Annotated in this window: 49 protein-coding genes and 1 tRNA gene (2 of these 50 cut by a window edge); 13 read left to right on the top strand and 37 right to left on the bottom strand. The window is 70.6% G+C overall.

Annotated elements, in window-relative coordinates:
- The 17 genes from IOD14_RS15430 to IOD14_RS15345 all read right to left on the bottom strand — a co-directional run.
- Nucleotides 1–2553, bottom strand: the 5' portion of a protein-coding gene (locus IOD14_RS15430) for a putative baseplate assembly protein (RefSeq protein WP_212670521.1). Its footprint begins 33 nt before the window's first position; only the first 2553 of its 2586 coding nucleotides appear in the window; its start codon is at nt 2551–2553; its stop codon lies beyond the left edge, outside the window.
- Nucleotides 2553–2915: a GPW/gp25 family protein gene (locus IOD14_RS15425; RefSeq protein WP_212670520.1), complete on the bottom strand. Its 363-nt coding sequence runs from the start codon at nt 2913–2915 to the stop codon at nt 2553–2555. Before IOD14_RS15425 ends, IOD14_RS15430 begins: the two co-directional genes overlap by 1 nt.
- Complete coding sequence (locus IOD14_RS15420; protein ID WP_212670519.1) at nt 2915–3241, bottom strand: hypothetical protein; 327 nt, start codon at nt 3239–3241, stop codon at nt 2915–2917. The genes IOD14_RS15425 and IOD14_RS15420 overlap by 1 nt, the downstream gene beginning before the upstream one ends.
- Entirely contained in the window at nt 3241–3726 is a 486-nt protein-coding gene (locus IOD14_RS15415) for a phage baseplate assembly protein V (protein WP_212670518.1), read from the bottom strand. The genes IOD14_RS15420 and IOD14_RS15415 overlap by 1 nt, the downstream gene beginning before the upstream one ends.
- Nucleotides 3723–4832 carry a hypothetical protein gene (locus IOD14_RS15410; RefSeq protein WP_212670517.1) on the bottom strand — a complete coding sequence of 370 codons (1110 nt, stop codon included), beginning with the start codon at nt 4830–4832 and terminating at the stop codon, nt 3723–3725. Before IOD14_RS15410 ends, IOD14_RS15415 begins: the two co-directional genes overlap by 4 nt.
- Nucleotides 4832–5125, bottom strand: a complete 294-nt coding sequence (locus IOD14_RS15405) for a hypothetical protein (RefSeq protein WP_212670516.1) — start codon at nt 5123–5125, stop codon at nt 4832–4834. Before IOD14_RS15405 ends, IOD14_RS15410 begins: the two co-directional genes overlap by 1 nt.
- A gap of 9 nt (nt 5126–5134) precedes the next feature.
- Complete coding sequence (locus tag IOD14_RS15400; RefSeq protein WP_212670515.1) at nt 5135–5794, bottom strand: hypothetical protein; 660 nt, start codon at nt 5792–5794, stop codon at nt 5135–5137.
- Entirely contained in the window at nt 5791–6009 is a 219-nt protein-coding gene (locus IOD14_RS15395) for a hypothetical protein (protein ID WP_212670514.1), read from the bottom strand. The genes IOD14_RS15400 and IOD14_RS15395 overlap by 4 nt, the downstream gene beginning before the upstream one ends.
- Nucleotides 6010–7095: 1086 nt before the next feature.
- Nucleotides 7096–7824 carry a hypothetical protein gene (locus IOD14_RS15390; protein WP_212670513.1) on the bottom strand — a complete coding sequence of 243 codons (729 nt, stop codon included), beginning with the start codon at nt 7822–7824 and terminating at the stop codon, nt 7096–7098.
- Nucleotides 7824–8348 carry a phage tail protein gene (locus tag IOD14_RS15385; protein WP_212670512.1) on the bottom strand — a complete coding sequence of 175 codons (525 nt, stop codon included), beginning with the start codon at nt 8346–8348 and terminating at the stop codon, nt 7824–7826. Before IOD14_RS15385 ends, IOD14_RS15390 begins: the two co-directional genes overlap by 1 nt.
- Before the next feature lie 19 nt (nt 8349–8367).
- Entirely contained in the window at nt 8368–9939 is a 1572-nt protein-coding gene (locus tag IOD14_RS15380; protein ID WP_249125917.1) for a phage tail sheath subtilisin-like domain-containing protein, read from the bottom strand.
- A gap of 1240 nt (nt 9940–11179) precedes the next feature.
- Nucleotides 11180–12406, bottom strand: coding sequence for a DUF4157 domain-containing protein (locus IOD14_RS44265; protein ID WP_249125916.1), 1227 nt, complete (start codon nt 12404–12406; stop codon nt 11180–11182).
- A complete protein-coding gene (locus IOD14_RS15365; protein WP_212670509.1) occupies nt 12394–14322 on the bottom strand; it encodes an ATP-binding protein in 1929 nt (642 codons plus the stop codon). The genes IOD14_RS44265 and IOD14_RS15365 overlap by 13 nt, the downstream gene beginning before the upstream one ends.
- Nucleotides 14319–15551 (bottom strand): DUF4255 domain-containing protein, encoded by a 1233-nt coding sequence (locus IOD14_RS15360; protein WP_212670508.1) that lies wholly within the window; start codon nt 15549–15551, stop codon nt 14319–14321. Before IOD14_RS15360 ends, IOD14_RS15365 begins: the two co-directional genes overlap by 4 nt.
- 109 nt (nt 15552–15660) lie before the next feature.
- Nucleotides 15661–16368, bottom strand: a complete 708-nt coding sequence (locus tag IOD14_RS15355; RefSeq protein ID WP_212670507.1) for a BTAD domain-containing putative transcriptional regulator — start codon at nt 16366–16368, stop codon at nt 15661–15663.
- Between the two features lie 268 nt (nt 16369–16636).
- A complete protein-coding gene (locus IOD14_RS15350) occupies nt 16637–18559 on the bottom strand; it encodes a S41 family peptidase (protein ID WP_212670506.1) in 1923 nt (640 codons plus the stop codon).
- Between the two features lie 80 nt (nt 18560–18639).
- Complete coding sequence (locus tag IOD14_RS15345; RefSeq protein WP_212670505.1) at nt 18640–19407, bottom strand: hypothetical protein; 768 nt, start codon at nt 19405–19407, stop codon at nt 18640–18642.
- Nucleotides 19408–19616: 209 nt separating this feature from the next.
- Here IOD14_RS15345 and IOD14_RS15340 point away from each other — a divergent pair, with 209 nt between their 5' ends.
- From IOD14_RS15340 to IOD14_RS15330, 3 genes are all read left to right on the top strand, one after another.
- Complete coding sequence (locus IOD14_RS15340) at nt 19617–22394, top strand: LuxR family transcriptional regulator (protein ID WP_212670504.1); 2778 nt, start codon at nt 19617–19619, stop codon at nt 22392–22394.
- An 825-nt stretch (nt 22395–23219) separates the two neighbouring features.
- Nucleotides 23220–26648, top strand: a complete 3429-nt coding sequence (locus tag IOD14_RS15335; RefSeq protein WP_212670503.1) for a CHAT domain-containing protein — start codon at nt 23220–23222, stop codon at nt 26646–26648.
- 9 nt (nt 26649–26657) lie between these two features.
- On the top strand, nt 26658–27182 hold the full coding sequence (locus tag IOD14_RS15330; protein WP_212670502.1) for a hypothetical protein: 525 nt from the start codon (nt 26658–26660) through the stop codon (nt 27180–27182).
- Nucleotides 27183–27472: 290 nt separating this feature from the next.
- Here IOD14_RS15330 and IOD14_RS15325 read toward each other — a convergent pair.
- Nucleotides 27473–27546 (bottom strand) — tRNA-Pro (locus IOD14_RS15325).
- A gap of 81 nt (nt 27547–27627) precedes the next feature.
- Nucleotides 27628–29055, bottom strand: a complete 1428-nt coding sequence (locus IOD14_RS15320) for an MFS transporter (RefSeq protein WP_212670501.1) — start codon at nt 29053–29055, stop codon at nt 27628–27630.
- Between the two features lie 175 nt (nt 29056–29230).
- On the opposite strand from IOD14_RS15320, the gene IOD14_RS15315 reads away from it, so the two are divergent.
- Complete coding sequence (locus IOD14_RS15315) at nt 29231–29827, top strand: TetR/AcrR family transcriptional regulator (protein WP_212670500.1); 597 nt, start codon at nt 29231–29233, stop codon at nt 29825–29827.
- Nucleotides 29828–29847: 20 nt separating this feature from the next.
- On the opposite strand, the gene IOD14_RS15310 is transcribed toward IOD14_RS15315, so the two are convergent.
- The 8 genes from IOD14_RS15310 to IOD14_RS15275 form a co-directional block, all read right to left on the bottom strand.
- Nucleotides 29848–31170, bottom strand: a complete 1323-nt coding sequence (locus tag IOD14_RS15310) for an aromatic acid/H+ symport family MFS transporter (RefSeq protein ID WP_212670499.1) — start codon at nt 31168–31170, stop codon at nt 29848–29850.
- 114 nt (nt 31171–31284) lie between these two features.
- Complete coding sequence (locus IOD14_RS15305; protein WP_212670498.1) at nt 31285–32235, bottom strand: VOC family protein; 951 nt, start codon at nt 32233–32235, stop codon at nt 31285–31287.
- The gene (locus IOD14_RS15300; protein ID WP_249126270.1) at nt 32232–33290 is read right to left on the bottom strand and encodes a 4-oxalomesaconate tautomerase; all 1059 of its coding nucleotides are present in this window, start codon (nt 33288–33290) and stop codon (nt 32232–32234) included. The genes IOD14_RS15305 and IOD14_RS15300 overlap by 4 nt, the downstream gene beginning before the upstream one ends.
- 23 nt (nt 33291–33313) lie before the next feature.
- Nucleotides 33314–34018: a 4-carboxy-4-hydroxy-2-oxoadipate aldolase/oxaloacetate decarboxylase gene (locus tag IOD14_RS15295; protein WP_123993906.1), complete on the bottom strand. Its 705-nt coding sequence runs from the start codon at nt 34016–34018 to the stop codon at nt 33314–33316.
- Complete coding sequence (locus tag IOD14_RS15290) at nt 34015–34764, bottom strand: PIG-L deacetylase family protein (RefSeq protein WP_123993907.1); 750 nt, start codon at nt 34762–34764, stop codon at nt 34015–34017. Before IOD14_RS15290 ends, IOD14_RS15295 begins: the two co-directional genes overlap by 4 nt.
- A gap of 48 nt (nt 34765–34812) precedes the next feature.
- Nucleotides 34813–35463, bottom strand: a complete 651-nt coding sequence (locus IOD14_RS15285; protein WP_123993908.1) for a GntR family transcriptional regulator — start codon at nt 35461–35463, stop codon at nt 34813–34815.
- A gap of 153 nt (nt 35464–35616) precedes the next feature.
- On the bottom strand, nt 35617–36099 hold the full coding sequence (locus IOD14_RS15280) for a hypothetical protein (protein WP_212670497.1): 483 nt from the start codon (nt 36097–36099) through the stop codon (nt 35617–35619).
- Nucleotides 36100–36150: 51 nt separating this feature from the next.
- Nucleotides 36151–36672 (bottom strand): hypothetical protein, encoded by a 522-nt coding sequence (locus tag IOD14_RS15275; RefSeq protein ID WP_212670496.1) that lies wholly within the window; start codon nt 36670–36672, stop codon nt 36151–36153.
- A 123-nt stretch (nt 36673–36795) separates the two neighbouring features.
- Between IOD14_RS15275 and IOD14_RS15270 the strand changes: the two genes are divergently transcribed.
- Nucleotides 36796–37140, top strand: coding sequence for a cupin domain-containing protein (locus IOD14_RS15270; RefSeq protein WP_123993910.1), 345 nt, complete (start codon nt 36796–36798; stop codon nt 37138–37140).
- 18 nt (nt 37141–37158) lie between these two features.
- Here the strand turns inward: IOD14_RS15270 and IOD14_RS15265 are convergent, their stop codons facing one another.
- The gene (locus tag IOD14_RS15265; RefSeq protein WP_212670495.1) at nt 37159–38163 is read right to left on the bottom strand and encodes a LacI family DNA-binding transcriptional regulator; all 1005 of its coding nucleotides are present in this window, start codon (nt 38161–38163) and stop codon (nt 37159–37161) included.
- A gap of 112 nt (nt 38164–38275) precedes the next feature.
- Between IOD14_RS15265 and IOD14_RS15260 the strand changes: the two genes are divergently transcribed.
- Nucleotides 38276–39430: a Gfo/Idh/MocA family oxidoreductase gene (locus IOD14_RS15260; protein ID WP_212670494.1), complete on the top strand. Its 1155-nt coding sequence runs from the start codon at nt 38276–38278 to the stop codon at nt 39428–39430.
- Between the two features lie 49 nt (nt 39431–39479).
- Here the strand turns inward: IOD14_RS15260 and IOD14_RS15255 are convergent, their stop codons facing one another.
- Complete coding sequence (locus IOD14_RS15255; protein ID WP_123993913.1) at nt 39480–40499, bottom strand: LacI family DNA-binding transcriptional regulator; 1020 nt, start codon at nt 40497–40499, stop codon at nt 39480–39482.
- Nucleotides 40500–40606: 107 nt separating this feature from the next.
- On the opposite strand from IOD14_RS15255, the gene IOD14_RS15250 reads away from it, so the two are divergent.
- From IOD14_RS15250 to IOD14_RS15235, 4 genes are all read left to right on the top strand, one after another.
- Nucleotides 40607–41773, top strand: a complete 1167-nt coding sequence (locus tag IOD14_RS15250; RefSeq protein WP_212670493.1) for a phytanoyl-CoA dioxygenase family protein — start codon at nt 40607–40609, stop codon at nt 41771–41773.
- A gap of 17 nt (nt 41774–41790) precedes the next feature.
- A complete protein-coding gene (locus tag IOD14_RS15245) occupies nt 41791–42567 on the top strand; it encodes an SDR family oxidoreductase (protein ID WP_123993915.1) in 777 nt (258 codons plus the stop codon).
- A 56-nt stretch (nt 42568–42623) separates the two neighbouring features.
- The gene (locus tag IOD14_RS15240) at nt 42624–43628 is read left to right on the top strand and encodes a Gfo/Idh/MocA family oxidoreductase (RefSeq protein WP_123993916.1); all 1005 of its coding nucleotides are present in this window, start codon (nt 42624–42626) and stop codon (nt 43626–43628) included.
- A gap of 141 nt (nt 43629–43769) precedes the next feature.
- On the top strand, nt 43770–45059 hold the full coding sequence (locus tag IOD14_RS15235) for an FAD-dependent oxidoreductase (RefSeq protein WP_212670492.1): 1290 nt from the start codon (nt 43770–43772) through the stop codon (nt 45057–45059).
- A 204-nt stretch (nt 45060–45263) separates the two neighbouring features.
- Here the strand turns inward: IOD14_RS15235 and IOD14_RS15230 are convergent, their stop codons facing one another.
- The 6 genes from IOD14_RS15230 to IOD14_RS15205 form a co-directional block, all read right to left on the bottom strand.
- Entirely contained in the window at nt 45264–46220 is a 957-nt protein-coding gene (locus tag IOD14_RS15230; protein WP_212670491.1) for a hypothetical protein, read from the bottom strand.
- Nucleotides 46221–46352: 132 nt separating this feature from the next.
- Nucleotides 46353–47372, bottom strand: coding sequence for a Gfo/Idh/MocA family oxidoreductase (locus tag IOD14_RS15225; protein ID WP_123993919.1), 1020 nt, complete (start codon nt 47370–47372; stop codon nt 46353–46355).
- A 10-nt stretch (nt 47373–47382) separates the two neighbouring features.
- Nucleotides 47383–48285 (bottom strand): sugar phosphate isomerase/epimerase, encoded by a 903-nt coding sequence (locus IOD14_RS15220; RefSeq protein ID WP_123993920.1) that lies wholly within the window; start codon nt 48283–48285, stop codon nt 47383–47385.
- A 1-nt stretch (nt 48286) separates the two neighbouring features.
- Nucleotides 48287–49207 (bottom strand): ATP-binding cassette domain-containing protein, encoded by a 921-nt coding sequence (locus IOD14_RS15215; RefSeq protein ID WP_123993921.1) that lies wholly within the window; start codon nt 49205–49207, stop codon nt 48287–48289.
- An 8-nt stretch (nt 49208–49215) separates the two neighbouring features.
- Complete coding sequence (locus tag IOD14_RS15210) at nt 49216–50295, bottom strand: ABC transporter permease (protein ID WP_123993922.1); 1080 nt, start codon at nt 50293–50295, stop codon at nt 49216–49218.
- The gene (locus IOD14_RS15205; RefSeq protein WP_123993923.1) at nt 50295–51314 is read right to left on the bottom strand and encodes a sugar ABC transporter substrate-binding protein; all 1020 of its coding nucleotides are present in this window, start codon (nt 51312–51314) and stop codon (nt 50295–50297) included. Before IOD14_RS15205 ends, IOD14_RS15210 begins: the two co-directional genes overlap by 1 nt.
- A 257-nt stretch (nt 51315–51571) precedes the next feature.
- Between IOD14_RS15205 and iolC the strand changes: the two genes are divergently transcribed.
- The 3 genes from iolC (at nt 51572) to IOD14_RS15190 (ending at nt 55709) form a co-directional block, all read left to right on the top strand.
- Nucleotides 51572–52549: a 5-dehydro-2-deoxygluconokinase gene (gene iolC, locus IOD14_RS15200; RefSeq protein ID WP_212670490.1), complete on the top strand. Its 978-nt coding sequence runs from the start codon at nt 51572–51574 to the stop codon at nt 52547–52549.
- A 470-nt stretch (nt 52550–53019) separates the two neighbouring features.
- Nucleotides 53020–54894, top strand: a complete 1875-nt coding sequence (gene iolD / locus IOD14_RS15195) for a 3D-(3,5/4)-trihydroxycyclohexane-1,2-dione acylhydrolase (decyclizing) (RefSeq protein WP_212670489.1) — start codon at nt 53020–53022, stop codon at nt 54892–54894.
- Nucleotides 54895–54923: 29 nt separating this feature from the next.
- Nucleotides 54924–55709: a GntR family transcriptional regulator gene (locus IOD14_RS15190; protein WP_212670488.1), complete on the top strand. Its 786-nt coding sequence runs from the start codon at nt 54924–54926 to the stop codon at nt 55707–55709.
- On the opposite strand, the gene IOD14_RS15185 is transcribed toward IOD14_RS15190, so the two are convergent.
- Both IOD14_RS15185 and IOD14_RS15180 read right to left on the bottom strand, forming a co-directional pair.
- The gene (locus IOD14_RS15185; RefSeq protein ID WP_212670487.1) at nt 55658–57496 is read right to left on the bottom strand and encodes a glycoside hydrolase family 15 protein; all 1839 of its coding nucleotides are present in this window, start codon (nt 57494–57496) and stop codon (nt 55658–55660) included. The genes IOD14_RS15190 and IOD14_RS15185 overlap by 52 nt on opposite strands.
- Nucleotides 57493–57671: the 3' portion of a dTDP-glucose 4,6-dehydratase gene (locus tag IOD14_RS15180; RefSeq protein WP_212670486.1), read on the bottom strand. 847 nt of this gene lie beyond the right edge of the window; only the last 179 of its 1026 coding nucleotides appear in the window; the start codon falls outside the window, past its right edge — the gene reads right to left on this strand; the stop codon is at nt 57493–57495. Before IOD14_RS15180 ends, IOD14_RS15185 begins: the two co-directional genes overlap by 4 nt.

Genomic DNA, 57671 nt, shown 5'->3' with positions numbered 1-57671 from the left:
GCCCCGGTCCGGTGCGTCCGGGTCATTGTCGAGACAGGCGACCTCGCAGGGGCCGAGCCGCAGGACGCCGTCGGCCAGTTCCCCGTCGGGCCCGCAGAACAGCCGTTCCAGCTTGGTGACTTCGACGCTCGACACGCCGTGTACCTTTTGCGCCGCGGCAGTGAGGCGGCTCACCTTGATCCCCTGGCCGAAGGTCAGGTTGTCCGGGTGGAAGAACCCCCGGCTGCCGTCGGGGAGTTCCCGGGCGCCGAGTATGTCGAGGAGCGCCGCCTTGACGTGGCCGGAGACGAGCCCCGGCCGCACGCAGACGCTCAAGGCGACGTCGAGCGGCACGTACTCGGCCCGCGCGACCACCAGGTCGTGGCCGATCCTGCGGTAGCGGTGCAGGCGCCGGGCGACGGCAAGGAGCATCCGGTCGTCGGCCTCGGCCTTGCCCACCGGGTCGACGGTGGTGAGCACTTCGTACCAACTGCCGGTCCAGCGCAGCTCGGCCGCCGCCCGCTGAACCGTCGGTGGGGCACCGCCCTCGCCTGCGGCGGCAAGCATCGCGTAGTCGTCCGTGGTGATCGCCCGCTCCAGCCGTGTGCGGAACGCCGTGGGCGCCAGCGACTTCACGTCGTCCAGGGACTCGGGGAGGGTCCCGCCTCCCGCGGGGAGCGGATTGCGGGGTTTGACAGGCGGGCCGTCGCCGTGGCCGCCACGCAACAGCAGCCGGGTGACGGTGTCGGCACCCACATTGCCCGCGGGTCCGTTGCCGACCCGGTAGCCGGCGACAAAGCGCGTGCCCGGGTCCGGACGGTGCCCGTACCGGCCGTCGCCGAACCGCAGATGCGCGCGGCCCTCGTTGTCCATCTCGACGACGAAGTCCCGGTCCAGTGGCCCGCTGTCCATCAGATCGGGCCGGGGCGTCCACCGATGGCCGCCGGGCGGCGCGTCGCCCCCGCGCTGCGCGAGCCTGATCTGCGGCTCGGCTCGACGGGGGTTCTGCGCGGTCAGTCGGCAGGCGGGCCCGTGCGGCGTCCAGGGTTGCCGGAAGGTCAGCGGTCGCTGTTGCAGGGATGGCGTGAACGGCAGGGCCGTCACGGTCGTTTCAGCGATCCGGCCCTCGTCCTCGCAGCGCGGTGGCGTCTCGGGCGCCCGCACCGTGCCGAGTGACTCGCGGTGGACCGTTCGGCCGTGGTCGGCCTCGACGACGTTGCCCCGCGCCGCGCCGATGTCGTCGATGAGCGTGCACTCGGGCGGTCGTCCGATCGCCGAGAGGCACAGCGGGAAGGGCAGGGCGTCCTCGGCCGCCCACCGGACCTCGACGACGGGGCGGCCCGACGGCCGGTCGTACAACGGGTCCACGAGGGTCGCGTCGACGTGCGTGAGGCGTACGGCGTGCCGGTGCGAGCGGTCGGCGTCCTCCGGGTCTCCGGTGCGTACGCCCTTCACCTCCTCGAAGACCAGGACGTCGCCCGCGCGCAGGGCGAGCCGACGTCGGCGCGGTGGCCTTCCCTGGTCCGGCTCTGCCCCGTTCACCTGCTGCTCTCCCGGAGCGTCGTCGGCCCAGGCGTCCAGCAGGGTCGCGCCGGTGGCTCCGGCCGGAAGGCGGCAGTTCCGTTCTCCCCAGGTGTAGAAGGGGATGCGGTTGTGCGCGACACGGACCTCGATCGGCTCGCCGGTGAGCGGTTCGAAGGCCTCGTATCCCCCGAAGGGCACTGTGCGCAGGTCGTCCGGCGAGAGGATGTCGGGGATGCCCGGTGCGGGCCGGTGCAGGGCGAGGAACTGGAGATGCCGGGGGTTGAGGTGTCCGTCGGCCCCGGCCTCCAGGCAGACGAACACCCGGGCGTTGCAACCCTCGTGCATGCTGTAGTCGACCAGTCGCGCATGGCGGCGTACGGAGATCCGCTGTCTGGCGGTCGCGAGATACGCCTCGGTCGCGACGGCGTCCTGGTAGTAGCTGAGATGGTCCCCGACGTAGGCGAGGATCTCGGCCAGAGCGATCCCCACGTCCGGGGGGTGGCGCTCTCGCCAGTCGGGCATGACAAGAGACAGCCGGTCCAGGATCAGCTGCCGGAACCCGGCGTAGTCCTTGGCCAGGTAGTCGATCTCCGGCTCGGGGAGCAGCGGGGAGGGACAGGAGGATGTCACCGCGCAGTCGAGATCGCTCGGGCAGTTGACCTTGAAGCCGAACGACAGCCGGTCGTAGCGGGGGTCGAAGCCGGGCAGGGTCCGGTCGGTGGGCCTGCCCCGCTCGTCGGCCTCGACCAGGTGCAGCTCGTACGGCGAACGGTCGCCGGGTGCGTCGAGATGAACCTCCATGCAGTCGTCGGCACGCGGGTCGTCCTGCCGATGGACGAGGACCTCGGTGACCTCGACGGGCGTGGCTGCCGCGCCGCCCTCGACACGGACGTTGGCCTCCGTGATCGCTTCGGGGGCCTTGCCGAGGAAGAAGACGGTCAGGGTCCGCTGGTCCTCGCTGACCTCCAGGTAGTCGAGCCCGTTGACACCGGCCTCGCGCACCTCCGCGCGGCGCCGCTCGTCCGCGCAGGCGAACCGCGTCCCGGCCATTACGCGCCGCCCCGGGCGAGGGTCCGCCGCTGGACGTCGCCGGTGGCCCGCACCATGTACTCGATGACGACGCGCAACGTGGCGTCCTCGCCGGTCACTTCGAGTGAGCGGACCTCGATCAGGTCGCCGAGCCACCGCTGCAGATCGGCCTGGACGGTGAACTGCAGCGCGGTGGCCAGCTCGGGGCTGTTCGGATCGAAGACCTTGCGCAGCAGACCACTGCCGAAGTCGGGCCGGTTGACCCGCTCGCCCGGGCTGGTGAACAGCAACTGCTCGATCATGTCGCGGATGTGGTCGTCCGCTCCGGCGTCCGCGGTGCGTCCGCACCCGTCGACGTGGAAGGGATGGTCGATCTGCCGCATCACACCCCCCTGACCCGCTCCTGCGTGGCGATGACGGTCAGCCCGGTGCCGGTCGGAACGCAGGTCGCCGCGCCGCTGTCGAGCAGCACCGGCCGGCCGTCCACCTTCACCCGGGTCGCAGCCGAAGTCCAACTCGCCGTGACACAAGGCCCGTTGCCCGCTGTCGGGCGCGGTGCCTTGCAGTCGGGCGACACGGTGTACGTGGTCGGCTGGGTGACGACAGCCTGGTTGCCGATCTTGACTCGCGCGCTGGACGCGGTCGGCTGCGCCGCTCCGGTGTGCGCACACCGCACGGTCGCGTCGGTGTGCAACAGAAACCCGGCCATCACGTCACCTCCAGGGCGTTGCCGTTGACGGCCACCTTGTTCTGGGTCAGCTTGATCACGCCCTTTTTGCCGGCGTTGATCTCGATGCCGTTCTTGTCGATCGTGATCTTCAGCCCTCTCGCCGTCTCGATGGTGACGGCCTCCTTGTTCGAGGTCTCGTCCAGCGTCACCGTGCCCGCAGCGGTCTTGAGCACCTTCTTCTCCGGCGTGGTGGCCGGAGCCTGGTTCTCCGCCCAGAAGCAACCGCTCCAGACGGGGTGGTCCGGATCCCCGTGCTCGAACTCGATCCACACCAACGCGCCCACGGGCGGAATCAAATACAGCCCCACCCCGTTGCCCGCGTACGGCACGGCCGGGAGCGCCCAAGGGCTCTTCTCACTGCCGTACACGTCCGCGACGGTGGCGCGGATGCGTCCGCGGTCGTCGGTGTTGTCGGTGACGACGCCCCGGAACTTGCCGTAGAACGCCGGCCCGCCGCCGTTCATGACACCGCCAGCCGGGTGGAAACCGCCCCCAGGCCCTCCCGGGCGAGGACGAAGTTCTGCCGGTACGCGCCCCGGCGGAGGTGGTGCATGACCTCGCGGACGTAGTAGTCGCCGTCGTAGCCCTGGCCCGCGCCACGCAGGCCCACCAGTCGGCGCGGGTGCAGCACGCTCCCGTACCGTACGGCGTCGAGTTCACCCCGACCGGACACGGCGTCGGACGACTTGCCGGCGGTCACCCGGGCACGCAACGCGGCCTGCAGCGCGTCGAGTTGGGCGACGTCCCTGGCGATCACGGTGCGCAGCGCCGCAGCCGGCCTTCCGCTCAGGGCGGCGAGCAGATCCGTGGGCACCGGGATGTCGACGGTCAGTCCGGTGCGCGGATCGAGGATGGTCACCTGCGGGGTGGCCGGACCGGCCGCGTTGAAGTCGAAGCTGACCGCGCCGTCGACGTTCGCGTCCGGGCCCAGGCCCACGGACAGCGCCGGTTGCCGTCGCCCGCCGCGTGGCTGCGGTCCCCAGTAGGCGGTGCTCCGGCCCGGCACGGCGGTCGGTTCCAGGAAGAAGACGAACCCGTTGCGTTCGGCGAGCCTGCGCACGCAGTCGAGGTCGGTACCCTGCCGCGTCGGGATCCGTTGCTTGTCGGTGGGCTTGTCGTCGGTGGCGGTGATGTCGGGCTGCAGCCCGTGGTCCTGCACGATCTTCCTGACGATCTCGGAGTCGCTCCGTCCCGGAAAGGTGGTGCTGTGTTCCTTGAGGGTCATGGCGAAGCTCAGGTCGTCACCGCTCACGATCAGCGTGGACGCTCCCGGCCGGTCGCTGGGTACCACCTGGTGGTCGGTGACGATGCCGTTGATCAGCACGTCGAACGAACCCGCCATGATGACGGCGATACTCACGCGCGCAGGCGGATCGAGGTAGCCCTGGCGCAGCAGTCCGTAGTCGGCGCTCCCGTCCTTGCCCAGCGCGAACGTCATCCGGAACGCGTCCGACTGCTGGTCGGAGGTCCAGATCTGCACGTCGATCAGCGCGTCCATGACGTCGTAGGGCGCCGGGCGGACGACCGTCGGACCGAGCAGAAGCTGTAACCGCACCCCCAGATCGGCCATCACCGCCCTCCCTGCGGAACGGGAATCACCAGAAGACGGCCGATCTCGGCTGTCAACTCGTCCGAGCGCATGGCGCCGTTGGCGTCACAGAGCTGCCAGAACCGCTCCGGGTCACCAAGATGGCGGGCCGTGATGTTGTCGAGCCGTTCACCCTGACCGACCGTGTGCAAGGCGACGACGTCCGGGGCGCCGGACGGCAGAAAGCGCCGGCGTACGTACCTGACTTCCCGCCCTCCCGGCAGGGACAGGGCGGCGGTCTCGATCCCGTGGTAGCGGCTGGTCACCGCGAACATGACGACCCCCTAGACGATCTTCAGTGCGGTGCCGAGGTTCTGGACGCTCCGGGCCGCCCCCGCCGTGGCGTTGAGTTCCTTGGCGATCTGGTGGGCGAGGAACAGCGAGTAGCCGGGGTCGGAGCGCTTGAGGTCGGAGTAGCTGAGGACATCGAGCGTGAGGTCGACCTTGGCCTGGATCGGGTTGAGGGCCGTGTCGTACGCCTCCTCGGTGATGGTGAACCCGGTCAGGCGTACCGGCAGGACGCGCTGGGGCCCCCACACGAACACGGTCAGCGGCGCCCGCGGCGGAATGATCTCGATGTTGCCCAGTTCGGCCAGGACCGTGTTGGCGATCACGGTGGAGCTCTTCGGATAGAGCAGCATCTCGAGCGCCGACAGGGCCGGCGAGACGCCGGACACGACCGTCAGCGGATCGGCGATCTCCAATTGGTCGGCCGCGTCGAGTTCCACATTGACGGTGATGGCTTCCTTCGGAGGGCCGGTCAGCCGGAACGGTTCCGACCGGCCGCCCTCGTCCTCGTGGCCACGGACCGACCGTGCGGTGAGCCGGCGGGTCATCCGCTCCGGGTTGTACTGGAACACGATCACGCTCGCGAAGGGGTTCGCCGGATCGGTGCCGACGAGGGCGCCTTTGAGGAGCCTGGGCGAGCCGGGGAAGGCACTCATCGCTCGGCGCTCCCGTGCTCGATGCTTGCGCGAACGGCGCGGGCTGTGCGGCGGGCGACGGCCGACGGATCGACGCCGGGCGGCAATGCCTCAGCGAGCCGGCCGGTCAGTTCGGACTCGAGGGCCGCTGTCGAGCTCGCCCGGTCGTGTGCGCCGGATGGCAGTCCGTCCAGAATGATGCGTCCGATACGCAGGTCTGTTCTCAGCACGGTCACTTCACTGTCCTCCGCGTCCGCGACGGCGGTTGAGGTAGTCGTCCATCGTCATCACCGGTGGTCCCGGCCGATGGGCTGCGGGCGGTGGGGCGGGAGCCGGCGGAGCGGGTGTCCGGACCTCGACGTGGTCGATGGTCACGTTGATCACGGGCTCCTGCGGCTCGGGGGCGGGAGACTCCGGCCGAGGACCGGGGGCTGGGGCGGCGGTGGCAGGCACGAGAGTGACGGTGGGATGTACCGCGCGGGCCACTGCCTGTGCGGCTTCGGTCGGCGGTGCGGGAGCCGCGGGCCGGGTGTCCCCGTCGGACGCGAGGCGCCTGAGATCCGCAGCGACGGCCGGGCTCGGAGCGGCCGTCCGGCCCACGTCGCGCGCCGGGCTGGGTGCAGATGTCCGGACGGCAGGGGGCGCCACAGGTGGCGTCGGGCCGTTCGGCTGAGGCCCGGTGGCCGGCGATCCGGCCGCTCGGTCGTCGGGGAACTGCTGGTCACGCCCGGTCGGCAGCTGATCGGTACGCCGCTTGACTGCCGTCTGCGCAACGTTTGCACCGCCGTCCGCGCGTACGGGCAGGACGGCGGCCGGAGTGGGAGCCGTACCGGCCGCTGCGGCGGTCCGCGCCTCGCGCGGCGCCGTCTCCTCGGCGGCGGCCGAGCCCGGTCGCCGAGCCCTGGCCCGCCCCACCGGCGCCGACGCAGGTGCCACGGCTCGGCTGTCGCTGCGTGGAGCGATCAGCCGGGAGACGGGGGTCGCCCCACGATCCTCGGCAGGCGGTTCACCCAACGCAGCTGAAGAGGCCGCGGGCGTCGATGCCCGTAGCGGGACACGTCGTTGTGTACTCGGGGGCGGTGCCTGCGGACCGTGCGCAGGCACCGCCTCGGGCCCCTGTACCGCCGTGCCGACCGGGACCGGCAATGCCGCCGCCTGGTCCCCGGGCGGCTCCGTATCTTGAGGAGCCGACTCCCCCATGCCCCCGCTCAATCCCAGGCCGTCGTCCGTCGGCGCGATCGGCTCGTAGAGGGATGTCAGGCGCGGGCGGATCGCCCCGGCCGGATCGATGATCCGCGCAGCCTGCCTGCCGGCGAGGCCGTTCATGTTCCCACCAGGTCGAGATACGCCTGGCGGCGCGGCGCGCTCATCGCCAGGATGTCGCCCTCGCGCCAGCCGTACGCAGTGGCGAGGCGGTGCACGTCGTACAGGGTCCGGCGCGCCCACGCGTCGATCTCCGCCCAGAGGAAGGAGACGATGTCGAACCCCTGCCGCCAGGTGGCCGCACACCCCGGGCAGTGCAACGCCATCTCGATGTCCGCCTGGGGATCGGCCGCGGCGAGCCACTCCTCGATCAGGTCGAGGACGAGGGCGGGCAGTTGGTCGGCCGGAACCTCCGTACCGTCGCGCGAAGCGCCGAGCACGCAGGAGCGCAGGAGCGTGTCCCGGCCGGCCGCGACGTCAGGGAGCTGGGCGATGCCGTCGAGGTCACGACTGTTGAGGAGGCGGACCCGCAGCTCGTACCCGCTCGTCCGCAGGATGGCGGGTTCGTCCGGGGCGGAGGCGGGATCGAGCATGAGGTCCGACGCCGAGAACTCCAGTTCCAGGAGCTCGCCGCAAGCGGCGCAGGTGGCGAGCCCCACGAGGATGTCGCCGAAGAGCCTGGTGCGCAGTTCCAGCAGTCGGGCGTCCCGGCGGCCGATGCTCAACGCCGCGATCCCGTCGATGCCCGACTCCGGTTCCGCGGCGGCCAGAAGGGACAGGGCACGGCCTGTGGCAGCCTGGGGCGCCCCGCGTTCCCACGCGTCCAGCAGTCGCTTCGCGGTCTCCATCAGGCCGGCTCGGTGAAGGTGGGCTCGCTGGGCTCCGGCACGTCGTAGTCGCGTTCCCAGCCCTCGTTCTCCAGCTTGAGCGTCTGGATGGCTACGGCGTTGGCGTTCGCGTCGAGATCCGGCACCGCCTGGAACTCCGACACCCAGCAGCGGTACACCTTGTAGGCGATGGCGACCTGGCCAGCCTCGTTGTACACCTCGATGATGACGTCCTTGCGGAAGTCCCGCAGCGACACCTCTGCGCCGAGGCCCGACCCGAAGTTCCAGACCTTGTTGGCCCACCGCTCGAAGGCCGGGTCATGGCTGATCCCGCGCTCCAGCGTGATCGGTTCGTATTCCGTCCGCCCGGGCGACTTCCGGGTGCTGCTCGGATCCCCGCCGCTGCGGTGCTTCACCACCTCCGTGGTGCGCTTCAGCGGACTGACCTTGCTGACGCCGGCGACGTACTGACCGTCCCACTTGACCCGGAACTTGAAGTTCTTGTACGGGTCGAATCGCCGCTCGTTGACGGTGAACTGGGCCATTATTCTTCCCTCGCGTCCCTCACGTCTGGATCTGGCCGGCGATCTGCTGAAGCTTGACGACCACGAACTCGGCGGGTTTCAGCGGCGCGAATCCCACGAGGATGTTCACGATTCCCCGATCGATGTCGTTCTGGGTCGTGGTCTGGCTGTCGCACCTGACGAAGTACGCCTTGGCCGGGGTGTTCCCCTGGAACGCGCCCTGCACGAAGAGGTCGTGCATGAACGCGCCCACGTTCAGGCGGATCTGCGACCACAGGGGCTCGTCGTTCGGTTCGAACACCACCCACTTGGTGTTCCGGAACAACGTCTCCTCCATGAACAGGGCCAGCCGCCGCACGGGCACATACTTGTACTCGTCCGCCGCCTGATCGGCCCCGCGCAGCGTCCGCGCACCCCAGACCACTCGCCCGAACAGGGGGAAGGTCCGGAGGCAGTTGACGCCCAGCGGATTGAGCCGGCCGTTCTCGTCGTCGCTCATCTCGACGGTCAGACCGCGAACCCCACCGACGGCCGCGTCCAGCCCGGCCGGCGCCTTCCACACCCCGCGCTCGGTGTCGGTCCGGGCCATCACACCAGCGACCGCCCCGCAGGGCACGACGGAGATCGTCTGGTTGTCCCGCAGTGGATCGGCGACCAAGAGCCGGGGAAAGTAGAGAGCGGCGTTGCGCGCGGACTTGCCGGTCAGGCCGAGGGCAGCCAGCTTGGCCCTTGCCACGGCGTCGGTCGCCGACGTCCAGGCCGCGTCCGGGTCCACCAGCAGCACGGCCCGGCGCGCGACGCAGTAAGTCAGTGCTTCCGTATACACACTTTCACCGGTGCTGCCGTCTCGCACCGGTGGCGGGATGCAGAGAAGGTTGAACAGATCAGCCTTGTCCAGCGCGAAGATCCCGGTCTTCTTGCCCTTCTCCCCGGTGAGATCGGCATCCTTCAACGGATCCCCGTCGCCTCCACTGTTCGCAGTGGCCGGCACCTCCTTGCCCGCTGCCGTGACTGACGGCCGGGTGGTAGGTGGGACAACCCACGTCTTGTCGTTCCGCTGTTTCACGCGGACAAGAAGCGAAGTCTCGGCCAGCACATGAGGTACGAACCGCGGACTGTCGGCATCGATCGACACGCCCAGGAAACTCTCGTTCGCCACGACGGTCTTCGGGTCCGCCGGGTCGGTCTCGAGAACCCTCAAGTTGAAGAGTTTCTTGTTGCTGTCGTCGGGATCCGGGTAAGTGACCCCGACCTTGAGGTTGTTGCCCCATGCCCCCGGACTGGCGGCGACGAGGGTCAACTTGTCGTCGGGGGCGGCTGCCGCCCCGGTGGGCAGATCGATGACAGCCGCCGAGGCGCCGACTTCCGGTGCGGCCGGTGCCGCTGGGGGTGCGGCCGGAGGCGCCGGCGCCGCCGGTGTGTGGCCGACTCGGACGATCAGCGCCTTGCTCCCACCATTGAGATAGAAGTCCCGCACCGCGTAGCTCATGGTGCTGTCCGCGGCCAGCCCACCGAACTGCCGCTCGAAGTCGGCGAACCCGAAGATCGCGGTCGGCTCGTTCAACGGCCCCCGCGAGGCCCGCCCGATGAACGCGGTGATCGACGTCGCCACCCCGACGATGGTCCGGACACCGCTGGGGACCTCCTCTATGTAGACCCCGGGGTATGTCAGCGCACTGGGCACGATGGGCCGTCCTCTCTCCGGTGCGTGGTGCCGGCGCACTCCCTTGAGGCGCACCGGCTCTCCGGTGCCGACCGCTCTTCGCCGGATCCTTCCGACTGCGAGGATCGTCTACTGTCCGCGTCACTCACACGTCACGTGTCCGTCACGCGCGGGACTTGAGTTGGAGGACCCCTGGTGACGTAGCAGTGACGCCCCCCTGCTCTTCTGGGATCAGGCTGCCGGTCAGGCTGCCCGAGTCGGGAGACGCCGATGACCACTCATTCCAAAACTCTCTGCGCCAGAGCAGCCGGCCAGTCGAGCTTGCCGCCCATAGTGGGCGAGATACTCGGCCGACGCGGCCAACAGCTCGACGCGGCCACGACGGCGGCCATGTCACAGCGCCTGGGCCACGACTTCAGCCATGTACGGGTACACACCGACGGGGAAGCGGCTGATGCTGCACGAGCGTTATCCGCTCGGGCATTTACGTATGGCCGTCATGTGGTCATGGGCGAAGGTGAGTATCGGCCGCACACACCTGCAGGTGAGCAACTACTCGCGCATGAACTCGTACACACGCTGCAGCAGACAGCAGAACCTGCGCAGGAGCCTCGATCAGTTTCATCCACTCACGATTCAGCAGAGCTGGCGGCCGAGTCGTCGACCGGGTTCGGTTGGAATGCCTCGCCGCAGCACTCAACCCCGGTTCTCGTCGGCAGAAATGAGGGACAAGGCGAGGTGCGTCGCGCCTCATTCTCAGAAAGGTGGGATGCGGTCACGGGCATCGGGCCCATTGATGCCTGGCGCGCGGGAACCCTCGCACAAGAGGCCTTGACCAAAGCGGCTTCGACTGGGCTGCCAGGTCTGCATAATGGGCCCGCTGATGCTTGGAGGCACTCCTATTGGAACTGCCGCATGGCGTCCGCCCTCGGCGCCGGACAGGCAAAGATCATCGCCGATAATCACGAGCGTCACGGTGCAGGACCGGCGAATGAAACGGAGATGGATTTGCACAACAACGCAGTTGGACGCGCCTGCTCAGGGGACTGCGACGTATGCGTTCAGAACGCGCTGGACACTGGAGCCCTACGAGTGATCGACAGTAAGGGGGCCGTAGTACCAAGTGGCCCGAGCGGCCGAGCGCCTGGAATAGGCGAATCCAGTGGGGGCTATTACTAGGCAATTGGCTTCAGCCTTCGAGTAGCCAGCCGATGAGGCCACCAATGGCGATTCCGGCCGCTGCACCCACGCTCAGGCCCGCCTCCGCCCCCGCGGCGGCCCCTGCGGCACCTCCGCTGATCGTCCCGACGCCTGGAGCGACGAAGGTACCGGCTCCGCCCCCCAGGACCGCACCTACGATGCCGCCCAGCACGAGACCCAGTCCTCCACCGATGGCAGCCCCCTTTGCTGCAGCGCCCGCGCGTCGGGCACCAGGCCTCTCCCAGGGTTTGGGCTCGAGATTGGGCTTCGGCCGGGGAACTGGTACGGGCGCAACTTTGAATACGAGTGCGCGCGCCTCGCCAGGTACGCGTAGTCCCGTCGTGTTGCAGTCGTCGTCGTCCCACTGGGAGATCAAGTTGCGTAGACGGCTTCTCCAGCCTTCGTACTGATGTTGATGACCTACCACCGAGCCGATACGTGTTCCGTCAGGCAATACCTTAGGCGTGTTCCAATTTTCCCACTGGAGACCCTGCGGGTCGGTAACCAAGTCGAATGCTCGGACGAGCAGTTCCGCTACGGCGCTCTTGATGCGTGCGAGCAATTCCTTACATCGTGACAGTTTTGGGTCCGGCGGCCCTTGGATGGCCTGACGTTGGATCACATGCTGATTCTGCGGCTCGTTCTGAGCGACATGAGCAAGTTCATGGGCGAGTAGCCGAGTCCCGTCCAAACCATCTGGCGCGTATTGTCCGCCTGCGAAGACGACATGATTACCGACGGTGTAGGCCCGCGCGCCCACCATCTGTGCCGACACAGCGGCCTTGGTGTCGGAGTGGATCCGTACGTCGCCGAAGTCGTACCGGTGGAGAGGATCGTTCGGTGGCTGATCGGTGATGTGGTTCGCTACGTGATTGGCTTCGCTCTCCGCCGGGCTGTCCGTCGGTCCGATGGACAGTCCGGCCGGAGACGGCCGCGTGACCCCTACACGACTGAAGTCGTGGCTGAAGCGCGGTTCCATGTACGCCCGGGTCGTGGCGCCAAGCGGCTGACCAGGAGAATTCAGCACTTCATTGACGATCGGGGGAACCGAAGAAGGCGCGGCACCGCTGTCCGAACGACGCAGAATGGACTCCTCGTCATGGTCACACGTCCCCGGCGGGCACGGCACACCACCACAGCGCTGCAGCAGTCCGGTGGCCACCGGAGTCACGAACGTTTGCCGCATCATCGCGTTGTGCTTCATCAGCTGTCCCATCCACGTACCTCCGCATCAGTAAGAGCCCGTTCGAGCTTCGCGTACTCCGTCCGGGCCGCCGCCAGGACGTGCGGCATGCGGACCGGGGCTCCGTCGTCCGCAGCAAGGAAGGCAGCCGCCAAAGCGATGTTGGCGATCGAACCGCCGGTCACCGTAAGCCCGGCAAGCCGTTCCGGGGCGAGGTTGTCGACCGGGGTCGCAGCCGGGAAGGCGCGGCGCCAGATCTGGGCGCGCAGGGCCTGGTCGGGGAACGGGAATTGGACGACGAAGCGGAGGCGGCGCAGGAAGGCGGTGTCGAGGGCGTCCTTGAGGTTGGTGGTGAGGATGGCGAGGCCGCGGTAGGTCTCCATGCGCTGGAGGAGGTAGCTGACCTCGATGTTGGCGTACCGGTCGTGGCTGTCCTTCACCTCGCTGCGCTTGCCGAACAGCGCGTCGGCCTCGTCGAAGAGGAGAACCGCTCCGCCGGCTTCGGCGGCGTCGAAAACGGAGCGGAGGTTCTTCTCGGTCTCACCGATGTACTTGCTCACGACCTGGCTCAGATCGACGCGGTAGAGGTCGAGGCGAAGGTCGTGCGCCAGCACCTCGGCGGCCAGGGTCTTGCCGGTGCCGCTCGGGCCGGCGAAGAGGACGCTGGTGCCGAGGCCACGGCCGCCACGGGCGCCGAAGCCCCAGTCGTCGAGGACGCGCAGGCGGTGACGTACGTGGGTGGCGAGTTGGCGCAGGACACGGGTCTGCGGAGGCGGGAGGACCAGGTCTTCCCAGGAGGCGCGGGGCAGGATGCGCTGGGTGAGGGCGTCCAGGGCGGGGCGTGCTTGGGCGGCGCAGGCCTCCCAGAGGCGGGGGCCCGCGGTGTCGGCGGGGGCGTCCGAGGTTGCTGCGCGGGCTGCGGCGCGCACCGCGTCGAGGCTGAGGTCGAACTGGCCGATGACGCGGTCTAGCCAGCCGTTCAGCTGGGCGGCGCGGCGCGGGCCGAGCGTCTCGGTCCACAGGGCCCGGGCGTCGGCGGGAGCGAGGGGCGGGATGGCGATCGCCGGGGGGCGGGCGTCCGGTCCGGACAGGGGCTCGCGGGCGATGAGCACGGTGCGCACGTCCGTGACGGAGGCGAAGTCGACGGCGGCGCGGGCCTGGTGTGCGTCGTCGATGTCAAGCAGCCACCCGACGCCGCCAAGCGCGGTCTCCCGTTCACACAGCCGCGAGAGCAGTTCACGCTCTGCAGGCGCGGCCGGCAGCTCGGCGGCGCGCATGAGGTAGGGGCGCAGACCGACCCCCTTACACGCGGCGGCAGCGACCGCCAGCAGGTTGGACCGCTGGGCTCCGTGCACCTGCGCGACCTGCACGGACAGCGACGTCAATCTGTCGGCCGCGTCCCCCAGCGCGGCCGGCAGAGATTCGGGGACGGGCACCGGCCGGGCCAGCGGCGCCAGCCTCATGTCCAGGTAGGTCACGCCGACGAGAGTGTGCAGGACGCGTTCATCGATGCGCAGCGGGCTTGTCGTCGGCACGTCGGGGTGGACGACCTCGGCCAGGCGCCAGCGCCGCAGCGGCGCAGCCGGGATGAGGGCGCTCCAGTGAGCTCCGGGAAGCACCGCCAGGGCGAGGCCGAAGGTGGCGTACCGGCGTGCCGGGTCGCCGTGAGCCGTGGCGCACGCCGCGGCGAAGGAAGAGTCCAGTTCCACCCCGGCGCACATCAGCAGTACGTCCCGCTCGAAGTCCGACAGGCGGAACGCCTTCTTGATGTCTTCGAGCGCGGGCGGGGCGGTCATGGCCTTCAGAGCGGCGGCGCAGACGTCCTCTAGCTCGGACAGAGCAACGTGGTCACCGTCGGCGAGCAACCGGTGCCGCAACACGTCGAGTTCGGCGGACAGATAGCGCTGGTTGGCCTCGGTCCAGTCGGTGGGCGTGGCCGGTACGATCATGGGAACGTCACCTTCGGCCGGTCGTAGGCCTTCCCCGTGTCGCCACCGAGCGGGCTCTCCGCTCCGTCCACCTGGACTCGTACGAGATAGTCACCGGCTTCGACGCCCTTGGTCACCACGGTGATGTCCGGGTCGGAGACCTCCGCATCGCCCCGAGGCGGTACGACGAATCGATAGGAACGGGGCGAGGCCGCCCCATGGCCGTTGAGGAGCAGGACGACACGCTGCCGCCGCCCGACCCGGGGGCTGATCGGCACCGTGACGTCGACCGTTCCCGGCGCTCCGGGTGCCGCTCTCACTCCTCCCGGTGCGATGACCGGCCGTACGACGACGGGCACCGTCCTGGACTCGACGGCATCCCGGCCGACCTGCAGTCCGTGTACCCCCGCGCGTATGTCGGCCGGGAGGGCGACCGTGAGGTGAGTGTCCGCCGCCTGGTCCGCCTTGATGGGTTCCTCGACACCGGTCACCCGGACCCGGGTCGTCTCACCGCCCAGTCCGGATCCCTCGATCCGGAGTTTCGTACCCGCCGTGATCGGGTCGTCCGCCCCGGAGGCGGCAAGAACCCTCGTGACCTCGACCGCGCGGAACGGAGCGACCTCCACATGGCGCTCACGCACCGGCAGCACGTTCCGCGTGCCGATGTCGCTGGTCAGCAACACCACCGATCCCTGATAGGTCACGGAGAGCCGATAAGGGACCTGGAAGAACGTCGACCAGAGTTTCGAAAGCTCCTCCAGGCTCAGCGGAAGCATGGTGAGGCGGACGACGTCCATCTGGTCGGCGAGATCGGCGAACTCCAGATACGGGGCATCGCCACTCGCGACCGCCTGCTCCAACGCTCTGCGGACGAGCTGCCGGGTGAGAACGGGCCGTGCGTTGATCGTGTTGACCACGACGCCGAGGAGTCGCTGCGGTTCGAGATCGCCTTCATCACCGGAGAATGTCAACAAGTAGTGCAGATCCAGGGCCTGTTGAGGCGGGGCCAGCGGCGCACCGTCCGTCCGCCGGGCCGGCAGACCGTCACCGCGCCATGCCGCGTTGGGAGTCACCTGATAGAGGAAGACGTTCACACCGCGGGCATTCGGGCCCGTTGCGGCCGGAAGGTCCGGCCGCAACGTCGTCACGTGGACGTTGGGCACTCCTCCCGCGCCCTGCGCGGCCAGCGCCTCGCCGAGGGCGTGGGCGAGCGTCGCGGTGACCGCCGCCAGGGCCAAGGCGTTGCTCATGACGCTGCGCCCCCTTCATCCGGTGGGCTCGTGGGCCGCTTCCCCCACCGTCGCGGGACCACGTCACCCGGCCGTCACCGCCCAGGTGGGGCCGTGCCTGTGGGTATGGTCACGTCATCGCGTGCCGCATCATCGCGAAGAACTGGACGGACGGCTCTACCCCGAGTTCGGCCAGCAGCAGCGTGCGGAAGGCCTGGTAGTGCCGCACCGCTTCCGCGATGTTGTGTTCCGCCAGGTGGATCGACACGACCGCCCGGTGGGCGCTCTCGCGCAGCGGTTCCATGCGTACGCTCTCCAGTGCCGCCTCGAGGGCGAGAGCGTGCTGCCCCTGGGCCGCGAGGTGTTCGGCCACGGAGTCGAGTGCGTGCAGCCGCAGTTGACGCAGTCGCTCCCGCTCGAACAGGACCCAGTCCTCGTACCAACCGGGCAGAAGGTCGCCGCTGAAGAGCAGGTCGAGGGCCGGCTCACCGCCGAGAGAACCGGTCGACCGTACGACGCTCAGCGCGGATTCGCCCAGTGCTCGCGCGTCGACGTGCACGGTGTCCTCGAGCGACAGGGTGTCCCCGCCGCTGCGGACGATGGGTGGGCACTCGCGGTGCAGCCGCCACAACGTGGTACGGAGGCTGCCGTGGGCGCGTTCCTCGGTGGCGTCGGGCCACAGGGTGCCCGCGAGTACCGCGCGGGTGGCGTGTCGGCGCAGTCCCAGGTAGGCCAGGAGCCGCTGGCCGCCCGCGCACACGTCGACGGAGGTGGCACCGTGTTCGAGCCGGAAGCGGTCGAGCAGATACAGGCCGGCGAAGCGATCAGCTGTGGTCATGAGGCGCCTGCCGGTGTCGGCCTGGCAGCGCAGTGCCACGTGGCCGCGGCTCGGGGGTCCTTCTGGCCGCACGCCTGCCACTCCACTGTGCCCTGCAGGACTCCCGCGCCCGCGCCGGACAGCGGAGGAAGGGAGGCCGGCAGCTTGGCGTGGAAGTCGTCGATCGCGCGACAGTTCACACAGATCTCCTGACAGACCGCCTCGTATCGATTCTCCTGACAGACCGCCTCGTATCGATCCTGCGAGGCGGGCGGCTTGGGCCCGTGGATCATGGGCGCAGGCTCCGTGCGGCGGCGAGCACGCCGGCCGCATATCCGTCGACGCGAATCCGGGCGGCCGGGCCAGGAGTCGGGGTGACGGTGAGCGTGGTGTCGCCGTCGGTGACGTCCGCAGTGGTGCACGGGCGGTCGTCGACGAAGACGTCGACGCGGTCGAGCCCGGCCGTGCGAAGGGACAATGCGCCGTTGTGCGCGTCGCGTGCCACGTCCAGACGGAAGGACGGCAGGGCCGCGAGCGCCTCCCCCGCGCGGGCGAGCAGGTCGGCGTTGTCGTGGAGGAGGTCGTCACGCGTCAGGTGGTGGCGGATGTCCGGTACGACACCGAGGTCCTCGACCGGGGTACCGGCCCGGGCGCCGACCCGTACGGTGCGCCGGATGGCGACCCGGAGGTTCGCGCCGCCGGGCAGCGGTCGGTAGGGGGACTCGGGGTCGGGGGTGGGTACTTCGAGGAGGGACTTGAGGAGTGCGTGCGTCCAGACGTTGGCCCCGCCTGCGCCGGTGTTGTCGTCGGTGCCGAGAACCGGGCCGATGCCGTGGTCCTGGAAGCCGGCCGCGAAGATGTCCGTCGCCGAGTAGCAGCGGGCGTCGGTGACCAGCACGACAGGCCCGTGGTACTGCTGGCCGAGGGCGTTCCCCCCTGCCTCCGGCGTGATCGGGAAGGTGGCGGAGAAGGTCGCGCCGGTCTCCACCGACTGGTCCAGCGAGGCGAACCATGGGCCGAGGTCGATCTGACGGGTCGGGTTCTCGGCGTGCTGGCGGCAGATCCTCAGGTTGAGCGGCGTGCTGATGAACTGAACCGGTTCGGGGACGATCCGTCGCGGCGTCAACGTCTGCAGCAGGAACTCGGCGGCGTGGATGTGGCCGCCTCCGTTGCCGCGCACGTCCAGGACGAGTCCGGCGCGAGGAATCAGGCCGAGCAACCGGACGAACTCGTCGACGAAGGCGTCGGGATCGGTGGTGTTGAAACTGAAGATGCGGATGTGTCCGAACGTCCCCGACGGGGTTTCGACCGCACGGGCACGGAAGAAACCCGGGAGGGCCGACGGGATGTCCTGCCCGGCCGCGGCGCGTTCCGTGGTCAGGGCCGTCGAACCGCCGGCCTCCTCCAGGCCCACCACCTCCGGCACGTAGAGAAGCTTGGTCGCCCGGTTCATTTCGTCACCGCCCAGGTCGAGGCCTTGGGCGATCGCCGCGACGCCGAGGTCGTCCGCGTTGACGAACGGCGGCAGGTTCTCGGTCACCAGCCACTGCTCACGCAGTTCGCGAGCTGTTCCGTCCTGTCCGGTGTAGCCGAGGGTCACCCATTCCTCGTCGGGCGGGCGGTGGAGGGCGAGCGGCCGGATGGTGAGCGACTGCAGCCCCCGGGAGTGCCGGGCCGCAGGGTTGCTCCCCGCGAAACGGTCCGCGCACAGGTCGACCTCACGGTCGATCGGTACACCGTTCCAGTACGTGACTTCGGTTCCCGGACCGAATCCGGGGGCGGTGAAGTCGCGTACCACGCGGGTGACCATGTACCTGCGATCCGCCCCGTCGGCGTATTCCTCGATCTGGAACGGGAGATAGGCGATCTTTCCTGCGAAGGGCCGTGGCAGTACGTAGTTGGTGTGCAGGTCCCGCACGGAGTGGAAGATCGCCGACAGCTCCGCGTGGAAGCGCCACTCCGGATCGGTCGCACCGTCGGACTGCCGGTTGAGCCGGGTGAGCAGCAGTCGTAGCCGCTGGACCGGGTTCACGGCGTGCATCGCCGTCTTCAGCGGCAGGTGCGCGTAGTTCTGCTCGATGAGGACGAGCGCCTGCTGGACCAGGGTCCGGCGCTCCGCGAGCGTCAGTGTGCCCGCGGAGCGCAGGAAGTCGGACAGCGTCGGTGCCTCCCCCAGCTGTTTGGTCACCCAAGCGGGCGTTGAGGTGCTCATCAGTGATCCCCCTTCACTCGATGTCCCTTGCGGCCCCCCAGCGCAGCACACCGGCACCCCGGACGGCATCGGGGAACGCCCTAGGGTGTCGCGCCGGGGCCGGTGTCCGGGTTGCCGGGGAGCCTGCCGTCTCCCCGGGCGAGGAGGGTCAGGACGTGGTGGTCGCTCACTCCCTCCGCGCCCTCCCAGAGGTCGACCCCACGACGGCGCAGCCCGCTCTCCAGGGAGAGTTGGGCGATCTCGGCACCCTGCGGGTCGACGCGGCGGGAGAGCTCGACGAAGTCGAGTGAGCCGCGGGTCACGGCGGTGACCTGCCAGTGCTCCACGTTCAATTCCACGGCGGACCAAGCGAGTCGGGGCCAGCGCCGGACGGCGACCGGCCCGAGGACGGTGAGCGCGTCGATGTCCACCGGACAGTCGGCGCACTCGTCAAGGAAGGACCGTTGGGCGCCGCTGAACAGTCCGTGCAGTGGACCGCGGCGGGCGAGCACCCCGGCGACCGTGCCCTCCGCGTGTGTGGTGGTCAGGGCGGCGGAGAGCACCCGTCGTTCACCCCGCCACTCGGCCTCCACACGCGTGGGCCGGTGTCCGGCGATACGGGAGCGTCGGCACGGACACAGTTGCGCGACGGTGTCGTCGCGCTGGTGCAGTATCTCGCGCAGGCGGAGGATCACCCCTGCGTCCCGCAGAGGCAGCCGGTCCGGAGACACGTCGGACCGCTCGCAGAACCAGACACGGCCGGTGAGTTCCTCTCCTGTGTCGCCGTCCCACACTCCTGCGGCGAGGGCCTGGCCCGGAGACAACGTCACCTTGAGTACGACGGCATCGAGCCGGTCACGACTAGCCACTCCGTGCCTCCTGGGGGAGCGCTCTCCCCTCGCCAGCCCACTGCGGGAGCGGGCCGATCGCATCAGGGAACTCCCCACGCCCCACCAGAATGTGACGGGCCGACAGGAAGCTGCGGCTCTGCGTAAAGCACCCTCCGGGATCAGCCGCAGGAGGGCACCCTGGTGCTGCGACCACAGAATCCGTCGCTGCTCGGGGGCGCGGGGGCATCATGGACGAGCACATGTCACGGGGCGGGGCAACGCCCATCGGGCGAGGCCGGGAGTGCGGGCTGCTGGACGGGTTGTTGGACTCGCTCCCCGACCGGGGCGCAGCTCTGCTGCTGCTCGGCGAACCCGGTATCGGGAAGAGCACACTGCTCGACTACGCCGCCCGGCGCGCCGGCACCCATGTGCTGCACATCCGAGGTGTGGAGTCGGAAGCGGTTCTTCCGTACACCGTCCTGGGCGACTTGTTGCTGCCGATCCGCAAGTACTTCGCCGAGGTGCCGACGGCTCAGCGCAGGGCGCTGGAGGGATGCCTCGCCCTGGCCGACATCGCCGACCCGAGTCCGTACGCCGTGTGCGCGGGGACCCTGGGAGTGCTGGCCGCTGCGGGTGAGACCGAGCCGCTGGTGGTGCTCGTCGACGACCTGCACTGGGTGGACCCTTCGTCCCGGCGCGTGCTGCAGTTCGTCGCGCGGCGACTGGACACCGAGCGAGTTGCGTTGGTGATGGCGGTGCGGACGGAGCCCGGCGAGGACGGCGCCTGGGAAGGCATACCCCAAGTGGTGCTCGACCCGCTGGACGGCGACGAGTGCCGGCAGCTGCTGCGGCGGCGTGGGCTGGATCCGGCAGAGCCCGCGGCGGCCCGGCTGGTCCCGCTGAGCATGGGGAATCCGCTCGTCCTGGTGGAGTACGCGGACGCGCTGGTGCAGGCCCGGATGCGCGGCGACGACTTGGACGAGCAGGGGTGGCAGACCCCGGGTCCGCTGGTGGAGCGGGCCTGGCAGGGGCGGATACGGGCGCTCCCCCAAGGGACTCGCGACGCGCTGGTGTACGTCGCGGTGTGCCGTTCCCCGGAGTTCGCCGTGCTGGAGCGAGCACTGGATGCCGTCGGTCTGTCGCTGGGTGCGCTGGCAGCGGCCGAGGAGGCAGGCTTGGTGCGCGCCGGAAAGGAGGCCTACGAACTGCGGCACCCTGTACTGCGCCCTCTGCTGCTGGCGCACTGCCCGGTCGCCCAGCGTCAGCGCGCGTACCGGATTCTCGCGGATCTGTCGTCGGGCGAACTCCGTACGTGGTACCTCGCGAATGCAGCGGCCGGGCCGGACGAGACGGTGGCCGCGGCGCTCGCCTCGGAAGCGGAGCAGGCACGGCGGCGCGGGGCGTTCGGCGTCTCGGCGAGGGCGTGGCACCGGGCGGCCCAGCTGTCCCCGGCTGCGCAGGACAAGACCGTACGTCTCCTGAACGCCGCTCGCGACGCCTTCTACACCGGTGCCACGGCCGAGGCTGGGGAGTGGTGCGAACAGGCCTTGCGATACAGCGTCGAGCCGACTGTGACCGCCGACATTGAGCTACTGCGGGGTCAGACACGCAGTTGGGCCGGCGATCAGGCCGAAGCACACCGGCTGTTGATCGCGGCGGCGGGCACCGCCGAGCGGGTGGACCCGGCACGTGCCTGCGCGCTGTACGGCGCGGCCGTGATGCCCGCGGCGATGGGCGGCCACATCCGCCTGGCGGCGGACAGTGCAGACCTCTGCGAGAGCCTGGCAGGCAAGCTGGGCACCGCACCGGAGATGCAGCTGGGCAGGGTGATGCAGAGCAATGCGAGGGCGTTGGCAGGGCAGATACGAGAAAGCCGTCCGCTGCTGCTCGACAGCAAGGCCGCGCTGCACGGTGACTGGGCCCTGGAGGAGCGGCAATTGGCCGTGCTGATCGGACAGGCGCTCTCCTGGGTGGACGAAGAGGATCTGGCGCATGAGGTGTTCGGAGCGGTGATCGACCGGGCCCGGCGCGACGGTGTCCCGGCTTTGCTGCCCTTCGCCCTGGTGGGGCGCTGTGAAATGGAGTCGTGGAACCGATGGGCGGCGGCCCGTGCTGACGGAACCGAGGCGCTGCGCTGGGGGCAGGAGTTCGGCCACAAAGCGATGACCGGGTACGCACTGACGTCGCTTGCGCGGCTGGAGGGACTGCGCGGCGACCGGGCCGCCTGTGAGGATCGGATCGCGTACTTCGAGGAACACTGCGCTGAGGGCATCCCCGGTCTGGAGATCTTCGCCCAGTCCGCGCTCGGCTCTGCGGCCCTGGCGGCAGGGGACCTCGGGCCGTGCCGAACGCATCTGGAGCGGGCGTTCACGGGGGCCGCGGAAATGGGGCTGGGCAACCCCAACCTGATGCCCTTCGTCGCGGACCTGGCAGAGGCGCACAGCCGCACCGGAAACCAGGAGCAGGCCATGGAGATCGCCCTCTGGCTGCGGGAACGCGCACAATCCACCGGCCTGGCCTGGCCGGCCGCGGCCCATGCCCGGTGCCGGGCCATGCTCGCCGAATCAGCCGACGCGGTGCAGGAATGGCTGGCCGAGGCCGAACAGGCACACGCCCGACGCGCGATGCCCTACGAACTCGCCCGCACCCGGCTGGTGTGCGGGGAGACGCTGCGTCGGCTGAGGCGTCCGGCGGCAGCCCGTGACCCCCTCCGCAACGCGCTGCGGGCCTTCACCGCGCTCGGCGCCTCCCCCTGGGCGGCCAGGGCAGCGGCGGAACTCGCCGCAGCCGGCGGACGGCCCGTGCCAGGCGAAGCCAAGCGGCCACAGGTGGACATCCTTACGGCGCAGGAGCTTCAAGTGGCCCGCGCCGTCGGGGAAGGCCTCAGTAACGTCGAGGCCGCAGCGGCCCTGTTCATGTCCCGCAAGACGGTGGAGGCACATCTCACCCGCATCTACCGCAAGCTCGGCATCCGATCGCGCTCTGACCTGGCCCGCTGCCTGGCGCAGGCGGGAGCCGTGGGCTGATGCGACAGACGCCGGGCTCCTCGACCAAGGCCCCGCCCGCGCCAACGGAAGGGCACGTGCTCAACCGACAATCGCTTGATACCGCCGGATACGCCCCACCGGTGTCACGGGCCGCGTTCGGCCACCTCACGGCTGCCATGCTGATTGCGGGATATCCGCCGGGGGACCCGACGACGTGCTCCGGCACGCTTCCTGTGCCAACCACCGGCCTCGGATACGCGAGCTCCAGTGTGGCAGCACAGCCGGATGGTCGCCTCGTCTCATAGTCGCGGATGGCCAGGCACCCAATCCGGCGAACACTCCCCCAGCAGCGGCCCCACTGAGCTGCCGACAGCAGGCACCCCGGCCACGGCTTCGACAGACCCACGGCGATCTCGTCCAGCTCCCAAGTGTGCTTCGGCTCGTTCCGTGCACTGCACAGGACTCCCGCACCGGATTGGGGTGCGACGGGCGGCGCAGTGAAGATGTCGATCTCGCCACACAGCTCCACGACGGTGATGTCACCGACGGCATGTTCCGTGTGGTGAGGCGTGGACCTACGGTCAATTCCGAACGTGGTATGAGACAACAGGGCAAAGCCAAGCGGTGGTTAGGCCGGTCGGCCATGTTGCCTGGTTCGGACGCAACTGCCGTGCGCCGAGTGAGGGGAGATGGCCGACCGGCCCAGCGATACCAGTGCCTCCCGGAAGGCTGGGCCCTGACCGAGCCCAGCGCCGCGGGTCGCCGGAGGCGAGGGTGACAGGGGAGCCCGCGTCGCGCGGACGGTCATGGACGCTTCGGGATGAAGCACTCCCCACTGCCATGGTTCGGCAGTACCGTCCGCACATGGGGGAAGATGGCACGGTTGCGTGCCCGTATTGTGCGTTTGCCGTTCGGGCAGGGGGATTCGAGGTCGTTCAGGCCGGCTTCCCGAGAGATTTCGACGACATCGAGCATATGATCACCGGGGCCTCGCGCTTCGGCGTGTGTCCGCAGTGTCTGCGTGCCAATGTGCGTGTCGAGCGTATCTACGTCGTGTCGATCACGCCTGCCCAGCTGGTCCTGCTGCGACCGCCGACCGAGTCGTCCGACGAGGATGTGGGCCACCTGCTCGACGCGGTGCTCCCAAACCTCCCGGCGGGTTGGAGAGCGGAAGTGGTCCACGACATCGCGCAGTTCCGGGAAGCCGTCGGGCTCTCGGCCCTGGCCAGTGTTCGCCTGGACACGCTGGCGGAAATCGTCCGCGGCACCCCCAGAGACGGCCTGCCGCCATTGGCGCCGGTGGGACCGCGTGATCGCGCCTACCACGCCGCGCTCGCGCTGGTCGGGCGCCCCGGCGTCCTGGTCTTCACCGAGCTCCCGGATGGCGCTACACAGGACGACGCTCGCTCCCGGCTTGAGGAGGCGCGCCGGTTCCAGCTCACCATTGGCTTCTTCGAGGTCTTCGCCGGGACACCGCTCGCGGGATTCGACCCGTACGCGGCTGTCGAAGAGCACTTCGTGCCCGCCTGTTTCGAGGACGAGCGGGTACTGCACACCATCGCGCTGGTGGCGCGGAGCGGCAAGGAATCCGCGGATCCTGTCGTCATCGACGCCGCCCTCGGGGCCGCCGCGGGCGAGCGGCGCTCCCCGCGGCGCCGGGAACTGGCTGAGGGCCTCGTGGCGGCCATCCGTCGAGGCGTGGAGGTGCACGACGATCCCACCATGTGGCGCGGGCTGGTGGACACCGAGGACATCCTGCGCAACATCCTCGCCGGACGTTCGTCGATCGACGATGAGGAACAGATCAAGGAGATGGCGGCGATCGCCTCCACACTGGGCCACGGCGTAGAGGTGTTACGGCGATACGGCGACCGGCTGCGCATCCATGGGCCCCTGGAGAACATCGCCGAATATGTCGACCTTGCCTTAGCCGTGGCCGCCGAGCGGGGAAGTGCTCCCCAGGCAGTCGCCGAGATGTTCGCACAAACGGCGGCCTCCGCAGCGATCGACGACGCAGTATCGCTGGTGCCCCTGCTGCTCGATCGGCTCGAGCCCGCACGGCTGAACATGGTGGTGCCGACTGTGCGGACACTTGCCAAGCGGCTGACGGACAGCGGGGAACCACGTCGAGCACTCTCGCTACTCGACGACGTGGAAGAAGCGTTCGACTGGGATGCCCTCGATCCTCACGCGTCCGCAACAGGCCGCGCAAGCCTGCTCAATGAGCGCGGCAACGCCCTGCACACGTTGCTCGACACACAAGCGGCACTGACGGCATACGACGAAGCGCTGGTGACGGTCGAAGGACAAGGGCACGATGACGACGTCCGGTTGTTCCGGCTCAACCGCGCACGAGCGCTGCGGGACGCCGGACACCTACCCCGAGCGATCGCGGAAATCCGGGACCTTCTCGATGGCCTCGACGGACGCGCGCGGTTCGATGCACTCTTCGCCCTCGGGCTGGCGTTCCAGCGCAACGGTCAGTGGCAGGAAGCGCAGGCCGTACTCGACGAGGCAGCCGAACTCGCACAGTCAGAGCCGCTCGACGATCAGTTGACACGCTTCTTGGCAGCGCGGCAGACCAACATCCGCAACCTGGGCCGGGAAGAGCAGACCCCGTCGCTGCTCGACGCAGTACGCACGAGCCCCTTCGTCTCGGCGCGCCTGCATCTGCTCACGCTCGGCGCCGGTGCGGTCGCCGCACTTCGGTGCGCCGAGCCCAGTCCGGAGTTGAGCGCTACGACGGTCGAGCTCGCGCGCCGATTCGGCTTACCGGCGCGCGCCACGCACGATCCGGAGCTTGCGCTCACCTGGGCGGAAGCAGTGCGCCTGGCCGGCGACACCGCACTGGCCCGGGACACGGTCGAAACCGCGCTCGCCACCCTCCGCCATCCGCTCCTCGGCCTGCACGCCGCGACCACGGCGGCCGAGATGGCCATCGACGATGCGCGGTGGGAGGACGTCGACCGCCACGTCGAGCAGGCAGCCATGTTCATGACGGAATTCGCCGGCGCGGCGACGGTGGGTGCCACCACTGTGACGCTCGCCGACACGTTGGCCGACGTCCGCCACCTCGGTGTCCGGCTCGCCGCCGCTCCTGAGGACCCCGGTCACGACCGCACACTCAGCACGCTCGCGGACCTTGGTTCATCGCTTCAGCTCTCCCTGCAGATCGCGCGCGAGCACCTGCCGGTCGGCGGTGATGTGTGCGCGCCGGAAGGCACCTCACTGCAGGTTCTGCAGTGGGTCGACGGCGGGGAAGCCCAGGTGCCGCTGCTGGTGGTCGTCGGGGACGGCACGACCGTGCACCGGGGGAAACCGCTGCACACCGGGCTCGTCCACCGCCTTGGGGAGCGTATCGCGGGGCGCCTGGACCGGACACCGGCTCTGGACTCCCGTGACGTCCTCGAAAATGTTGCCCAATTCCGCGCCTTCCGCGATGCGATGGCAGGTGCGCTCGTAAGCCTTCCGATTGATCCGGCCGCACCGCTGACGGTCGTGCCGTCCGCGCCGATGGTCGGCGTGCCGGTTCATATGGCCATGCCGGATCGTGCCGTGGCCCTGAGCCCAAGCCTGGCCGTCGCGGTTTCCCTCGCCCACGAGGCGACCGCGGCCGCCCGGCAGGCCGACGCGGTCGGGGAGATCCGCTGCTGGTCCCACGGTGACTTCGAGCCGTTCGTGACCACGCTGACGGAAGGGGGCGAGAGGCTGCGGGCCTTGTGCACGGAGTACGGAGCTCCGTACGAGGTGGCCTCGGGCACGGCTGCCACACGGGCCGCCGTCGCCGAGCTCGTCAAGAAGTCGACCTGGCTCAAGCTCAGTTGCCACGGCGTCGCCGAGCGCACCCGCGGCCGTTTCGGGCTGCTTCTCTCCGACGGCCAACAGGCACCCCCGTCGCTGCCAGATGTGTTCAACCGGCCCGACTACGGACCTCGTTACCTGTACGACTGGACCGACATAGCCCATAAGCCTGGCCGCTGCCGTGCCGTGCTCTCAACGGCCTGTATGAGCGGCAGCTCCGGCGTCACCCTTGGCGGGGAGCAGACCGGACTCGCGCGCGCCTTCCTCACATCCGGGATCCTGTGGTTCGTGGCGCCGCTATGGCCCGTCGCTGTCGGCCCCGCCCAGCTCGTCATCAACGAATTGCTCGCTCGCTGTCTGGCAGAGCCGGCACTGCCCCTGGCGCGCCAACTGGAGCGAACGCGCAGCTCGCTACGGGACTCCGTGCCTCCCCGGGTGGCCGACGCCTTCGTGCTGCACGGTCACTCGGGCCCCGTGAACCCAACGATCTGAGGAGCCACGATGAATGACATCGACCTGCCCCAAGCCCGCACGACACTCGGGCGCCTCGACGGCAAGGCACTCGACGAGGCGGCACGGACCTATCTCCTGGGCGCACTCGACGTCGACCTCGAAGACGAAGTCGCGGAACTCTGGCAAGCGAGCTTTGCAGACCCTGACGAAGGCGCGCGCGTCAAGGAGGCGGTCGACAAACTGGCAGCGGATTCCGAGCGCGCGGAGTTGCTGCGGCTTGCGATGCTCAGGACGCTGGAAGACCGTCCAGACACGGCTCCCCTGTTCGTGGACGCAGTTGGTCAGGCAGGGCAGAGCATGTTCATCGCCGAGCTGGGCGCCGTCACGCTGGCCGCCGCGCTGCTGATTCGCGAGTGTCACCGCAAAGGACGTGCCGTCGAGAAGAACGTGGAGGTCATCACAGAGGCGGATGGGCGCAAGACCGTGAAGGTGTCCGAGGTGCGGTACGCGGCCGACGGCCCCCTCGCCCGTTTGCTGACAGCACTGGGCCTGGCCCAGCAGCCCCCTGTATGACTGCTCACCTGTGCAGTGAGCCCGCGCAAGGGTTCGCGCGGACGGTAATCCGGGGTCTGCCGTGATCAGGGCGACTTACTGAGTCGAAGGCCACCGCCGAGCAGTATGTCGGCCACGGCGTTCCGGGCGATCACACCGTAGGTCGCGTCGGTGACGATTGCAGCGGTCACACCGGCCGACACATCGCCCACCCGGTCACCGTGGCGCCGCCTCCCCAACTGGCCCCCAAGAATGACCAAGGCTGGTTTCGGGCACCCCCGAAACCAGCCTTGCCCTGCGACTGTCTCCAGTCGGGACGACAGGATTTGAACCTGCGACCCCTTGACCCCCAGTCAAGTGCGCTACCAAGCTGCGCCACGTCCCGGCCGCGTCTCCCACGGGTGTGCCGTGTGATCGCGCAGGTAAACCCTACCGTACGCGTGCGGTCGGACCGACTGGCGGGACGTCAGCCCCGGGTGGCGACGGTCTCGCGGACCTCGGTGCCCTCCGTGACCACGCGGCGCACGGTCCGCCCTACCGGAACGAGCAGCGCGGCCAGTGCCGCCGCGAGGCACAGCACGGCCAGCAGGGCGAAGCCGTGGGTGTAGCCGGACTCGTGGGGCAGTCCCGAGGGCTGCAGGTGACCGGTGACCAGGACGCTGGTGACCGCGGCGCCGATGGAGCCGCCGATGGTGCGGATGTTGGCGTTCATGCCGGTCGCGGCGCCGGTCTGGTCGGCCGGGACGCTGCCCACGATCAGGTTGGCCATGGAGGCGAAGGCGAGTCCGATGCCGAGGCCGAACAGGCCCGCGACGACGGCGATCTGCCACTGCTCGTCGTGCCAGAGGGCGAGGAACCCACAGGCCACCGCACCGAGCGCGGCACCCGCGGTGAGCAGCGCCTTCGCGCCGATCACCGGCTCCAGACGGCCGCTCAGCACACCGGAGAGGAACATCGCCACCAGCATCGGAAGCATGAGCAGTCCGGCGGCCGTGACGCTCGAGCCGAAGCCGTACCCGGCCGACGACGGCGTCTGGACGAAGCCCGGCAGGAAGGACCAGATGGAGTACATCCCGGCGCCGAAGAGCAGCGCGGCGGCATTGGTGGTCCGGACGGCGGGCAGGCGCATCACCTTCAGGTCGATCAGCGGGGTGCGGGAGCGGGCCTCGGAGGAGAGCCACAGCGTGAACAGCACGACGGCGGCGGCGAACAGCGCGAGCACCCGGACCGACCCCCAGCCCCACGTGCCCGCCTGACTGAGCGGCAGCAGCAGCGCGACGAGCCATGCGGACAGCAGGCCGGCGCCGAGCCAATTGACGTTCCCCTGCGCCCTGTTGGGCGACTCGGGCACATATCGTACGGCGATCAGGGTCGCGGCGATCACGATGGCGACCGGGATCCAGAACAGCCAGCGGTAGTCGAGCGCGGTCACGATGGGTCCGGCGGCGACCATGCCGACGCCACCGCCGGCGGCGATCACGGCGGACAGGTTGCTGATGGAGCCGCTCACCTCGGAAGCCTCGAACTCGTCCCGGATGATGCCGAAGGAGAGCGGGAAGAGGGCGCCGCCGACGCCTTGGACGACCCTGGCGACGATCAGGACACCGATCGTCGGTGCGAGCGCGGCGAGGAGACAGCCGACGGCCACCGTGACCAGGACGGCGACGAGCGTGCGCTTCTTGCCGATCAGGTCGCCGACACGGCCGAGGATCGGCGTGAAGATCGAGGCGGACAGCAGATACGCGGTCATCACCCAGGTCGCGGTGGACTGCGAGGTGTGCAGCGCGTGCTGGACGGTCGGCAGGGCCGGCGCGATCAGCGACTGCAGCATGGAGAACACGCCTGCACCGGTCGCGAGGACCGTGAAGGTGAGGCGGGTGGACTTGCGGGGCATGAGGAGCCTCTCCGAACGAACGGGGTGCGGCCGGAGCCTCGTGGGAAGCGGTCGCGGAAAGGGCGAAGCGCACCTCGACTGCTAAAGTGGAGGTGCGCCTCCACTCTAGCGGAGGCAACCCTCCGCTTCAACCGTTCCGGAGGTATACCTCCGTTTCGTCTCCCGGGAGGCAGTCGTGACCGCCCCGTCGTCGTTCCCCGTCAGCGAGATCGTCGCGGCCCGCCGACCTCACCGGAAGGACGCCGCCCGCAACTACGACGCCCTGCTGGCCGCCGCGCGCGAGGCGTTCGCCGAGCACGGGGCGGAGGCCTCCCTGGAGGACATCGCACGGCGCGCGGGCGTGGGCATCGGCACGCTGTACCGGAACTTCCCCACTCGCCGCCATCTCTTCGAGAGCGTCTACGCGGACGAGGTGAACACGCTGGTGCGGGTGGCCCAGGAGCTCGCCGACCGGGAGCCCTGGGAGGCGCTCACGGCGTGGCTCGACCGGTTCGCGGGCTACATGGTGACCAAGCGGGCGGTGCGCGAGGCGCTCAACGACGAGTCGGAGATCTTCGCGGCGTGCCGGGAGTCGATGTACGCGGCGGGCGGCCCGCTGTTCGCGCGGGCGCAGGAGGCGGGGCTGGCCCGGCGGGACATGGACTTCGTGGACCTGTTGCGGATGGTCGCCGGGATCACGGCGACGACGTTCGACGACGACGTCCAGCGCGATCGGGTGCTGTCGATCGCGCTGGACGGGGTGCGAGCGGCGCGTGGGGCGGAGAGCGACTAGGAGCCCCCGCGCCCGGAAGGTCAGTGGGCGGCGACCAGTTCCCGCTCGCTGCCGGTGGGCGCCTGCCGTGAGCCGCGCAGGGCGGCGACGCCGATGAAGACCATGGACGACAGGCCGGCGACGGCGAAGGCGGTGAAGCCCCGGTCGCCGTTGCCCGAGGCGAGCAGCCGGCCGCCGAGCCAGGGGCCGAAGACGGCACCGAAGCGGCCCATGCCGGAGGTCCAGCCGACCGCGGTGGCCCGGTTGTCCGCGCGGGAGCGGATCGAGACCGTCGCGTAGATCATCGTCTGGGCGCTGTTGAGGAAGACGCCGGTCAGGAAGACGACGATCATCGTGACGGCCGTCGACAGGTGGACGCTGAGCAGGAAGACGCCCGCCGCGGTCAGCGCGAACCAGATCGCCGCGATGCGCGGGGCGCCGAAGCGGTCGGCGGCGCGGCCCGCGACCAGCATGCCCACGATGCCGCCGAGGTTGAACACGACCACGAAGGACAGGGCGGAGCCCAGCTCGTACCCCTCGGCCCGCATCAGGGTGGGCAGCCAGGTGGCGACGCCGTAGACGAGGAGCAGTCCGCCGAAGGAGGCCGCCCAGTACAGCAGGGTCTGGATCCACTCGTTGCCGCGGAACAGGTTCGCGAGGTTGCCCCACCGGTCACCGGCGCCACCGGTCCTCGCGGCCGGCACCTCGACGTCGTACCGCCCGGCGAGCGCCCTGGCCTCCTCGGTGCGGCCCTTGGCGACCAGGAAGCTCAGCGACTCGGGCAGGAACTTCGCCAGCACCGGGGCGAAGAGCAGCGGCAGGACGCAGACCCAGAACGCGGCACGCCAGCCGACCGGGTCGACGAGCCACTTGGCGACGTAGGCGGAGAGGATGCCGCCCGCGTGGTGGGCGGTCATCAGCAGGCCGATGACGATGGCGCCGCGGCCGCGCGGGGCGTAGTCGGAGACCATGCTGATCGCGGTCGGCAGCAGGCCGCCCAGGCCGACGCCGGCCAGGGTCCGGCCGAGGCCGAAGACGGCGACGCCGTCGGCCAGTGCGCACAGGCCTGAGGCCAGCGAGAAGAGGGTCACGCAGGAGACCATCAGCTTCTTGCGCCCGATCCGGTCGGCGACCGTCCCGGCGGCCAGGGCGCCGACCAGCATGCCGAAGGTGGCGTAGCTGCCGAGGTCGCCGGCCTGGTCCGGGGTGAGGCCGAAGGTCCTGGTCTCCAGCAGGTGGGGCAGCACCGAGCCGTAGATGAACATGTCGAGGCCGTCGAAGAGCACGGCCAGCCAGCACAGACCGACGACCAGGAGGGCCAGCCTGCCGCCGCGGGCGGAGAGCGGGGAGGGGGAGGAGGACATCGTTGGTTACCTCTCGTACGTGGTGCGCCAGACGCTAAGGAGCCACCCCATGAGTGTCAACGCTTTTGTCAACAATCTCATCGACAATCAAGGCGAGGGGTGGCTCCGAACGCCTCAGCCGACCGGCGGCGTCCCGTGCGTGTGGAACGACTCGATGGTCTTCAGCCCCCAGGCCTGCCCCTTCCCGCGCTCCTCCTCGGTCCAGGTGACCAGCGGCCAGTCGGGGGCGAGGACCAGCCGGGTGAGCGGGTTGCACAGCTCGATGCGGTTGCCGCCTGGCTCGTAGACGTAGAGGAAGAACGTCTGCTGGATGGCGTGCTTGTGCGGGCCCGTCTCGATGAACACCCCGGTGTCGATGGCGAGATCGGCCGCGCGCAGCACGTCCTCGCGGGTGTCGGTGGCGAAGGCGATGTGGTGCAGCCGGCCCGCGCTGCCGGTCCAGTCCGAGGTGTAGACGACGTCGTACGACTTGTTCGTGTACGTCAGCCAGCGCGCCGCGATCTTCCCGCTGTCCAGGCGGATCTGCTCGGTGGGCCGGGCGCCGAGGACGTTCTGCTGGAACTCGGCGTTGGCGAGCACGTCGGCGGCGAGGAAGTTGATGTGGTCCAACCGCCGTACGCCCACTCCCCTGTTGGGCTTGGCCTGCGGCTGGTTCTTCAGCGCCGGCCGCAGTTCCTCGGGGGCCCGGTAGTGCTCGCTCTCCCAGTAGAGGGCGTGCTCGTGGCCGTCCGGGTCGGTGGTGACCCACAGCTTGCCCAGGCCGGGTTCGTCCTCGACCCACCTGCCGGTTCCGCCCGACTCCTCGACCGCCTTGACACGGCGATGGAGGGCCTCCTCGCTGGAGGTGCGCAGGGCGAGCCGGCCGAGGCCGGGCTGCTCGCGGGCGGTGAGGACCAGGCTGTGGTGCTCGTAGTCGTCGTAGGTCCGCAGGTGGACCGTGCCGCCGTCCTGCCCGTTGACCGTCAGGCCCAGGTAGTCGGTGAAGAAGCCGACGCTGGCGTCCAGGTCCGGTGTGAACAGCTGGGCGTGGCCGATGTGGGCGATGTCGCCGAGCGGCGGAGTCATCGGTGACCTCCTGTGGGTCGGTCGGCGGCCCGGGGGAAGACGGTGCCGTCGAAGATCTTGCGGGCGGTGCGCACCACGGCGGTACGGCGGGCGGAGGGCGGACCGTCGGCCGTGGCCGTCACGCTGCTCTCGATGTCCAGGAATCCCGTGGGGTGTTCCATGCGGACGCGGTCGGTGGCCGGGTCGATCACCGCGATCCCCGCGCCCACGGTGCCCTCGATCCGCAGGCCCGCGGCCACGCTCGCCGCGCCCAGGACACCGATGGAGGTGTGGCAGCGCACCGGGATGAAGGTGCGGGTGGTGACCGCGCCGCCGTCGCGGGGCGGGGCGAGCAGCGTGAGCTTGGGGACGGTGGCGTCGGACACGTCACCGAGGCCCATCAGACGGCCCGCCTCCAGGCGGATGGTGCGCAGGCGGTCGGCCAGGGTCTCGTCCTCCTCCAGGTCCCGGGGTGTCTCGTAGCCGGTCACCTTGAGCGAGTCGGCCGCGATGAGGACGGTCGGCATGCCGTTGTCCACGCAGGTCACCTCGACGCCGTCGATGACGTCGACCGTGTTGCCGGTGGGGAGCAACTGCCCCTCGCCCGGCGGGAACTCGATCACCACGGGGGCCGCCGTCCCCGGTACGCCCGAGATCGCGGCCCCGCCCTTGTAGTCGACACGGCCGCCCGGCGTGGGGAAGGTCGCCGTGGCCAGGTCTCCGGTGTTGACCATGCGGATCCGGACGGCGGTCTCCTCCTGCCCCGCCGGGACCAGTCCGCGTTCCACGGCGAACGGTCCGACTCCGGCGAGGATGTTGCCGCAGTTCTGACGGTCGCTCACCTCGGGCCGGTCGACGGCGACTTGGAGGAAGAGGTAGTCGACGTCGGCCCCGGGGTCGGCGGACGGCGAGATCACGGCGACCTTGCTGGTGAGCGGGTGCGCACCCCCCAGGCCGTCGATCTGCCGGTCGTCCGGGCTGCCCATGATCCGCAGCAACAGGTCGTCGCGCAGGGCGGGTTCGGCGGGCAGGTCGCCGGCGAGGAAGTAGGCGCCCTTGGACGTGCCGCCCCGCATCAGTACGCAGGGCACCTCCTCGTTCACGACCGCTCCCCCTCGTACTCCTCGTACGTCCGGTACTCCACTCCGAGCCGCCGCAGCGTCTCGCGCAACCCGTAGCGGTCCAGGCCGAGTTGCCCGTCGACGAAGGCGGCGCGGGTGGCCGCCTCCTTGGCCTCGCGAGCCTCGGACCTCTCCACCGTCTCGGCCACGCGCCGCCGCGGGACGACCACGACGCCGTCGTCGTCGGCGAGGATCGCGTCACCCGGGTGGATCACCTGGCCGTCGACGACGATCGGTACGTTGACCGAGCCGCCGGTGGCCTTGACCGTGCCCTGTGCGGAGACTGCGCGGGACCAGGCCGCGAAGCCCATGTCGCGCAGTTCCTGGGTGTCGCGGATGCCGGTGCTGGTGACGACCCCGCGCACCCCGCGCTGTCGCAGCGCGGTCGCGAACAGTTCGCCGAACAGGCCGTCCGTACAAGGGGAGGTGGTGGTGACGACGAGGATGTCGCCCTCGCCGCACTGCTCGACGGCCGCGTGGATCATGAGGTTGTCGCCGGGCCAGCCGATCACGGTGACGGCCGTGCCCGCGACGCGTACGCCCTGCTGGACGGGGCGGACATCCGGACCCAGCAGGCCGGTTCGGCCCATGGCCTCGCTGACGGTGGCCACGCCGTACCGTGCGAGCGCGTCGACGTCCTTCAGCTCGGCCTTCGGCGGGTTGGTGACGATCACGCCGCTCATGCCAGCTCCTTCGCGATCTGCGGGTAGGGCCGCATGTACGCCTCGGCCATGGTCTTGTGGGCCAGGCCCAGGTTCGGCCCCGCGTTGCGCCTGAGCTGGACACCCCGGCGGACGGCGAGGTCGGTGTAGTAGTCCCACAGGTGCTGCTGGGCGCCGAGGCACTCCATGGCCTTGCGCTTGGTCTCCCACACCTCGGTGATGTCGAGGAGGACCTCGGGCTTGAAGCCGCTCATCTCGGGCTGGTGGGGCTCGAAGTAGAAGACCGGCGGGGCGCCGATGATCTCGCCCTCGCCCGGGTATCCGATGGCCTGCGCGAGGACGCGGGCCTCCAGGGCCATCCGGTTGGCGGCCGGGTGGTCGCCGTTGTACGGGTCCTCGACGGGATGGGTGAGCACCACGTCGGGCTGGGTGGCCCGGTAGACCTCGACGAGGCGGTCGGTCAACTCGGCGGTGGGGACCAGCGGATAGTCGCCGGCGTCGAAGAAGCGGACCTCGGCACCCAGGCGGGCGGCGGCGCGCTCGGCCTCGTCCCGCCGTATCGCCTTGATCTCCTCCAGCTTCCTGCCCTCACGCCACGCCTTGGCGGACTCCCCCCGCTCGCCGAAGGTCAGACAGGCGATCGTGACCTTCTCGCCCCGGGAGGCCGCCAGGGCGATGGCCCCGCCCGCCCGCCACACGAAGTCCCCGGCATGGGCGGTGATCACGAGGGTGGAACGTGGACGGGCGGGCGCGCCTGGCTGCGTCATCACGGACATCTCCTTGGAGTGGACGGATTCGCGCCCGCCCCGCGCGGCTCAGTCGCGCAGCGCCTCGATCACGCTGGTGAGGTGGGCGCGGACGGCCTTCTCGGCCGCCTGCGGATCCCTGGCCCTGATCGCCTCGATCATCGCCAGATGCTCGCTCAGGGAGTGCTGCGGGCGTCCCGGCCTGAGCGCCAACTGGAAGCGGTGGCGCACCAGTTGGGCGTTCAGCCGCTCCAGCAGATCCACGGCGGTCCGCTGGCCGGAGAACTCCCGCACCTTGGCGTGCAGCTCCTGGTTGAGCTCGGAGTAGGTCACCGGCTCGCCGTCGGCCACGGCCTTGGTCATCGCCGTGCCCAGCTCGGTCAGCTCGGCGAGCTGCTCGTCACTGGCCAGGGTGGCCGCCTTGGCCGCGCACAGCCCTTCCAGGACCATGCGGCACTCGGTGATGGCGACCGCCTCCTCGACGGTGACCACCCGCACCCGGGAGCCCCGGTTGCGGATCCGCTCGACGAGACCCTGGGCCTCCAGATCGATGAGCGCAGCCCGGATGCTGGCCCGTGTCACACCGAACTGCTCGGCGAGCTCGTTCTCCACCAGCCGCTGCGCCGGTGCCATCTCGCCGTGCAGGATCGCCTGCCGCAGCTGCGCGAGCGCATGCTGTTTGGCCTGCTCCCCGGTGCTCGGACGGGCTTCTTTCGGCATCGTTGCCCTCCCTGAGTGAGTGCCTGTCGAACCTAAATCTAGCCAGACAAGATTGTCAACAATTTTGTCCGCCGTATCGCCGCCGTCAGCTGACAGCCAGTCAGTCTCAGCCACCAGACCGCACCGACACCGACCGCTCCCGACCCGTGGCAGTCACCCGAGCCCTGGGTCCGCGAGCAGCACCACCCGGTCGGCCGTGACGTCGTAGCCGAGAACGGGGTGCAGTGGATCCGACTCCGGAGTCAGCAGCACTGGCTTGCCCAGCCGTCGGCCGACAGCCCGCAGCAGGTGGCACAGCGCATCAACGCCCGTCTGGCCCTGCAACTCCCGCAGATCCACATCGAAGTCGATCGCGCCGGCCTCGTGGGGCCGGAAGATCACCAGGACTCCGGGAGCAGGCCGTACGTGCAGTACCGCGTCGACGCGCCCGCCCCGGCTCATGATCTCCTCGGCTCTCGGCAGCCGGACGACGACACCGTCCTCGGAGTACGCGTACGACCATCCCCGCGACCGCACCAGGTCGAGCACCGCCTGCCAGTCCGCCGACGATGTGCCCGGGACGCGGAGGTCGGGAAGCGCCCCCATGAGGTCGGGATCGAAGAAGTTCTTGACGTCGTCCCACAACAGGTGGGGCATCACGCCATGCTGCCCGGTGCGCCCGCCCGGACGCACTCCGATTCTCTCGGACTACTTGATCACCGCGTTCGCCACCACGACCACCACCCCCAGCATCGCGTCCACCGCCCCGATACCGATCGTCGCCGCCCAGGAGCGGTGCGACCAGCGGGCCGTGACCAGGCCCAGGGTGAACAGGAGGGAGATGTTGAGGGCGAAGGCCGGGTACTCGACGCCGTCCGCGGGCCACCAGCCCCAGCCGGCGCCTGCCAGGACGATCGCCGTGGGTACGACGGCCGCGACGAGGGGCCATTCGTCGGCCAGGGTGCGCAGGGCGTCCCAGCGGCGGTGCGGGGTGCGCTCGGCGATGTAGTGGGCGTAACCGTGGGCGAGGGCGGAGGCCAGGGCGGTGACCAGGAGCCACGCGGCGTCGTAGCGGCGGCTGTCCCGGGAGGTGTGCCCGTACTGGGTGAGCGCGGCGACCATGGAGCAGGCCAGGACCGAGCCGTAGACGCCGCCGAAGAGAACGGCCTCGCGGGTGTCGTGCCGATGCGCCCGGGGCGCGGCGAGCTCGGTGTCCGCGGTGTCCGCCATGCCCTCCACGATCACCCGGGCACAGCGGCGCCGCCAGTCCGCGACGGAGTGTCCTCCCACCTGCGCCGACACTGCACACTCTGTCGACGGACGGCCCGGGAACGATCTCGCTAGGGTCGGTCCATGGACCACAGCTTCGTACTGCACATCCCCGACGCCGAGCTCGAGTCCGAGCCCCTCGCCCGGGAGCAGATCGTCTCCGGGACGCCCGAGGTCACCGGGAAGGTGGTCTGGGAGTCCGAGGACGGTCGGCAGATCCGGGGCATCTGGCAGATCACTCCCGGCGTCGTCACCGACACGGAGGCGGACGAGCTGTTCGTCGTCATCAGCGGCTCGGCGACCATCGAGGTCGAGGGCGGGCCGACGCTGGAGGTGGGCCCCGGCGACATGGCCGTACTGCGCGAGGGCGACCGTACGACCTGGACGGTGCACCGGACGCTGCGGAAGGCGTACGCGATCAACCTCTGAGCGGGACCGGGGACGCCGTCACTGCCCTTTCGGCCCCGCGGTCGTCCCCCGGATCTCCAGCACCGGCGCCGCGAGATCCGTACGCCCCGCTCCCCCGCCCCCCTCGAACCGGTCGAGCAGGCAGCGGGCCGCGCGGCGGCCGACCTCGTGGCTGGCGTTGTCGACGGTGGTGAGCCAGACGTGGCGCAGCCGGGCGATGCTCGTGTTGTCGTAGCCGACGACGGACAGGTCGCGCGGGACGCTCAGCCCCAGTTCCTCGGCGGCCGACAGCACTCCGATCGCGGCGATGTCGTTGACGGCGAAGACCGCCGTCGGCCGGTCCGTGCGGCTCAGGAGCCGGACCGTCGTGCGGTAGCCGCCCTCCTCCGTCATGTCGCTCGGCTCGACGAGAGCCCCGGAGGCGAGGCCGTGCGCGCGCATCGTCGCCTCGAAGCTCCCCCGGCGCAGCTCGCCGACGGCCCCGTATCCCGCGATGTGCGCGATGCGGTGGTGGCCGAGGCCGATCAGGTGCTCGGTGACCAGGCGGGCGCCGCGCTCGTCGTCGTTGGCGACGATGTCCACCCCCGGCAGCCTGGGCTCTCGGGCACCGGCCACGACCACCGGGAGGCGTTCGGCCACCGCTGCGAGGGCGGCGGGGTCGGGCAGTGTGCCGACGACGACCAGGCCGTCCACTCCGAGGTCGAGGAAGGGGCCCGCCGGGTCCTGCCCGGTACGGCGGTTGAGCCGGGCGTCGGCCAGGAGCATGCGCAGGCCGTTGTCGTGGAGCAGTGAGTTCAGGCCGTCCAGCAGGTCGACGAACCAGGGGTTGCGCAGGTCGTTGAGGAGGACGCCGACCGTGCGGGTGCGCTGCTCACTGAGGCTGCGGGCGGCGGCGTTCGGGCGGTAGCCGAGCTCGCGCACGGCCCGCAGCACGGCCTCCCGTTTCTCCGGGCGCACCTGGTCGGAGCCGCGCAGCACCAGCGAGACCAGCGACTTGGACACACCGGCGCGTTCGGCCACATCGCGGATCGTCGGCGGTCTCATGCGATGGACCGTTCCACGAGCCCGAGGGACTTGTCAAAGGCTTGACAGTGAGCGAATACGGCACCCAAGGTGAGCTGGACACGTAATGGAACGGTCCAAAGAGGTGCTCCCCATGGTCGATACGCTCGGTGTCGCCGTCGTCGGATTCGGCTGGATGGGGCGGGTGCACACCCAGGCCTACGCCCGCGTGCGCCACCACTACCCCCGGCTCGCGCTGCTGCCCGAGCTCGTGACCGTTGCCGAGGACGTGCCGGGGCGGGCCGAGGAGGCCGCCGCGCAGTTCGGGTTCGCCTCGACGACCCGCGACTGGCGCGAGATCGCCGCCGACCCCCGGGTGCGGGCCGTCAGCATCACCGCCCCGAACTTCCTGCACCGTGAGATCGGCGTGGCGATGGCCGAGGCCGGCAAGCACATCTGGATCGAGAAGCCGGTGGGCCTGACCGCCGAGGACGCGCGGGCGGTGGCCGACGCGGCGGACAGGGCCGGTGTGCACAGCGCGGTCGGCTTCAACTACCGCAACGCACCCGCCGTGGAGACCGCCCGCGAGCTCATCGCCTCCGGGGAGATCGGCACGGTCACCCATGTCCGCGTCCGGCTCTTCAGCGACTACGCGGCCCATCCGCAGGGCGCCCTGACCTGGCGCTACGAACGCGAACGCGGCGGCAGCGGAGTGCTCGGCGACCTGGCCTCGCACGGCGCCGACCTGGCCCGCTTCCTGCTCGGCGACATCTCCTCCCTCACCGCCGACACCGCGATCTTCCTGCCGGAGCGCGCCCGCCCCACCGGCGCCACCGCCGGGCACACCCTGGCCACCGGGGAGCTCGGGCCGGTCGAGAACGAGGACTACGTCAACTGCCTGGTGCGTTTCGCCTCCGGCGCCCGGGGTGTCCTGGAGGCCTGCCGGGTCTCGGTCGGTGAGCAGAACAACTACGGCTTCGAGGTGCACGGCACGAAGGGCGCGGTGTTCTGGGACTTCCGCCGCATGGGCGAGCTGGGCGTCAGCCGCGGCACGAGCTACCAGGACCAGCCGGTCGGCACGGTGTACGTGGGCCCGGGCGACGGCGAGTTCGGCGCCTTCCAGCCGGGCGCGGCCAACGCGATGGGCTACGACGACCTGAAGGTCGTGGAGGCGTACCGCTTCCTGCGTTCGGTCGCCGAGGGCACCTCGTACGGGGCCACGCTGGCGGACGCCGTGCACAGCGCGACCGTACTGGACGCGATGGCGCGGTCCGCGCAGAGCGGTTCGTGGGTGGACGTGCGGGTGTGACGGCCCCGGTGGGGCGGTCGGCGCGCGGGGGACGCGTCGGTACGGCGCGTCAGTACGGCATGTTGTACGGCGTCACCACCTGTATCGCCGACGGCGTCGTCGGCCCCGCGGGCGGCAGCGCTCCGTGCGCCCGCATCACGATGTGGCAGGCCTCGCGCATGTCCTGGCGCAGATCGTGGTGCAGCACGGCCGACAGGCGGTGTTCCCGCAGCAGCCGGTCGTTGTCGTGGTCGAGGTCGTGGGCCACGAACACCGCGCACTCCCTGCCCAGGTCCTCGAAGGCCCGCAGGGTGGCGATGTTGCCCCCGCCGATCGAGTAGACCGCGCGGATCTCCGGATCCCGTTCGAGGGCGGCCCGGACGAGGTCGTACTGCGTGGCGTCCAGGCCCTGGCCCTCGGCGATCTCCACCACCGCGCGCTCGGGGTGCCGGGCGCGCATCGCGCTGCGGAAGCCCATCTCGCGTTCCTCCTCGTTGCGGAAGAAACCGCTGCTGAGGCTCGTGAGGACGTTCCCGGGCCGGTCGCCGAGCCACTGGCCCATGAGGTAGGCGGCGGTCGCCCCGGCCGCCCGGTTGTCGATGCCGACGTAGGCGAGGCGGGCCGTGGAGGGCAGATCGGTGACCAGGGTGACCACGGGGATGCCGGCCTCCGCGAGCCGGCCGACGGCCGCCGTGACCTCGGGGACGTCCGGTGCCTTGAGGATGACGCCCTGGGAGCCGCGCCGGGCTATCCGGTCGAGGATCCTCGTCAGTTCCGTCACCGGGCCGGTCTCGCGGAAGTGGAAGCGCGAGCGCAGGACGGCGGGGTGCAGGGCGGGCAGTTCGGCCTCCAGGGCCGCGCGGACGGCCGTGGAGAAGCGCTCCGGGGTCTGCATCACTATGTCGATCATGAAGGTGCGGCCGACCAGCCGGACCTGGGTGCGCTGCCGGTCCAGGTCGGTGATCGCCTGGCGGACCTCGCGGGCCGTGTTCTCCCGGACCCCTCCCCTGCCGTTCAGCACCCGGTCGACGGTGGCCTCGCTCAGCCCCGCCTGACGTGCGATTTCCCGGATCGGGTAGGGGTGACCCACGCGTCTGCTCCTTGAGGGGTTTTTGATGGCTGCCTGCTGGTTGTTCGACGCCTTTGTCATGACAAGAATGACAGCGCTGAGTCGCCCCTGTCACCGAGAGGACGCAGATGTCCTTCACCGCCGTACACCGCCGTGCCTGGCTGTCCGAGCAGGACTGCGACCTCGACTCGTTCCGCGCGCTCGTCGAGCGGACGGCCGACCTCGCCGACCACCCGCACGCCTCCGGGGTGGAGCAGAACGTCCTGCTGTACGACGCCGAGCGCGTTCTCGGCGCCAAGGACCGCCGACAGGTCCAGGAGGAACTGGTGCGGGCCCTGGCCGACGGACCCGGCGTCGTGGTCTTCCGGGGGGCGTTTCCCGATCACGCGGTCGTGGACCGGTTCACCGAGGTGTTCGACTCGCTGATCCGCGAGCAGTACGCGGCGGGCGCGACCGCCGGTGACCACTTCGCGAAGCCCGGCGCCAACGAGCGGGTGTGGAACGCGCTGGAGAAGGCGGCCCTGTACGACCCCTCGGCGTTCGCCGACTACTACGCCAACCCCGTGATCGCCCTGGCGTCCGAGGCCTGGCTCGGCCCGGGGTACCAGGTCACCTCGCAGGTCAACGTGGTCAACCCGGGCGGCCTCGCGCAGACCGTGCACCGCGACTACCACCTCGGTTTCCTCTCCGACGAGGCGGCCGCGGCCTATCCGGCGCACGTGCACCGCCTCTCCCCCGTGCTCACGCTCCAGGGCGCGGTCGCGCACTGCGACATGCCGGTGGAGTCGGGTCCGACCCTGTACCTGCCGTTCTCGCAGCTGTTCGAGCCCGGGTATCTGGCGTGGCGTCGGCCGGAGTTCCAGGCCTACTTCAAGGAGCACCACGTTCAGCTGCCGCTCGCGAAGGGCGACGCCGTCTTCTTCAACCCGGCCCTGTTCCACGCGGCCGGCACCAACCGCACCACGGACGTGCGGCGCACGGCCAACCTGCTCCAGGTCTCCTCGGCCTTCGGTCGGGCGATGGAGACCGTGGACCGGGAGGCGGTCTCGAACGCGGTCTATCCGGTGCTGCTGCGGCGCCGGGCGGACGGCGCCGACGCGCACTGGCTGGACAACGTGATCGCCGCGAGCGCCGAGGGCTATCCCTTCCCCACCAACCTCGACAGCGACCCGCCGGTCGACGGACTGGCCCCGCCCTCGCAGGCGGACCTCGTACGTCAGGCGCTCGCCGAGGGCTGGAACCCGCGGGTGCTGCGGGACGCACTGCGGGCCGGCGCCGACCGGCGCACGAGCTGAAAGGTACTGGCACATCCATGGGACTTCTCGACGACAAGGTCGTCCTCGTCAACGGCGGCAGCCAGGGCGTCGGCGCCGCCATCGCCCGGGCCGCCGTCCGTGAGGGGGCGGTCGTGGCCGTCACCGGCCGCAGGCCGGAGCCGGGTGAGGCACTGGTGGCGGAGCTGGAGGCGGCCGGCGGCAAGGCTCTGTTCGTCCGCGCCGACCTCGCCGACGCCGAGCAGGCCAAGGCCTCGGTGACCCGGGTCGTCGAGGCGTACGGCCGCGTCGACTGCCTGGTGAACTCCGCGGGGCTCACCTCCCGGGGCACGCTCCTGGACACCACGCCCGAGCTGTTCGACCAGCACATCGCGATCAACCTGAAGGCGCCGTTCTTCGCCATGCAGGCGGCCGTGGCGGACATGGTCGGCCGGGGGGCGCCCGGCACGGTCGTCAACATCATCACGTCCTCGGCGCACGGCGGGCAGCCGTTCCTGGCGCCCTACGTGGCCGCTAAGGCCGGTCTGATCGGCCTGACCCGCAACGCCGCGCACGCCCACCGCTGGGACCGGGTGCGGATCAACGGCCTGAACATCGGGTGGACGGCCACCGAGGGCGAGGACGCGACCCAGAAGACCTTCCACGGCGCCGGCGACGACTGGCGCGAGGAGGCCGCGGCCAAGCTGCCGATGGGCAAGCTCGGCCAGCCCGACGAGATCGCCGACTTCGTGGTCCTCCTGCTGTCCGACCGGTCGGGCGTGGTCACCGGATCGGTGATCGACTGGGACCAGAACGTCCTCGGCGGCCTCGACTGACCCCTTCGAACCTCCTTCTCCGCTCACCGGAAACACCCTCAAGGAGCTGCACCCCCATGCGCATCGGAATCCTCGGCCTCGGCCGCATCGGCGCCTTCCACGCCGAGACCCTCTCCGGACTCGACGCGGTCGAGTCGCTCGTGCTCACCGACCCCTTCGCGGAGGCCGCCAAGTCCGCCGCGGAGCGGTTCGGCGGCGAGGTCGTGGACTCGCCCGAGGCCCTGCTGGCCGCCGGCGTGGACGGCATCGTGGTCGCCGCCGCCACGGACGCCCACCCCGGGCTGATCCTGGCCGGCGTCGAGGCGGGCATCCCCGTCTTCTGCGAGAAGCCCGTCGCCAAGCACATGAGCGAGGGCGTCGAGGTCCTCAGGGCCGTCGAGGGCAGCGACGTACCGATCCAGATCGGCTACAACCGCCGCTTCGACACCGGTTTCGTCAACGCCCGGGCCGCCGTGCAGAGCGGTGAGCTGGGCAAGCTGCACACCGTGCGCTCGACCACCCTGGACCCGGCCCCGCCGCCGGCCGCCTACGTCGCCGCCTCCGGGGGCATCTTCCGGGACTGCTCGGTGCACGACTTCGACATCATCCGCTGGGTGACCGGCCGCGAGGTCGTCGAGGTGTACGCCGTCGGCGGCAACCGGGGCGCCGAGTACATCAAGGAGGCGGGCGACGCCGACACCACCGGCGCGATCCTCACCCTCGACGACGGCACCATCGCGGTGGTCTCCAACTCCCGTCACAACGCCCGGGGTTACGACGTCCGCATGGAGATCCACGGCTTCACGGACTCCATCGCCGTGGGCCTCGAGGACAAGCTCCCGCTGCGCTCGGTCGAGCCCGGTGTGACCTTCCCCGCGGGCACCCCGCACGACTTCTTCATGGACCGCTTCACGGCCGCCTACCGCGCCGAACTCACCGCGTTCACCGAGGTCGTGGCCGGCCGGCGGCCCTCGCCGTGCACCATCGCGGACGCCCTGGAGGCGGGCTGGATCGCCGAGGCGTGCACGCTGTCCCTGCACGAGCACCGCCCGGTGACGATCGCCGAGGTCCGCTCCGCCTGAGTACTCCCCCTGTGTCCCGGGTGCCTGACCACTCGGGACACAGGGGTGAACACCGCGCCTCCCGGGCCCGTTTACGGTCACGTGATCTCTCCGTACGACCATGAGAGCTTTCCACGTCCGACCGACCCAGGAGTCACGAGCATGCAGGAGTTACGGGACATCACGGGCCCCCGAACCGTGGCCGTCGTGGGCGCAGGACCGAGCGGCCTGGCGGTCGCCCGCGAACTGGAGCGCGCCGGGCACCGTGTGACCGTCCTGGAGGAGCGGGACACGGTGGCCGGGAAGTGCCAGAGCGTGCACGTCGACGGCCGCGCCTACGACCTCGGCGGCCACATCTGCACCAGCAGATACGAACGGGTCGCGCGGTTGCTGACCGAACTGGACGTGGAGACCGAGCGCACCAGCCGCTACCGCGTCCTCGACGGCTCGGGAGGTGCCGTCCGCCAGTCGATGGCGTTCCTGCGCGACGGCGGCCTCCGGCGCTACCGGGCCCTGCGGGAGCGGGAGTTCCCCCGCATCGCGGAACCGGGACTCGCCCACTCCGCCCGGGCGCTCGCCGCTCCCGTGGGCGCATGGCTCGCCGAGCACGGGCTGGGGTCCATGGCCGACTCCTTCGGCACCGGGTACACGGCGGCCGGTTACGGCCATCTCGACGACGACGTTCCCGCGCTGTACTTCGTCAAGTACGCGGAGATGACGGGGCTGCTGGACCCAGGGCCCGAACTCCTGGGCCATCCGGGCGACTTCACGGTGGTCGGCGGGTTCGCCACGCTGTGGCGCCGGGTCGCGGAGGAGCTGAAGGACGTGCGCTGCGGGGTGCGCGTGACGTCGGTGGAGCGCCGCGAGGACGGGGTGCGGGTGCGCACCGACTCCGGCCCGGTCGGGGCGGACGACGTGGTGTTCGCGGTCGCGCCGGACCGGATCCTGCCGGTCCTGGACGCCACCGACGAGGAACGCGACCTGGCCGCGCGGATCCGCCACCACGCCTACCACACCACCCTCGCCGCCGCGTCCGGCCTCCCGGCGGACGCCTTCTACTTCCTCGGCGCGCACACCGCGAGCCGCGAGACGTCCGGCCACTGCGTCTCGTACCACCACCGCTATCCCGGCAGCGAGGTGCGGACCTTCTACTCCTACGGCCGCCCCGGCGACGTGACCGCGCTGCTGCGGGAGGACGTCGCGGCCCTCGGCGGGCGGCTGGAGGAGGTGCATCTCCGGCGCGAGTGGGCGTTCATGCCGCACTTCGGCGGCGAAGACCTCAGGGAGGGCGCCCTGGACCGGCTCGACGCGCTGCAGGGCCGGCACCGCACCTACTACGTCGGCGGACTGCCCGCGTTCGAGCTCGTGGAGTGCACCGTGGCCCACGCCCAGGACCTGGCCCGCCACCACTTCCCGCCCGCACGAGGCGCCGAGCCCGCGACCGGGTCGTAGCGCAGCACGGCGACGACTGACGCCGGCCTCGGGGAGCGAGTCACGCCCACGGCCGTCTCGTGGAGTGCGCTGTGGCCCAGGACATGGCGCGTCGCCACCGCCCGCACGGGCGCCGAGCCCGCGACCGGGTCGTAGCGCAGCACGGCGACGACTGACGCCGGCCTCGGGGAGCGAGCCACGCCCACGGCCGGTCCGGGGGTGCTGTTATGCCTCTCGCAGCGCGGCGAGCTCGCGGCGGGTGCTCAACTCCTTGTCGGTCTGGCCCAGTTGGCCGAGCACATCGGCGAGGCAGTCCAGGGCCGCCGGCAGCGCGTCCGCTCCGTGCGGTTTGCGCGCCTCGACGACCGCCGCCATGGCGCAGGCACGGGTCTCGGCCGGGTCACCGGTGGCGCTGTGGCAGCGGGCGAGGTCGATCAGGAGCCGGGCGCGCAGGGGCAGGACGATCTCGGGGACGGCCCATGCGAGAGGGCCCCGCAGCGCCTCCCGGGCCTCGGGGCCCACACCCAGCGCGTCCGTGTACCGGCCCAGGGCCCGCAGTACGGCGACCAGTTCGGCGAGCACCTGCGGTCGCACCAGCTCGACGTGCGCCAACTCCCGGAGCGACATGGCGGCGAGGAGCGCGGCACACTCCTCGTAGACGGCCACGGACTCCTCGCTGCGGCCGACCGCGGCGAGCAGCATCCCGTACGTGCGCAGCGCGCCGGGCAGACTGCCGAGCGCCCGGTCCCTGCGGTCGACGGCGCTCAGGCCGCGGTACGCCCGCACGGATGCGTGTGCCACCGACACGGCCTCCTCGGCCCGGCCGAGGCCCGCGAGCGCCTGCGCCCGCACGTCCCCGAGGAAGGCGGTCAGCGCCGGGGACGCCTGATCCGGCACGGCGGCCGCGGCCGTGCCCGCCTCCTCGTGCCGACCCGACAGCAGCAACGCGTGGGCACGCAGCGCCAGAGCACGGCTCAGCCCGTCCGCGTCGGCCGTCGCGCGGTAGACAGCGACCGCCTCCTCGGCCCAGGCGAGCCGCCGCGCGGGCGACGGCGACCGCAGCCCCGCCCAGGACGGTGTGACGCAGGACGACAGCGCGGCCCCCAACAGCGGTCCGCCCTTCTCCGGCGCCCATTTGGCCGCCACGCGCGGCAACGGCAGCAGTATCCGTACGAGTCCCATGCGCACCCCCTCGCCGCCCCGCCGAGGACAGCCGCGCCATGGTGGCACAGGGGGCCGCGCCGGTGCCGCGATTCCGGGGGTACGTAGCGAGCACGGGGGAACTTCGCCGAACTCCCCCTGTTCGGCACCCGGTCAGCCGTACAGGGCGGGCCGCTCCACGAGCTCCACCGGTACCCGACCGCCCTCGTTCAGCGAGCGCACGCCCGCCTCGCACACCGCGGCGGCCGCGTAGCCGTCCCACACGCCGGGGCCGGTGACCTCGCCCCGCCGGGTGGCGTCGACCCAGGCCTGGACCTCGCGGTCGTAGGCGTCGGCGAAGCGTTCGACGAAGTCCTGGGCGATGGTGCCGCCCCACCGCCCGGCCATGTTGGTGACCATGGCGTGTCCGTCGCCGATGCGGGCGGTGCCGCGTTCGCAGACGGCCTCGGCCTGGACCTGGTAGCCGAAGCCGCAGTTGACGAAGATCTCCACGTCGGCGAGGGCGCCGCCGTCGGTCTCGAAGACGACGAACTGCGGGTCCTGGAGATCGTCCGGGGCGTTCGCCGACGGGGTCGGACGCAGCACCGTGACCGCCGTTATCTCGTGTCCGAGCAGCCAGCGGGTCACGTCGGTCTCATGGGCCACGGAGTCGCTGATCAGCATGGAACTGGTGAAGAAGGGCGGGCTCGCGGCGTTGCGGTGCCGGTTGTGCAGCATCAGCGGCCGCCCCAACTGGCCGCTCTCCAGAAGGGACTTGAGCTTGACGTACTCGGCGTCGTAGCGCCGCATGAAGCCCACCTGGACGCGCCGCCGACCGAGTCGCTGCTCGGCCTCCAGCACGCGCAGCGCGGAGGCCGCGTCCGGGGTGAGCGGCTTCTCGCACAGCACGGGCAGGTCGAGCTCCAGGGCCTGGAGCAGCGCCGCCTCGTGGGCGGGCCCGGAGGAGGCGATGAGGACGGCGTCGACGTCGGCCGCCGTCATCGCGGCGGCAGGGTCGGTGTGGGCGGTGCACCCGTCGACCCGGGCGGCGACCTGTTTGGCGCGTTCCGCGTCGATGTCCACGACGGCGCTCACCCGGGCGCCGCTGATGACCTCGTCGATCCGTCGGACGTGGTCCGCGCCCATCTTGCCGGTGCCGATGACGGCGACACCCAGGGTGCCTCGCTCGGTCATGGTCATCCCTTCAGGCGCCGCAGGACCTCAGGAACTGCCGGGTGCGCACCGCGATCGGCAGCGGCTTGTCCGGCTCGCACGGGTACATGTCCTGCTCGACGATGGCGAACAGCTCCACACCGAGCTTCTGCGCGGCCACCAGGACCGGCCCCAACTCGGGTACGCCGGACGGCGGTTCGCACATCACCCCGCGCTGGACGGCCGGGCCGAACGGCACCTCGTTCCGCACGACGTCCGCGAGGATCTCCGGGTCGACCTGCTTGAGGTGCAGATAGCCGATGCGCTCGCCGTACGTCTCGATGAGCTTGACGCTGTCCCCGCCGCAGTAGGCGTAATGCCCGGTGTCCAGGCAGAGGTTGACGAGCTCGGAGTCCGTCGAGTCGAGGAAGTGCTCGACGTGGTCCTCGGTGTCGAGGTGGGTGTCGGCGTGCGGATGGACGACGATGTCGAGTCCGTACGCCTCCTTCACCTCGTGGCCGAGCCGTTCCATGCCCTTGGTGAGGTGGGCCCACTGCTCGTGGGTCAGCTCGGGCGGCTCCAGGATCTCGGCGGTCTTGTCGTCGCGCCAGAAGGACGGGATGACGACGAGGTGCTTCGCGCCCATGGCCTGGGTGAGCGCGGCGACCTGGCTGACATGCTCCCAGGTCGACTCCCAGACCGAGGGGCCGCGGTGCAGACCGGTGAAGACCGTGCCCGCCGAGACCTTCAGGTCGCGCCGGGCGATCTCGTCGGTCAGCCGGGCCGGGTCGGTCGGCAGATAGCCGTACGGCCCCAGCTCGATCCAGGAGTAGCCCGCCTCGGCGACCTCGTCCAGGAAGCGTTCCCACGGCACCTGCGCCGGGTCGTCGGGGAACCAGACGCCCCAGGAGTCCGGGGCGGAACCGACGCGGATGCGGTCGAGCGGGGCCGTCATCTCAGGACTTCCCCTCGCCGCCGGCCGTCGACACGGTGAGGTCTTCCTCTTCCGGCAGAGCCTCGGTGTCGACGCCACGAACCTGGGACAACTCGTGCTTGAGGGCTGCGAGTTCGGCGCCGCCGGCCATGTGGTTGGTGAGCTCTTCGAGGGTGATCCGGTCCCGGGCCGCGGACAGTTCCATGGTGCCCAGGCGCAGCACGCTGAAGTGGTCGCCGACCATGAAGGCGTGGTGGGGATTGTGGGTGATAAAGATGACCCCGAGCCCCCGGTCGCGGGCGGCTGCCACGTACTTGAGCACCACACCGGACTGCTTCACGCCCAGGGCGGCGGTCGGCTCGTCCAGGATCAGCACACGGGCGCCGAAGTAGACGGCGCGGGCGATGGCCACGCACTGGCGCTGGCCGCCGGAGAGGGTGCCGATGGGCTGTTCGAGGTCGTCGAGGACGATGCCCATGTTGCGCAGTTCCTCGTCCGCGGTCTTCTTCATCGCCTCGATGTCCAGGCGACGGATGGGCCAGGGGCCCTTGGTCATCTCGGAGCCGAGGAAGAAGTTGCGCCACACCGGCATCAGCGGGACGACGGCGAGGTCCTGGTAGACGGTCGCGATGCCCTTGTCGAGGGCCTCACGGGGGGTGGAGAAGCGCACCGGGGTGCCGTCGACGAGGAACTCGCCCTCGGTGTGCTGGTGCAGCCCCGAGATGATCTTGATCAGGGTGGACTTGCCGGCGCCGTTGTCGCCCAGGACGCAGGTGACCTGGCTGGGCCGCACCTGCAGGCTCACCCCGTGCAGGGCGCGGATGTTGCCGTACGACTTGCCCGCGTTGCGCAGTTCGACGATCACACCGTCGCCGGGGCCGGTCTCGGGCGTGTCGGCGAGGATCGCGCCGTGGGTGCCCGCTTCTTCGTTGCTGTTGGTCATGGGGTGGGTCACCTCCGGGTCGCCGTGCGGCTGACCCACAGATTGATCAGGACGGCGCCGAGCAGCATCACGCCGAGGAAGGCCTTGAACCAGTCCGGGTTCCAGTTGGCGAAGACGATGCCCTGCTGGACCATGCCGAACATGAACGCCCCGAAGACCGGGCCGATCGCGGATCCGGCGCCGCCGGTCAGCAGACAGCCGCCGATCACCGCGGCCGAGATGTAGATGAGTTCCTGGCCCACGCCCTCGCCGGACTGCACGGTGTTGAAGGAGAACAGGTTGTGCATGCCGACGAACCAGGCGCCGAAGCCGACCAGCATGAACAGGCTGATCTTCGTGAACGTCACCGGCACACCGACGGCTCGCGCGGAGTCCTTGTTGCCGCCGACCGCGAAGATCCAGTTGCCGTACTTGGTGCGCAGCAGCACCCAGGTCGCCAGCGCGGCGAAGACGAGCCAGTACACAATCGTGATCTTGATCTCGACGCCGCCGACCTCGAAGGAACTGGCGAAGACCTTCTTGGCCTGGTCGAAGCCGTCCATGTTGGAGATGTCGTCGGTGGCGACGTTGTCGGTCACGAGCTTGGTGACGGCCAGGTTGGCGCCCTGCAGGATCAGGAAGGTGCCCAGGGTGATCAGGAAGCTGGGCAGACCGGTCTTGACGACCAGCCAGCCGTTGAGGAACCCGATCGCGAGCGACACCAGCAGGGCCACGAACACACCGGCCCACACGTTCAGGGTGAGCTGGAAGGCGAACATCGACGCGGTCAGCGCCGAGGTGATCACCGCGACGCCCGCCGACAGGTCGAACTCGCCGCCGATCATCAGCAGCGCGACCGGCAGTGCCATGATCCCGATCGTCGACGACTGATACAGGATCGTCGCCATCGAGCTGCCCTCACGCACGGGCGGCGCGGCGATCAGGAAGAACACCCACACCGCCACCGCGCCCAGGAAGACCCCGACCTCGGGCCGGGCCAACAGGCGGATGGCGAGCGGGCGTTCAGCGGTCCGCCCGTCCTTGACCTTGCCGGGGCCGGAGGCCGGCGGTGTGGTCACCGCCGGCTCGGCGTGCTGGGTCATACCCATCACCTGGTGCCCTTCGCGGCGTACTTGGCCACGGCCTCGACGTTGGACTTGTCCACGAAGGCCGGACCGGTCAGCACCGGCTGCTCGCCGCCACCCATGTAGTTGCCGTTGTTCTTGTAGAGCCACAGCGAGTCGATCGCCAGGTAGCCCTGGAGGTAGGGCTGCTGGTCGACGGCGAACTGGATGGTGCCCTTGCTGATGGCGCCCGTCAGGTCCTTGTTGAGGTCGAACGTGGCGATCTTGGCCTTGCTGCCCGCGTCGGCCGCCGACTGCACCGCGGTCAGCGCGAAGGGCGCGCCGAGAGCGACGACGTAGTCGATGGACTTGTCCTGCGTGAGCTTGGCGGTGATCGTCGACTTCACGGACGGCATGTCCGTGCCGTTGACGTTCAGCGTCTGCAGCTTGCCGGTGAAGGTCTTCTTCACACCGTCGCAGCGCTGGGTGAGGCCGATGTTGCCCTGCTCCTGGATGACACAGACGGCGTTCTTGGCGCCCTCCTCGTTCAGCCGCTTGCCGAGCGCCTCGCCGGCCACGGTCTCGTCCTGGCCGAAGAACTCCATCAGGCCGAGCTTCTGCCACTCGCTGACCCCGGAGTTCAGGCCGACGACGGGTATCCCGGCCTGCTTGGCCTTGGCGACGACGTCCTTGAGGGCGTCCGGCTTGGCCAGGGTGATCGCGATGCCGTCGACCTTCTGGTCGATCGCGTTCTGGACCAGGTTGGCCTGGCTGGCGGCGCTCGGGTCGGCCGAGTAGACCAGCTTGACGTTGTCCTTGTCGGCGGCGGCCTGGGCGCCCTTGCGGACGATGTCCCAGAAGGTGTCGCCGGGCGACTGGTGGGTGACCAGCGCGATGGTCATCCGGGGCGTGGTGGCCTTGCCCGCGGAGGCGCCGTCCGCGCTCTCCTCGGACTTCTTGCCGCCCGAGCTGCTGGAGCAGCCGGCGAGCGTCAGGGCCGCGGCCGCAGCCAGGGCCACGGCGGGAGCGAATCTCCGCGAACGGGAGAGAGAAGAGCGGTCCATCTTTCCTTGCACCTCACTGTGCGACGGGGAGAACGTCGGGAAAGGGGGCGGGATCTACGAAAACGCGCCAACTTGCGTTGGGACGGGATCCAACTCCCCTGGCGCTGCCGCTGTCAATACTTTGTTAAGACATCATTTCACGATCAGGTCCGAATGTAAGTACAAACTATTGACAGCATTGCCCTTCGAGTCCTACACCTGGGATGCAACGGCCCAGAGGGCCCCGCGTCCCCAGCCCGGATCGAGGAGCGTCGCGCATGGTCGAGCCAGTGCAGCAGTACGACGTGATCAGTATGGGCCGTATCGGAGTTGATCTCTACCCGCTGCAGTCGGGGGTGCCGCTGGCCCAGGTGCGGTCCTTCGGGAAGTTCCTCGGGGGCTCGGCGGCCAACGTCGCGGTCGCAGCCGCGCGGCTCGGCCGCTCCACCGCGGTCATCACCCGGACCGGGGCCGACCCCTTCGGCACGTATCTCCACCAGACCCTCACGGAGTTGGGCGTCGACAACCGTTGGGTGACGCCGGTGGAGTCCTCGGCGACCCCTGTCACCTTTTGCGAGCTCTTTCCGCCGGACGACTTCCCGCTGTACTTCTACCGCCGTCCCCAGGCCCCCGACCTGGAGATACACACCGACGAACTCGACTACTACGCCATCCGCGCGGCGCGCGTCTTCTGGATCACCGGCACCGGTCTGAGCGCGGAACCGAGCCGCTCGGCCACGCTCGCCGCGCTCAAGTGCCGCGACCGGGCGGGCACCACGGTCTTCGACCTCGACTGGCGGCCCGCGCTGTGGACCGACAGCGCCTGGACGGACCCCGACGAAGCCCGCCCGTACTACGCCGAGGCCCTGCGGCACGCGACCGTCGCGGTCGGCAACCTCGACGAGTGCGAGATCGCCACGGGAGTCCGCGAGCCCCGAGCATGCGCCGAGGCGCTGCTGGCGGCGGGCGTGGAGCTGGCCGTGGTGAAGCAGGGTCCCGCAGGTGTCCTCGCCGTGCACCGGGACGGCACCACCGTGCGGGTCCCCGCGGTCCCGGTCGAGGTGGTCAACGGTCTCGGCGCGGGCGACGCGTTCGGCGGCTCGCTCTGCCACGGTCTGCTGTCCGGCTGGGAGCTGGAACGGACCCTCCGGTACGCGAACGCGGCCGGCGCGCATGTCGCCGCCCGCCTCGCCTGCTCCTCCGCGATGCCGACGCAGGCGGACATCGACGGTCTCCTGAACGGCGTCTCACCGTGACCGTCCGGGAGCCCGCACGCGGCCGGTGCCCGGCGAATCGTGCTCCCGCCGCCCGACGGTCGCAGGGCACCACCACCGCCGCCGGCGGCCGCACGTGCCGGTCACGGGATGCCCGTACGACGGTCTCGACACCCGGCACCGGACGGTCGACCGGCACGATCGCGCCCGGCGGCGGACCGTTGACCCGCACCATCGCCCCCGGCGGCGGACTGTCGACACGCACCACCGCGCCCGGCACCGAACCGTCGACCCACACCACCGCACCCCGCGCCGGACACCGGGCCGGCACGAGCACGAGCCGGAATCTCCTGGGCCGGGACCCACGGCCAGGACGGCCTCACACGCCCGGGGCGCCCGCCCGGCCCCGTCTCCCACGACCTCGGCGTCGCGGCGGACCCGGCTGATCCGCGCCCTCCCCGACCGCCACACCGCCCCCGCCGCCCCCTCCACACCGCACCGGAGAAGTCCTGATGAGCACCACCACCCGCCTGACCGTCGCCCAAGCCCTGGTGCGGTTCCTCTCCGTCCAGTACACGGAGCGGGACGGCGTACGGCACCGGCTGATCGCCGGGACCTGGGGCATCTTCGGCCACGGAAACGTGGCGGGCATCGGCCAGGCCCTCCTGGAGGCGGGCGAGGACGCGATGCCGTTCCACCAGGGCCGCAACGAGCAGGCGATGGTGCACGCGGCCGTCGGCCACGCGCGGCAGCTCAACCGGCTGTCGGCCCAGGCGGTCACCACCTCGATCGGCCCCGGGGCCACGAACCTGGTCACCGGCGCGGCCCTCGCGACGATCAACCGCCTCCCGGTCCTGCTCCTGCCCGGCGACTACTTCGCCACCCGCGCCGCCGACCCGCTCCTGCAGCAGCTGGAGCACCCGACGGAGGCGGACGTGTCGGTGAACGACACCCTGCGCCCGGTGTCCCGCTTCTTCGACCGGATCCACCGCCCCGAGGCCCTGATCCCCTCCGCGCTCCAGGCGATGCGGGTCCTCGCCGACCCGGCCGAGACCGGCGCGGTCACCCTCGCCCTGCCCCAGGACGTCCAGGCGGAGGCGTACGACTGGCCGGAGGAGTTCTTCGCCGAGCGGGTGTGGCGGGCACGGCGCCCCGCGCCCGACCCCGTGGAGCTGGCCGAGGCGGTGCGGGCGATCCGCGGGGCCGCGCGCCCGCTGATCGTGGCGGGCGGCGGGGTCCACCACAGCGAGGCCGAGGAGGCCCTGAAGGCCCTGGTGGACGCCACCGGCATCCCCGTCACGTCCACCCAGGCGGGCAAGGGCTCCCTGCGCCACGACCACCCCGCGGACCTCGGCGGCGTCGGCCACACCGGTACGGCGGTCGCCGACGACCTCGCGCGCACCGCGGACCTGGTCATCGGCGTGGGCACCCGCTACTCCGACTTCACCACCGCCTCCGGCACCCTCTTCCAGAACCCGGACGTGCGCTTCCTCAACCTCAACATCACCGCCTTCGACGCCCACAAGCTGGCCGCGCGGACGGTCGTGTGCGACGCGCGGGCGGGTCTGGAGGCGCTGGCGTCGGCGCTGGCGGGCCACCGCGTGGACGTGGCGTACGCGGCCGAGTACGGCACGGGCAAGGAGCGCTGGGAGCAGGTGGTGGACCGGGCCTACCGCGCCGACGACGAGAACGCCGTACCGACCCAGACCCAGCTGCTCGGCGCGCTGGACGCGGTCGTCGGCGACGACGACGTGGTGATCAACGCGGCGGGCTCGCTCCCCGGCGACCTGCACAAGCTGTGGCGGGCCCGCAGCCCGCGCCAGTACCACCTGGAGTACGGGTACTCCTGCATGGGCTACGAGATCCCGGCGGCGATCGGCGTCCAGCAGGCGACCCCGGACACCCCCGTGTGGGCGCTGGTCGGCGACGGCACGTACCTGATGATGCCGACGGAGCTGGTCACGGCCGTCCAGGAGGGCCTGCCGATCAACCTGGTCCTCATCCAGAACCACGGGTACGCCTCGATCGGCGGCCTGTCGGAGTCGGTGGGCGGCGAGCGGTTCGGCACGGCGTACCGCTACCGGGCCGCCGACGGCACCTTCAGCGGGGCCCCTCTCCCGGTCGACCTGGCCGCCAACGCGGCGAGCCTCGGCATGGACGTGCTGCGCGCCAAGACCGTACGGGAGCTGCGCGAGGCCCTGGCCACGGCCCGCGCCTCGGACCGCCCGACCTGCGTCTACGTCGAGACGGACACCGCGACCCCGACCGCTCCCCCGGCGGAGGCGTGGTGGGACGTGCCGGTGGCCGAGACGGCGTCGCGGGAGGCCGCCGTGCGGGCGCGGACCGAGTACGACCGGCAGACGGCCGCGCGCCGCACCCACCTCTGACCGCCCGGCCCCTCGAAGGAGGTACCCCCATGGCGAAGCTCGGCGACACCTCACGTGCCGCGAACGCGCCCGCACTCGACTCCCTGGACTTCGCCCTGGACCGGGGCAGTCCGGTGCCGCTGTACTACCAGCTCGCCCGCCAGCTGGAGGAGGCGATCGAGCACGGCGTGCTCGCCCCGGGAAACCTCCTGGGCAACGAGATCGACCTCTCGATCCGTCTCGGCCTGTCCCGCCCGACGGTCCGCCAGGCCATCCAGACCCTGGTGGACAAGGGCCTGCTGGTCCGGCGGCGCGGGGTGGGCACGCAGGTGGTGCACAGCCAGGTCAAGCGCCCCCTGGAGCTCAGCAGCCTCTACGACGACCTGGAGGCGGCCGGACAGGGTCCGGCGACGCGGGTGGTGCGCAACGAGACCGTGCCGGCGTCCGCCGAGGTCGCGGTCGCGCTGTCGCTTCCGGAGGGCGGCGAGGTCACGGTGCTGGAGCGGCTGCGCCTGACCCACGGTCAACCGGTGGCCCTCCTGTGCAACTACCTGCCCACCGGCCTCCTCCACCTCGACAGCGACCGCCTGGAGTCCACCGGCCTGTACCGCGTGCTGCGCACCGCCGGCATCACCCTCCACAGCGCCCACCAGAGCATCGGCGCCCGCTCCGCCACCGCCGAGGAGGCCGCCCGCCTCGACGAACAGCCGGGCGCGGCGGTCCTGACCATGCAACGCACGGCCTACGACGACACGGGCCGCCCGGTCGAGTACGGCACGCACATCTACCGGGCGTCGCGGTACGCGTTCGACTTCCAGTTGCTGGTCAGGCCGTGACCGGGAGGGCCTGACAGCGCGAACGCCGTCTCGACCAGGGCGACATGGCTGAATGCCTGGGGCGTGTTGCCGAGTTGGCGGCCGGTGACCGGGTCCCACTGCTCCGAGAGGAGCCCGACGTCGTTGCGGACGGCCAGGACCCGCTCGAAGACCTCGCGTGCCTGCCGGGGGCGTCCGGTCCGGGCAAGGGCGTGGGCGTACCACAGGGAGCAGGCCAGGAAGGCGCCCTCCGAGCCGGGCATTCCGTCCACGTCGTCGACGCCGGGGCCGTTCGTGGCGTAGCGGCGCAGGAACCCGCCGTGGGCCAGCGCTCGCACGGCTCGGACGGTGTCGCGGACCCGTTCGTCGCCGTCCGGCAGGAAGCCGAGCCGGGGTATCAGCAGGGCGGAGGCGTCCAGGGTGGACGAGCCGTAGGACTGCACGAAGGACCGCCGGGAAGCGTCCCAGCCCTCCCGGCACACCTGTTGGTGCACCTCGTCGCGCACGGTCCGCCACGCGAGCGCGGACTCGTTGCGGCCCAGGAGCTCCCCCATCCGCAGGGCGCGGTCGGCGGCCACCCAGACCATCACCTTGGAGTGCACGAACTGCCGGCGCGGTCCCCGCACCTGCCAGAGGCCCTGATCGGGTTCGCGCCAGTGCCGGATCAGGAAGCTCATCAACGCCTCGACGAGCGACCAGACATGACCAGGCATGGGGATGCCGGCCCGCAGCGACAGCCAGAGGGTGTCCAGGACCTCGCCGTACACGTCGAGCTGGAACTGGCCCGTCGCCGAGCTCCCGAACCGCACGGGCCGGGACCCCTCGTAGCCGAGCAGCCAGGGTGCCTCGGTCTCCGGCAGCAGGCGCTGCCCTCGCACGCCGTACACCGTCTGCAGGTCGGCCGGGTCACCGGCGACGGCCCGCACGAGCCAGTCCAGCCAGGCCGTGGCCTCGGCCCGGTAGCCGCTGCGCAGCAGGCAGGAGAGCGTGAGGGTGGAGTCCCGCAGCCAGCAGAACCGGTGGTCCCAGTTGCGTTCGCCGCCGATACGGCCGGGCAGCGAGGTGGTGGGCGCGGCGACGACACCGCCGGTGGGCGCGTAGGTGAGCGCCTTGAGGGTGATCAGGGACCGGACGACGGCGTCCCGCCACGGCCCTTCGTAGCGGCACTGGGCGGCCCAGCCCCGCCAGTGGTCGACGGCCTCCTTGAGCACCGTCTCGACGGGCAGGGACAAGGGCGCCGGCGGGTCCGGCAGATGCGAGGGTGTCCACGCCAGGGTGAGCGAGAGCCGTTGTCCGGCCGCGACGGTGATCTCCCAGTCGACGGTGCTGGTGCTCCTGATCACCCGCACCGGACCGTCCGCGCCGAGCCAGACGGCGTCGGGCCCGGCGACCGCCACGGTGCGGGCGCCGGCGTCCCTGACCCACGGGACGACGCGGCCCTGGTGGAATCGGGGCCGCAGTTCGCTGCGCATGGTCACGGTCCCCGACACCCCTTCGACCACGCGCACGAGGCTGGGGTACCGGGTCCGGGGCGGCATGAAGTCGGTGACGCGTACCGTCCCCGCCGGCGTCTCCCACAGGGAGTCCAGCACCAGCGTGCCGGGTCGGTAGGCGCGCCGCGCGCAGCGGCCGCCGGTGGTGGGGGCGAGCCGCCAGAAGCCGTTGTCCTCGGTGCCCAGGAGGGCGGCGAAACAGGCCGGGGAGTCGAAGCGGGGCAGGCACAGCCAGTCGACGGAGCCGTCCCTTGCGACCATGGCGGCGGTCTCCAGGTCGCCGAGGAGGGCGTAGTCCTCGATGCGCGTGCTCATGGCCGGAGAGGAGTCCTCTCCCTCCCTTCGCACCGCTCGGCCCGGCGCAGTCGCGGCTCCCACCAGGACCGGTGGGCGCGGTACCAGTCGGCGGTCTCCATGAGGCCGGTGACCAGCTCGCCGCGCGGGGCGAAGCCGAGTTCGTTGCGGATCTTGGTGAAGTCGACGGAGCGGC

The organism is Streptomyces sp. A2-16 (genome assembly GCF_018128905.1).
Taxonomy (GTDB): Bacteria; Actinomycetota; Actinomycetes; order Streptomycetales; family Streptomycetaceae; genus Streptomyces.
This window is presented reverse-complemented; position numbering and strand designations above follow the sequence as displayed.

Coding starts and splice junctions, on each gene's coding strand:
- IOD14_RS15425 (WP_212670520.1), bottom strand. CDS start 2,915: ATGCGGCAGATCGACCATCCCTTCCACGTCGACGGGTGCGGACGCACC.
- IOD14_RS15420 (WP_212670519.1), bottom strand. CDS start 3,241: ATGGCCGGGTTTCTGTTGCACACCGACGCGACCGTGCGGTGTGCGCAC.
- IOD14_RS15415 (WP_212670518.1), bottom strand. CDS start 3,726: ATGAACGGCGGCGGGCCGGCGTTCTACGGCAAGTTCCGGGGCGTCGTC.
- IOD14_RS15410 (WP_212670517.1), bottom strand. CDS start 4,832: ATGGCCGATCTGGGGGTGCGGTTACAGCTTCTGCTCGGTCCGACGGTC.
- IOD14_RS15405 (WP_212670516.1), bottom strand. CDS start 5,125: ATGTTCGCGGTGACCAGCCGCTACCACGGGATCGAGACCGCCGCCCTG.
- IOD14_RS15400 (WP_212670515.1), bottom strand. CDS start 5,794: ATGAGTGCCTTCCCCGGCTCGCCCAGGCTCCTCAAAGGCGCCCTCGTC.
- IOD14_RS15390 (WP_212670513.1), bottom strand. CDS start 7,824: ATGGAGACCGCGAAGCGACTGCTGGACGCGTGGGAACGCGGGGCGCCC.
- IOD14_RS15385 (WP_212670512.1), bottom strand. CDS start 8,348: ATGGCCCAGTTCACCGTCAACGAGCGGCGATTCGACCCGTACAAGAAC.
- IOD14_RS44265 (WP_249125916.1), bottom strand. CDS start 12,406: ATGGGACAGCTGATGAAGCACAACGCGATGATGCGGCAAACGTTCGTG.
- IOD14_RS15365 (WP_212670509.1), bottom strand. CDS start 14,322: ATGATCGTACCGGCCACGCCCACCGACTGGACCGAGGCCAACCAGCGC.
- IOD14_RS15360 (WP_212670508.1), bottom strand. CDS start 15,551: ATGAGCAACGCCTTGGCCCTGGCGGCGGTCACCGCGACGCTCGCCCAC.
- IOD14_RS15355 (WP_212670507.1), bottom strand. CDS start 16,368: ATGACCACAGCTGATCGCTTCGCCGGCCTGTATCTGCTCGACCGCTTC.
- IOD14_RS15350 (WP_212670506.1), bottom strand. CDS start 18,559: ATGAGCACCTCAACGCCCGCTTGGGTGACCAAACAGCTGGGGGAGGCA.
- IOD14_RS15340 (WP_212670504.1), top strand. CDS start 19,617: ATGGACGAGCACATGTCACGGGGCGGGGCAACGCCCATCGGGCGAGGC.
- IOD14_RS15335 (WP_212670503.1), top strand. CDS start 23,220: ATGGGGGAAGATGGCACGGTTGCGTGCCCGTATTGTGCGTTTGCCGTT.
- IOD14_RS15330 (WP_212670502.1), top strand. CDS start 26,658: ATGAATGACATCGACCTGCCCCAAGCCCGCACGACACTCGGGCGCCTC.
- IOD14_RS15320 (WP_212670501.1), bottom strand. CDS start 29,055: ATGCCCCGCAAGTCCACCCGCCTCACCTTCACGGTCCTCGCGACCGGT.
- IOD14_RS15310 (WP_212670499.1), bottom strand. CDS start 31,170: ATGTCCTCCTCCCCCTCCCCGCTCTCCGCCCGCGGCGGCAGGCTGGCC.
- IOD14_RS15305 (WP_212670498.1), bottom strand. CDS start 32,235: ATGACTCCGCCGCTCGGCGACATCGCCCACATCGGCCACGCCCAGCTG.
- IOD14_RS15300 (WP_249126270.1), bottom strand. CDS start 33,290: ATGCGGGGCGGCACGTCCAAGGGCGCCTACTTCCTCGCCGGCGACCTG.
- IOD14_RS15295 (WP_123993906.1), bottom strand. CDS start 34,018: ATGAGCGGCGTGATCGTCACCAACCCGCCGAAGGCCGAGCTGAAGGAC.
- IOD14_RS15290 (WP_123993907.1), bottom strand. CDS start 34,764: ATGACGCAGCCAGGCGCGCCCGCCCGTCCACGTTCCACCCTCGTGATC.
- IOD14_RS15285 (WP_123993908.1), bottom strand. CDS start 35,463: ATGCCGAAAGAAGCCCGTCCGAGCACCGGGGAGCAGGCCAAACAGCAT.
- IOD14_RS15280 (WP_212670497.1), bottom strand. CDS start 36,099: ATGCCCCACCTGTTGTGGGACGACGTCAAGAACTTCTTCGATCCCGAC.
- IOD14_RS15275 (WP_212670496.1), bottom strand. CDS start 36,672: ATGGCGGACACCGCGGACACCGAGCTCGCCGCGCCCCGGGCGCATCGG.
- IOD14_RS15270 (WP_123993910.1), top strand. CDS start 36,796: ATGGACCACAGCTTCGTACTGCACATCCCCGACGCCGAGCTCGAGTCC.
- IOD14_RS15265 (WP_212670495.1), bottom strand. CDS start 38,163: ATGAGACCGCCGACGATCCGCGATGTGGCCGAACGCGCCGGTGTGTCC.
- IOD14_RS15260 (WP_212670494.1), top strand. CDS start 38,276: ATGGTCGATACGCTCGGTGTCGCCGTCGTCGGATTCGGCTGGATGGGG.
- IOD14_RS15250 (WP_212670493.1), top strand. CDS start 40,607: ATGTCCTTCACCGCCGTACACCGCCGTGCCTGGCTGTCCGAGCAGGAC.
- IOD14_RS15245 (WP_123993915.1), top strand. CDS start 41,791: ATGGGACTTCTCGACGACAAGGTCGTCCTCGTCAACGGCGGCAGCCAG.
- IOD14_RS15240 (WP_123993916.1), top strand. CDS start 42,624: ATGCGCATCGGAATCCTCGGCCTCGGCCGCATCGGCGCCTTCCACGCC.
- IOD14_RS15235 (WP_212670492.1), top strand. CDS start 43,770: ATGCAGGAGTTACGGGACATCACGGGCCCCCGAACCGTGGCCGTCGTG.
- IOD14_RS15230 (WP_212670491.1), bottom strand. CDS start 46,220: ATGGGACTCGTACGGATACTGCTGCCGTTGCCGCGCGTGGCGGCCAAA.
- IOD14_RS15225 (WP_123993919.1), bottom strand. CDS start 47,372: ATGACCGAGCGAGGCACCCTGGGTGTCGCCGTCATCGGCACCGGCAAG.
- IOD14_RS15220 (WP_123993920.1), bottom strand. CDS start 48,285: ATGACGGCCCCGCTCGACCGCATCCGCGTCGGTTCCGCCCCGGACTCC.
- IOD14_RS15215 (WP_123993921.1), bottom strand. CDS start 49,207: ATGACCAACAGCAACGAAGAAGCGGGCACCCACGGCGCGATCCTCGCC.
- IOD14_RS15210 (WP_123993922.1), bottom strand. CDS start 50,295: ATGGGTATGACCCAGCACGCCGAGCCGGCGGTGACCACACCGCCGGCC.
- IOD14_RS15205 (WP_123993923.1), bottom strand. CDS start 51,314: ATGGACCGCTCTTCTCTCTCCCGTTCGCGGAGATTCGCTCCCGCCGTG.
- iolC (WP_212670490.1), top strand. CDS start 51,572: ATGGTCGAGCCAGTGCAGCAGTACGACGTGATCAGTATGGGCCGTATC.
- iolD (WP_212670489.1), top strand. CDS start 53,020: ATGAGCACCACCACCCGCCTGACCGTCGCCCAAGCCCTGGTGCGGTTC.
- IOD14_RS15190 (WP_212670488.1), top strand. CDS start 54,924: ATGGCGAAGCTCGGCGACACCTCACGTGCCGCGAACGCGCCCGCACTC.
- IOD14_RS15185 (WP_212670487.1), bottom strand. CDS start 57,496: ATGAGCACGCGCATCGAGGACTACGCCCTCCTCGGCGACCTGGAGACC.